Below are 55,452 nucleotides of genomic sequence, written 5' to 3' on the forward strand. Positions count from 1 at the left end.
GCGCCTTCCGGCAGGTCGGTCCGGCGATAGCGAAAGTTCAAGTCTTCGGGTGTCAGGTCCACAAGCGCGCCTTGCCGGGTGACAATCGTGGCCTTGCGCAGAACATCCGCCGTATAGCTGCCGTAACAGCCCGCGTTCATCCGCACCGCGCCGCCGATCGAGCCCGGAATGGTGCGCAGAAAGGTCAGGTCGACACCGGCATCTGCCGCCTTGCGCGCAACATGCGCATCCAGCGCCGCAGCCCCTGCCGTAACCGTGTTGCCGTCAACCGAGATCGCGTTGAACCCGCGCCCCAGCCGGATCACCACGGCCCGCAGCCCCCCATCCCGAACGATCAGGTTCGAACCAACACCCATCGGAAAGATCGGGGTTTGTGCGGGCAGTTCCCGCAGGAAGGCTTGCAGGTCTTCGATATCGGCAGGCTGGAACAGGTAATCGGCCGGGCCGCCGACGCGAAGCCATGTGAGCTCAGAGAGAGGCCGCGCCCGAGACAGGCGACCTTTCGGAACGGGAAACGTTGTCATGCGTCTGCACGCACCGCCAGGCTGCGTCCGCCCACACCGCCCATGATTGCAGCGAACAGAAAGGGAAGAACGCCGGCGGTCAGCCAGACCAGCGGGCCGAACGCCTGTTCTTCTTCGCCGGTGCCAATACCGGCCAGCACCACGATCAACGCCAGCCCGACGGCCGAGGCCAGACCGATCAGCCACAACAAGCCGCGCAGGCCCAGCCAACGGCCCGCCGTGAAACCGGCGGCGGCACCTAGCAGGAAAGAAAGAATTGGCAGATAGGCAAATGTGGCGACGGACGCCATGGCGGACCTCCTGAAACTGGCCGGTTATTCGTCAGCCGCCTTCATGCCCTGCATTTTCATCTTTGTCCAACGGGTCAGATAAATCACGGGCCAGCGCAGCACGGACATACCCATGGCCAGCACCAGCAAGCCGATCCACGGGCCGTTCTGATAGGTGACATACCCCAGAATCGGAATGCCCACGGCGATCAGGATATAGGCGCGTGTCCAGTGGTTGTCTTTGCTTGGGATCATTGCCAGCAGATTCGCGGAAACGCCCCAAAGACCGGCAAGGACGATGGACCAGTTCATTCCATGACCTCCCCGCGCACCCATTTTCGCCAGTAATACCGGATGGGGTTGCGGAACATCGAAACGAATCCGCCGAAGGCGAAAACCGACCAGAACCAACCGTGATCATAACCCAGCCAGACGATCAGAACCGGAGCGCAGATCAGCAGGGTCACGCCCGGCGGAAACTGCATTCGCATCGGCAAGAACGCCACGATCGTGGCGCAGATCACCCAAAGGGCGGCAAGGATCATCGAATAGTCCATCTGTCCCCTCCGAGGACATGCGGCGGCTGCGGGCAACTTTTTACACTTTCAGGTTGTGCACCAAACAGAAGAGAAGTCAAACAGCTTGTTTTCGTTGCAATCTCTCAGGCAGACCATTGGCCCAGGTGCTGATCGTACCGGCCCCGAGGCAGACGACGATATCGCCCGGGCGGGCCTGCTCGCGCACAAGCCGCTCAAGATCGTTTTCGTCAAACAGCGCGCGGGCGTGGCGGTGGCCGTGACGGATCAGGCCCTGCACCAGATCGTCGCGCGATGCGCCTTCGATCGGGTCCTCTCCGGCGGCGAAGATATCGGCGATGGCCACGACGTCGGCGTCATTGAAGCAGGTGCAGAAATCGTCAAACAGGTTGGACAGGCGCGAATAGCGGTGCGGCTGGTGCACGGCGATCACGCGGCCTTCGGTCGCCTGTCGCGCGGCTTTCAGGACTGCAGTGATTTCAACGGGGTGGTGGCCATAGTCGTCGATGATGGTGACACCGTCGACCTCTCCGACCTTGGTAAAGCGGCGATTGACGCCACCGAAATTGGCCAGTGCCTCGCGAATTTCCGAGGCTTTCATTCCCAGATGGCGGGCAACAGCCACGGCGGACAAAGCGTTGGAAACGTTGTGGTCGCCGGGCATCGGCAGGGTGCAGCCTTCGATCACCTTGTCTTCGTATTGCAGGTGAATGTCGAAATGCGCGACGCCGCCCTTGTAGGTCAGGTTCTCGGCCCGCACATCGGCCTGCGCGTTGAAGCCATAGGTGCGCACGCGGCGGTCGGTGATGCGGCCGACAAGCGTCTGCACCTCGGCATGGTCGGTGCAACACACAGCCAGCCCGTAGAAGGGGATATTCGAGACGAATTCATGGAAACCCGCGCGCAGCTTGTCGAAATCGCCCCAATGCTCCATATGCTCGGGGTCGATATTGGTGACGATGGCGATGGTCGCGGGCAGGCGGTTGAACGAGCCGTCGGATTCGTCGGCCTCGACCACCATCCATTCGCCCTGTCCCATACGGGCGTTCGAGCCATAGGCATGGATGATGCCGCCATTGATCACGGTCGGGTCAAAATCCCCTGCCACCATCAGTTCGGCCATCATGGTGGTCGTGGTGGTCTTGCCGTGGGTCCCGGCAATGGCGATGTTGGATTTCAGCCGCATCAGTTCGGCCAGCATGTCAGCCCGGCGGACAACAGGCAGGCCCTGTGCCCGCGCTTCGTCCAGTTCCGGATTGCCCGGTTTGATCGCGGTCGAAACAACCACAACGGCCGCGTTTTCAAGGTTTTCGGCGCGTTGACCGACAAAGATCTCGGCCCCGAGACTTGCCAGCCGGTCGGTGATCTTCGATGCCTTGAGGTCCGAACCCTGCACCCGGTACCCCAGATTGAGCAGCACCTCGGCGATACCTGACATCCCGATCCCGCCGATCCCCACGAAGTGAATCGGCCCTACGTCCTGCGGCAGTTTGGTTGCTGGGTTCATGCGGTCTCCTTCTGCGCCAATTGCTCGACGAGGGCCGTCAGACGCTCGGTGGCGTCAGGTGCCCCGACGGACAAGGCGGCATGGGCCATTTTCTGTGCGGCTTCGGGGTTCGTGAGAACCGTGGTGATTTGCTGTGTCAGCGCAGGAACGTCAAGTGCCTTTTCCGGGATCATGATGGCCCCGCCCGCCTGTACCAACCCACGTGCGTTCGCCGTCTGATGATCTCCGGCGGCGGCGGCAAAGGGGATCAGAATCGACGGGCGCCCGATGACCGAGATATCGGCAACACTGGACGCGCCAGACCGCGAGATCACCAGTTGGGCATCCGACATGCGACGGGGGACATCATCAAAGAAGGGCTGCACGTCGGCGCGGATGCCGTGTTCGTTGTAGAAGGCTGTGACGCGCTCGCCATCCTCGTCCCGGGCCTGATGTGCCACGCGGATGTGAGTGCGGATTTCTTCGGGCAGTGCGGCGATGGCAGCGGGCACCACATCGCTGAGGATGCGTGCGCCTTGCGACCCGCCCATGACAAGGACCGACATCGGATAATCACCCGGCGGAATGTAACCGGCCGCAGCGCGGTCCAGAACGGCGGACCGGACCGGGTTGCCGGTGTGGATGCCATGTGCGCCCTCGGGCAGGTCCGTGGGCCACACACCGCAGGCCACCTGCGCGACGCGGGTGGCGAACAACTGGTTCACACGCCCCAGCACCCCGTTCTGTTCGTGGATCATGCGGGGGATTTTGAGCATGGTCGCAGCGCTCAGCGCCGGGATCGAGGGATACCCGCCGAAACCCACAACGACGTCGGGCTTGTCCCGCATCATCTGGAACACCATGGCAGCCACGCCACCGGCTATCTTGGGGCCGGCCATGGCCTTGGCCGCCAGACCGCCACGCGCGAATGTAGCCGATGATGCCTCGACGATCTCGGTCGAGTGCGGGAAACCACCGGTATAGCGGGCGCCGCGCGGGTCGGTAGACAGGCGCACGCGCCAGCCCTTGTTCAGCATCGCCTCGGCCAGCGCCTGAGCCGGGAACATGTGCCCCCCGGTCCCGCCAGCAGCAATCAACAGGTATGGAGTCCCCATTATCCTCGTCCGCGCAGAATTTCGCCAAGCTCGCCCTGTGGGCGGGTTCGGGTGAAGGCCAGCAGCATTCCGATCGCAATACCCCCTGCAATCAGGGATGAGCCGCCATAGCTGACAAAAGGCAGCGTCATGCCCTTCGCGGGCAACAGACGAACCGCAACACCCATGTTGATCATCGCCTGCACGCCGAACATGCAGGCCAGACCGGTGCCCGCCAGACGGATGAACATGTCGCGTTCCCGCATCAGGCGCAGCAACGAACGTACCACGACCAACGAATAAAGCGCGATGATGATCAGCACCAGGATCAGGCCGTATTCCTCGGCCGCGACCGCGATGATGAAATCGGTATGCGCGTCCGGCAGCGACCACTTGACCTGCCCCTCACCCACGCCGACGCCGAACAGCCCCCCTTCGCGGATGGCGTTGGTGGCATAGCCCAACTGGGTGGTCGGATCGACCTCTTGATTCAGAAAGCCATCGATACGGCGGGCAAAGTGTTCAGAATTGGAATAGGCGAACATACCGCCCAGAACAACAAACCCGGCCATTCCAACCAGCAGCAGCATCGGCGCCCCGGCGACAAAATACATCACCCCCCAGCCGAACAGGATCAGGCAGGCCTGACCGAAATCAGGTTGCATCACCAGCATACCGACAATCGCCATGCACAGGGCAAACGACCAGATCCGCCCCGGCGGGCCGTTGATCTCTTGTGAGGCCGCCAGCAGCCATGCAGCAACGACGATGAAGCCGGGCTTCAGAAACTCGGACGGTTGCAGTGAGGCGAACCCCAACGAATACCAGCGCACCGCGCCCTTGCCAAAGTCGGTCCCGAACACGGGCAGGAAAACCAGTGCCACGAAGGCCCCCAGGAAACCCAGCACCGCCAAACGACGCACCAGCGTCGGCGACATCATCGAGGTCAGAAGCATCGCAATCAGCGCCAATCCGCCGAAGATGGCCTGACGTTCGACATAGTGGAACGGATCGAACCCGTTTCGCCCGGCCAGCGGCGGCGAAGACGCCAGCCCCAGCAACAGACCGATGGCAAACAGGATCAGAACGCAGGACATCGTCCAGCGATCGATTGTGCGCCACCATTTCGGTAGAATCGGTTCTCCGCGCTGGTCCTGGACCGCGCCATACACCATCTCAGTCATGAGATACCGCCACTCTCTGCCTCGTCAACGCCCCGTTTTCGGGGTCTGGTTGAGACTCTACAGGGATTTTTGTGTTTGGGCTAGTAGGATGAAGCCACAAGGCATAAATCGACCTTCCAGGCCCAAAGCACCCCCGGCTGCACGTGGCGGCCCGTGGATGTTGCAGCTTTGGGCACTCCGCTTAGCGGAGCGGCGCGCGTTGATCCAAAAAGGCGGGTTGCTATGCATTATTCCTTGATCGGATATCGGTCGGGTTCCTCAAACACGTCAATGACGCGAGACCCCGCCTTGATGGTCCCTCCGTGCGCGACTCCGCTTGGGATCGAGTAGCTGTCGCCGGGGCGGTAGATGCGGGTCTGGCCACCGATCGTGAGTTCAATTTCACCCTCAACCACCGTCCCCCATTGGGCACCATGCGAATGCAGGGGAAGCTCCATGTCTTTGAGAAAAGTGAAGAAAGCGACCAGCCCTGCATCTGATCGAATGACGGCCGTCTGCACCACATCTTCAGGAAAAGGCACATCCAGTTTTGGAAATGACGAAATAAATTCGGGGAATTGCATTCAGAGTTCCTTTTGCCAGTTTGTCTTGTCAAAACATCTTTGCGGTATGGCCACAGCATGTCAGTGCGCTGGAACTCTGGCAATCGCCCTGTCAGCCGACCTGAGATTTGCGAGAACGCGGCGAGCGCGCGCCGCGCGACTTCGGCATGGGCTCTTGCCATCTTGTTTAATCCACGCCATCCCCCGCGCATGACCTACGACACGATCATCCTTGGGGCCGGGGCTGCCGGCATGATGTGTGCGGCCCATTGCAGTGGGCGCGTGCTGGTGATTGACCACGCCAAGGCACCCGGCGAAAAAATCCGCATCTCGGGCGGGGGGCGCTGCAATTTCACCAACATCCATGCCGGGCCGGGCAACTTCCTGTCGCGAAACCCGCATTTCTGCAAATCCGCCCTTGCACGGTACACGCAATGGGATTTCATCGATCTGGTCGGACGTCACAACATCGCCTGGCATGAAAAAACCCTGGGCCAGTTGTTCTGCGATGGCTCTTCGAAACAGATCATCCGGATGTTGCTGGATGAAATGAGCGGTGCAGGAGCAGAGCTGTGGATACAAACCTCGTTGCGCGATCTGCGCAAGACCGAAAGCGGCTTTGCACTGGAGGTGGAGTGTGACGGGCAAAGGCAGCATCTGACCTGCACCAATCTGGTGCTGGCAACGGGCGGGAAATCGATTCCCAAGATGGGCGCAACCGGGCTGGCCTATGACATCGCGCGCCAATTTGGGTTGCGGATGACCGAGACGCGGGCGGCGCTGGTGCCGTTCACCTTTTCGGATGGGCGGTTCAGGGACCTGTCCGGCGTTTCACTGCCCGTGCGACTGTCGAATGATCGCGCCAGCTTCGACGAGGCGCTGCTGTTCACCCATCGCGGTCTCAGCGGGCCGTCGGTGTTGCAGCTGTCGTCATACTGGCGCGAAGGTGAGGCAATCCGGGTGAACCTGATCCCCGACCTTCCGCTGCTGGATCTGTTGCGCGCACAGCGGCAAAGCGCGGGTCGCAAGGCGCTGACCACTGAACTGGCGCGGCATCTGCCGGCCCGGCTGGTCGATTATCTGTGCCGGGTCATTCCGATGTCCGGGAAGCTGGCGGATCAGTCGGACGCGAAACTGACCGAGCTGACCTCGGCCCTGTCTGCGTGGCAACTGGTGCCGTCGGGGACCGAGGGGTATCGTACCGCCGAAGTCACCTTGGGCGGGATCGACACGGATGACCTGTCCTCGAAAACGATGGAGGCCAAGGATGTCCCCGGCCTCTATGCAATCGGCGAAGCGGTGGATGTCACCGGCTGGTTGGGCGGCTACAACTTCCAGTGGGCATGGTCGTCAGGCCATGCCGCAGGTGTTGCAATTGCCGCCGGGCGTCAACCTACGACGTTGTAGCCGCGTCCGCGCATGCAGTTGCGCACGATCACTTCTTTGTTCTGGTTTTTGTTGATGACGTCTGCGCCAGCGCCTACCAGGGCACCTGCCACAGCCGCACGACCAAGATTGTCGCTGCTGTCCTGAACGATCCCGGTAACGGCCGCGGCACCAACTGCGCCAATTGCTGCGTTCCCCGCGGTAGAGCCATCAACGCTGCTCTGCGATGCCGCCAGTTGTTGGCATTGCTGCAAGTCCACGTTGTAGTTCGGACCGACCGGGCCGTCCACGATGGGCTGATAGTTGGCACCCGTGTTCGTACAGGCCCCCGCAACAAGAATGGCCGGCAGGATCAGAGAAAGTCTACGAAATGGCATAGTCATAACCTCGTGTTGAATCTGGAGGCAGGCAAAACCAATAGTGATGCCGCGTCAAGCTGATAGCATCCAAGCTTGGCCCAGCCGGCGGTCTATTGCAAATGGCTATTCTGCCAGCCTGCGCCTGACTTGCGTTGCAAAGTCATCGCCGCGCTGTTCGAAATTGTCATATTGGTCGAAACTGGCAGCAGCCGGGGCCAGCAGCACAGTGTCGCCTGCCTCGGCATCTTCCATGGCCTGCGCCACGGCCTCTGACATCGTCGTACAGACCTGCGTATCAGCCTCGAGCTGCATCGCAAAACCGGCCGCTTCGCGTCCGATCACATACGCCTTGATGACCTCGCCCGTCGCCGTGTTCAGGGCTGATATGCCACCCTCTTTCTCAAGACCGCCGCAAATCCATCGGATCTTTTTGAACGCCATAAGCGCTTTCAGGGCGCTGTCGACATTGGTCGCCTTGGAGTCGTTGACATAGGTAACCCCATCGGCCTCGGCGATGATCTGGCTGCGATGCGGCAGGCCCGGATAGGAATGCAGCGCATCCTCGATCACGCGCGGGGCAAGGCCCAGAGATCGGCAGGCGGCGTAGGCCGCGCAGGCATTCTGGTGGTTATGCGCACCGGGCAGGCCCTTGATCGCGCGCAGGTCGATAGACCCCGCCTGCCGCCCCTTGCGGTATTCCGACAGGAACCCCTTGCGCGCGAACACCTGCCAGCCCGGCCCGGTCAGCTTCCGCGCCACCGAGATACGGATCACCCGGTCATCCGATGGCCCTTCGGACATTTGCCCGGCCAAAAACGCACCTTCGGTTTCGTCGACACCAATGATCGCGCGATCCGGGCCGCCTTCGGCAAAGAGGCGCCGCTTGGCCGCGAAATATCCCCCCATGCCGCCGTGGCGGTCCAGATGATCGGGCGACAGATTGGTGAACACCGCCACATCGGGGGTCAGAGCGCGGGCCAGCTCGGTCTGATAGCTGGAAAGCTCCAGCACCACGACCGAACCATCACCGCCCGGATCGATATCCAGAACACCGCGCCCGATATTGCCCGCCAACTGCGCCTCGCGACCGGCCTCGGTCAGAATGTGGTGGATCAGAGCGGCGGTGGTCGATTTCCCGTTCGATCCCGTGACCGCGATCACGCGCGGCGGGGTGTCGTAGTTGTTCCATTCCGGTCCGGCAAAGGAGCGGAAGAACAGGCCGATGTCATTGTCCACCGGCACGCCTGCATCCAGGGCTGCCGCCACCACAGGGTTCGGTTCAGGATAGAGATGCGGAATGCCCGGTGAAACGATCAGCGAGGCGATGTCGTAAAATGCCCCATGCTTGCGCAGGTCGGCGCAGGTGAAACCCTCGCCTTTGGCGGTTTCACGGGCTGCCGGATTGTCATCCCAGCACACCGGTTCCGCCCCGCCCGTACGCAGCGCACGCGCAGTGGCCAGACCCGATCGGCCCAGCCCCAGAACGGCGACTTTCTGTCCTGAAAAGCCTTTGACCGGGATCATTCACTTCGGTCCTTTTTTGCCAAACACCCTGTCACCATCAACCAAATCATCAATGGGAACAGGAACAAACTTCCCCAGGCAATCAAGAAAGCCGCCTCTTTTGCGTTGAACAATTGTGAAAGGACGATGGGTAACACAACCAGTGAAAATCCGACAAAAAAAGCCAATATCCGTACTTGAGCCTTCCAGCCTAATTCCTCAACCTTTTCGTAACCTTCATCTTCTTTTATCTGCTGTAAGCCACGAAGTGAAACCAGAACGGCATGGGTCAACAGGCAGTAGAGTATTACCGCCAAAAAAAGCAGAGCAATAAAATAGGCTATCCACCATCGGGGGTTGTTAGCATCTGTAAAAACACTGGCTGAAAACCAAAGCCCCCATGCTAGCGCTAGGGCGCTGACCAATGCTTGGAATGCACTAGAAACCCACTCTAAATGTGGCCTTAGTCCTTCAAGAAACTTTGACACTTACCTTACCTTCAACGTCGCCAGACCGATCATCGCCAGGATCAGCGAGATGATCCAGAAGCGGATCACGATGGTCGGCTCGGCCCAGCCTTTTTTCTCATAGTGGTGATGGATCGGGGCCATCAGGAAGACCCGTTTGCCGGTGCGCTTGAAGTAGAGGACCTGAATGATCACGCTCAGCGCCTCGACCACGAACAGGCCGCCGACCACGGCCAGAACCAGCTCGTGCTTGGTGGCCACGGCGATGGCACCCAGCGCGCCGCCCAGGGCCAGCGATCCGGTGTCACCCATGAACACTGCCGCCGGAGGGGCGTTGTACCAGAGAAACCCGAGGCCGGCTCCGAACAACGCGGAGGTGAATATGAAGATCTCACCAGTGCCTGGCACGTAATGCACATCGAGATATTCGGTAAAGTCGACCCGACCCACCGCATAGGCGATCACGCCCAGGGTCGAGGCTGCGATCATCGCTGGCATGATGGCCAGCCCGTCCAGACCGTCGGTCAGGTTCACCGCATTGGCGGCCCCCACGATCACGACAATCGCAAAGGGGATATAGAAGATGCCCAGATTGACCAGCGTGTCCTTGAAGACGGGTACAGCCAGTTGGTTCTGCAAGGCTTCGGGATGGTGCAACGTCGCCCAAAGCGATGCCAGCACGGCGATGATCACGCCCAACGCCAGGCGCATCCGGCCCGAGACCCCTTGCGTATTCTGTTTTGAAACCTTGGCATAGTCGTCCGCAAATCCGATGGCCGCATAAGACAAGGTCACAAAAAGAACCATCCAGACATACGGGTTGTCCAGCCGCGCCCAGACAAGGGTTGACGTGACCAAAGCTCCGACAATCAGCAACCCGCCCATCGTCGGCGTGCCTGCCTTGGAAAAATGCCCTTCGGGGCCGTCGTCACGGATCGGCTGGCCTTTGCCCTGTTTCTTGCGCAGCACGTTGATCAGGGGTTTTCCGAAGATGAATCCAAAGATCAGCGCGGTCATGAAGGCGCCGCCTGCGCGGAAGGTGATATACCGGAAGAGGTTCCAGAAATCCCCTCCGTCCGACAGAGCGGTCAACCAGTACAGCATGACAATACCTTTCTCACACGAGGCGCGCGGGCAAGTTCACCCATCAAGCGCGCCCCCTTGCCCCATTTTGCGCAGACCGTCAACAATCGCGGCCAACGCCATGCTGAGCGAGCCCTTGGCGAGCACCGTGTCGCCATCCCGGATCAACGCAGGCAGATGTTCGGCCATTTCGGCGCTGGTTGCGAACCAGAGTCCACGTTTCTTTTCTGGCAGCGCGTGGTGCATCGCCTGCATCAACGGCCCGATGCAATGAACCTGATCCACATGCGCCATCGCCTTGATATCTGCCATGGCGGCATGCATGGCCTCTTCCTGGGCGCCCAGTTCCTTCATGTCACCCAGAAACGCTATGCGGCGGGTGCCTTTGGAGGCGGCCAAGACATCCAGCGCAGCCTCCATCGAGGTCGGGTTGGCGTTGTAGCTGTCATCCAAAAGCTCGATCTGCCCACCCCCTGACAATGGCAAGCTTTCGCGTACCCCACGCCCCTTGACGGGTGACCACGCTGGCAGGCCCGCGATGGCCTGATCCAGATCGACCCCCAATTCGACGCAGGCCGCCAAAGCGCCAAGCGCGTTCATCGCGAAATGCGTGCCGGCGGAGTTCACCTCGAATTGAATCACCTGATCACCGACCAGTGCCCTGGCCTTCACTGCGTTGGACTCGGGTTGAACATCGGTCAGCCGGTAATCCGCCGCGCTGCGCCCAAAATCAACAATCCCCGCCCCATGCGCCTGCGCTGTCTGGCGCAGGATGTCCGCGTGGTCGATATCTGCATTGACGATCGCAGCCCCGCCGGGTTCAAGCCCCTCAAAGATCGCCGCTTTTTCCCGGGCAATACCAGCCACCGACTCGAAAGCCTCCAGATGCACTGCCGCCACGGTCGTCACCAGCGCCACATGCGGGCGGGCCTGTTCGGCGAGCGGGGCAATTTCACCGGGGTGATTCATGCCGATCTCGATCACCGCAAATTCCGTATCGCGAGGCATCCGCGCGAGGGTCAGGGGCACGCCCCAATGGTTGTTGTAACTGGCGACGCTGGCGTGGGTTTTCCCTTCGGTTTCCAGAATTGTCGCCAGCATTTCCTTGGTCGATGTTTTACCCACACTGCCTGTCACGCCGACCACGCGCGCATCCGTTCGGGCCCGTGCCGCTTTCCCCAGGGCCTCTAGCCCCGCCTGCACGTCTTTGACGATCAGCAAGGGGGCGCCTTCCGGTACATTGTCCGGAACACGGGAAACCAGTGCGGCGCCTGCTCCTTTTTCCAGCGCCTGTGCCACGAAATCATGCCCGTCCCGCGCCGCTTTCAGCGCCACGAACAGATCGCCGGGCCGAAGGGTGCGGGTGTCGATGGATACGCCATTTGCGGTCCAGTCGGTCGTCGCCTGACCGCCCGTCGCCGCGGCCGCTTCGGATGCAGTCCAGAGCGTCATGCGACCCTCCCGTCCAGCGCTGCAACGGAAATGCTGGCCTGTTCCACATCGTCGAAGGGCAGAACCTGATCCCCCACGATCTGACCGGTTTCATGCCCCTTTCCGGCGATCAGCAGCGCATCACCGGGTTGCAGCGCATCGATGCCGCGCAGGATGGCCTCGGCGCGGTCGCCGACTTCGGTCACGCTGGCGTCACCTGCTGCCTCTGACGCGCCTGCCATTACGGCCGCGCGGATGACTGCGGGATCTTCGCTGCGCGGGTTGTCATCGGTGACAAAGACCACGTCTGCATGGTTGGCTGCCGCCCTACCCATCAAGGGGCGTTTGCTGGCGTCGCGATCCCCGCCCGCACCGATAACGGCAATCAGACGGCCCATCACATGCGGGCGCAGCGCCTTGAGTGCCGTGGCAACAGCATCAGGCGTGTGGGCATAATCCACAAACACCGCCGCTCCATTGTCACGCGTGGCTGCCAGTTGCATCCGCCCGCGAACCGTCGTCAGATGGGGCAGAGTTTCGAACACGCTTTCAGGGCTGTCCCCGGCAGCAATCACCAGCCCACAGGCCAGCAGGATGTTTTCGGCCTGGAACCCGCCGATCAGGTTCAGGCGGGTCTGGAACGTTCGGCCCCGCCACGCAAAGCGCAGGTCTTGCCCCGTGGCGTCGAACCGCTGGTTGATCAGACACAGGTCGGCATCGCCCAGCCCCACCGTCAGCACCGACTGGCCGCGCATCTCGGCGATCCGCCGGACCTGGGCCCCTTTCGGGTCGCTCAGGTTGACGACGGCCGTTCCATCCTGCGGCAAAACCCGGTCGAACAGACCGGCCTTTGCGTTGAAATAGGCCTCGAAGGTTTCGTGGTAATCCAGATGGTCCTGCGTGAAGTTGGAGAAACCGGCGGCAGTCAGGTGAACGCCATCAAGGCGGCGCTGTTCAAGGCCGTGGGACGAAGCCTCCATTGCGGCATGGGTCACGCCGTTCTCGGCCGCCTCGGCCAGACAGCGGTGCAAGGTGATTGGCTCGGGTGTGGTATGGGCCAGTGGCGCTGTCCACGCACCTTCAACCCCGGTGGTGCCGAGGTTGACGGCGGCGTGACCAAGCGCGGACCAGATCTGCCGGACGAAGGTGGAAACAGATGTTTTGCCGTTCGTTCCCGTTACGGCCACGATGGTTTGCGGCTGCGCGCCGAACCACAGCGCCGCGGCACCGGCCAGCGCCTGACGCGGGTCTTCCACCACGGCCAGCGCTGCGTCCGAAGCTGCCAGTTCGGCCTCGGCGATCTCTGCCCCTTCGGCATCGGTCAGGATCGCAGCGGCCCCCATGCGCAGGGCAAACTGGATGAACTCTGCGCCATGAACGCGGGACCCGGGCAGCGCGGCAAACAGGAAGCCCTCTTTCACCTCGCGGCTGTCAACGGCCAGACCAGTGATATCCGGGTTTGCGCCCTCTCTTGCGGTCAGGGCCAGCTGGCTGAGTTTCTTCGTCCTTGTGCCCATGACCCACCTCTTGCCGGACAGCCTAGTTTGAGGTCAGCGTTATAGCAGCGCCCGCCTCAGGCTCAAGCCGGGGACGCAACCCCAACAACGGTGCGACGCGTCCGATCAGTTCGGCGGCAACAGGCACGGCGGTCCAACCGGCCGTGCGGCGTTTTTCACCGTAGGCCACGATCGAAGGCTCGTCCAACGTCACGATCAGAACGTATTGCGGATCGTAGGCCGGGAAGATCGTCGCGAAGGTGGCAATGACCTTGTCATCATAGTACCCGCCGCGCGGTTTGGGCTTGTCGGCCGTACCGGTCTTGCCCGCCACGTCATAGCCCTTGACCTCGGCGAAACTGGCGGTGCCGTCCGTTACCACTTTGCGCAGCATCTTTTGCGCCTGCCGTGCAGTGTTCTGCGACATGACACGAGGCCCGTATTGCGGGCCGTTCTGGCGCAGAATGGTCGGGCTGACGTAATGCCCGCCATTGGCAATCGCCGCGTATCCCGCGGCCAGATGCATCGGGCTGGTCGACAGGCCATGGCCATAAGAAATTGTCACGGTACTGAGCTCGCCCCATTTCTTCGGCTTCAGCGGCACACCGCCCTTGGCCTCAACAATCTCGAATGGGGTCGGATCGAACATGCCAAGCGCGTCCAGAAACTCCTGCTGCCGTTTGGCACCGATTTGCAAGGCCAGACGCCCCGTGCCTCGGTTCGAGCTGTGGACGATCACATCCGCCACGCTGATCTTGCCATAATTCTTGCCGTTGAATTCGCCGATGGGAAAGCGGCCGATCTTCATCGGCCCGGACGTATCGATGATGGTGTTTGAATTCACCAACCCAAGTTCAACGGCCTGGGCCGCGGTGAAAATCTTGAAAACAGATCCCAGTTCATACACGCCTTGTACATAACGGTTGAACAGCGGGCTGTCCGAGGGGTCAAAGCCCGAGGTCGGCGGGCGCGGACGGTCATTCGGATCAAAAGAAGGCAGCGAAGCAGCCGAAATAACCTCGCCCGTATGCGCGTTCATCAGAACGGCCGAAGCCCCCTTGGCGTTCATGATCTTCATACCGCCGTAAAGAACCTGTTCAACTGCGGCTTGAATCGTCAGGTCCAGCGACAGTTGCAGCGGCTTGTTACCGTTGGCCGGATCGCGCAGATAATCGTCGAACTGCTTTTCCACACCAGCCACGCCGATCACTTCGGCGGCGCTGACGCCTTCACGACCAAAACCGGACCCGCCCAGGATATGAGCGGCCAGCCGCCCGTTGGGGTAAAGCCGCATTTCACGCGGACCGAACAGGATGCCGGGATCACCGATGTCGTGCACGGCCTGCTTCTGCTCGGGCGAAATGCGTTTCTTGATCCACAGGAATTTTCGGTTGCCGGTGAAGTCCTTGATAAGCCGCTCTTTTTCCAGATCAGGAAAAATCGCAACCAACTGCTCTGCAGCTGCGACGGGATCGATCATCAAAGGGGGCTGCGCGTAAACGGAATAGGTGTCCAGATTGGTGGCCAGTATGCGCCCTTCGCGATCGACGATGTTGGCGCGCTGCATGGCAATCGCCGCTCCCGGTGCGCTGGCCAGAGGCTCTTGTGCTTCCGAGGTCGCCAGCATGCCCATGCGGAAGCCGACAACGGAAAAAGCGCAGAAGAAGAACAGGCCCAGTACCAGCAGACGCCCTTCGGCACGGGCGCGGGCGCGATCTTTCATATCCTCGTGACGCTTGCGGATGTTCTCACGCTCGATTGCCTTGGGGTTTTCGCCCCGCGCGCGGGCATCCAGGATTCGGGCCAGGGGGCGCAGAGGGGTGCGTGTCATGGAATTTGCACCTCGCCCAAAGCCTGAATGTCGGTGATGGCCTGCAATTCAATCGGATCAACGACGGGCAGGTCCGGGTCTTCGGCATAGGCGATCTGATCCGCGCGCCCGAACTGCTCGGCCCGCAACGGCAGCAGGCCAAGGCGTTCAAAGTTCAGGTCGGCCAGTTCGCGCAGCCTGTCCGGGCGGTTCAGATAGGCCCATTCCGCGTTCAGAACGGCCAAGCGCACCTGTGCCATTCCGATCTCGCGCTGCAAAGACTGGGTTTCCTTTACCACTTGCTGGGTCCGGTAGTTTTCCTGATAGGCCCACAACGCCAACCCGAACACGGACAGAGCAGTCAACACATACAAAACACTCTTCATCTTGCCCTTCCCCCCAGTTGCGGCATCCCGATGGCCCGCGCTTCAATTTCCCCTGCCGGAGCATCGGTTCGGATCGCCACGCGCAGTTTGGCCGAGCGCGCGCGCGGGTTTTCCTGCAATTCCTGTTCGTCAGGCCCCACCGCCTTGCGGGTCTTCAGTGTGAATTGCGGCTGTTCCTGTTCAATCTCGGGCGCATAGCGGTTCGCGCGCCCCGTCTTGCCCGCGCGGGACTGGAAAAACCGTTTCACCATTCGGTCTTCAATGGAGTGGAAAGTGACAACGGCCAGTTGCCCGCCGGGCTTCAAAGCACGTTCAGCGGCCATCAGCCCCTGAAACAGCTCTTCATATTCTGCATTCACGGCGATCCGCAGCCCTTGAAAGCTGCGCGTGGCCGGGTGGGATTGACCCGGTTTAGGACGCGGCAGGCAGGATTCGATGATCTCGGCCAGACGCAGGGTCGTGGTGATCGGCTCTTCCGCGCGCGCTTTGACGATCGCCCTGGCAATCCGGCGGCTGGCGCGCTCTTCACCATAGTGAAACAGAATGTCGGCCAGTTGCGCCTCGGTCGCGGTATTGACCAGATCGGCGGCGCTTTCGCCATCCTGGCTCATGCGCATGTCCAAAGGGCCATCCTTCATGAAGGAAAATCCACGGTCGGCCTGGTCCAGTTGCATCGAGGAAACGCCAAGGTCTAGAACAACGCCGTCCAGGTTCTGCGCATATTCATCCATACGAGAAAACACGCCGGGCTGCATCACCAGCCGGTTGCCGTAGGTACCCGCCCAGTCTGTCACCATCTCAAAAGCCAGCGGGTCGCGATCCACGCCAATCACCTTGTCGGCCCCGGCCTCCAGCAATCCGCGGGTGTACCCGCCTGCGCCGAAGGTTCCGTCCAGCCAGACGCCCGTGACCGGCGCCACCGCCGCCAGGAGCGGGCGCAGCAAGACAGGGATGTGAGGAGCGTCCGGTTTTGGGTGATCCGCGGCCGCCATGCCGTCACCCGCCCTCGACATCATCGAGGAATTGCAAAGGATCAACATCGTCGCCAAGGCCGTCCAGCCATTCCTCGGTCGCCGCCAATTCTTCGGATTCGTAGGTCTCGGGCTTCCAGATCTGAAAAGTATCCCCGGCGGCGATAAAAAACGCCTCGCCCTCAAGGCCAATCTTCTTGCGCAGCTTTGCCGGCAGGACCAGCCGCCCGGTTTCGTCGACATTGGTCGGGAAGGACTGCCCGTGGAACAGGCGCTGCAACATCTTGCGCTTCATCGAACCGCGAGGCAGCGCGTCGATCTTGGCATCGACCTCGTCGATGGCCTGCATGGTATAGCATTCCAGGTATTTGCGACGATGATCCCCGTAGACGATCACAAGCTCTGGATTGTCGCCGGGTTGCCAGTTGGGATCGGAGGATTCAAGCACGCGGCGAAACGAGGCCGGGATCGACACCCTGCCTTTCGCATCCACTTTATGGTGGCTTTCACCTCTAAACCTGCGCGCCAAGACGACTGTCCCTTTCGCTTGCGCCCCACTTGAAATTCGCGTTCCCCCCGGATGAAAAACGGCGGGTTGATCTGCTGCCACTGATCAACCCGCCGCATTGACCCGCTTTGCGGGATGTCCAGCTGCACGCGCCACCTGGGGGGATGTCTGCTCGCCCGCGCGCCGGATCTCTTGATTGATGAAAGCGAGATGCCTGTATGAAACCTGATTATTTTTGGTCGGGGTCGTTTGGTGCCCCTGCTGCCTCGTCCTCATCGGATGTATTAGGGATGCCATGGGAATTCATGGAAATCAACAGGAATTTTGCGAACCGTGTTCCATGAATCACGCTTCAGGAACAATACTACCATGAAACTTGAACGCAAAAACACCAACTATAGGCCAGAGCAACACAACACCCCCTAGATATAGATGATTTGAGGCTGAAATTTTTTTCCCACGATTTCCCAAAAAATCTAAAGAATTGCCGTTTTGATTGGAAAAACCCAGCATCCTTGGGCAGCGATCTCGCAGAATCATTCGCTTTTCGCGCGCAATTCCGACGGGACTTCGCCCCCGACAACCACATCGGCCCATGAAATCCCGTGGCGTTCAGGCAGTACGCCCTACGACCTGCGAAACCGGTAAACTTGTCATCAGGGAATAGCTGAAGCGCCGCGCTTTGCCTGGCGCTTCGGTCACACGCACGTCTAAAATCGTTTTATTGCGCACAAATTCCAGCCAACACCGCTCAATTAGAGGGCAAGCCGTGGGAAGGCCATGTTTCCGCTGTCACCCGTGACCCAAGGGAAGGCCCTATGTTTCAAGGCGCATTTCGAGTTGAAGGAAAAAACTGAACCAATCTATGCGCTTGCTGCATAGCAGCATTGACGACGCGACCTATTGTGCAATCGCAGCATTTGCCTATTTTCAACCTCAAGCAAGGGCCGAGCGTAATCGGCAAAGCAGATAAATACGGATGATGAGCATGGCAGTCGCAAGCACACATACAGCCTCGAAGAGCGCACCGGCGTTCGGAATCGCAACTTTGATCGAAAACGCAAAGGCGCGTTTTGCCCGCTATCGTATGTATCGCCAGACCGTCAATGAGCTGGCAGGACTGTCGGACCGTGAACTGGCCGATCTGGGCCTGCATCGGTCCATGATCCGTCGAGTGGCCATGCAGGCCGCCAATGATCACATTGCGCAATAAGCGCGCCACGAATACCGAGATCAGGCCCTTCCTCCTCCCTTAGGGTCTGTTATCAGCGGCAACGTCTCTCCTCCTCCCTGACGTTGCCGCACCAAATACCGGCCTCAACCCGCCGGATCCTGATACATCGAGGCTCTCCTCCTCCCTGCCTTGATGTTGAAAGCGCGCGGCGACGCCTTCCTCCTCCCTGACGTCGCCGCGTCTTCTCCATACCGGGCTCAAACCCGGGTTCGAATACATCGGGGCTCTCCTCCTCCCTGCTCTGATGTTGACAAGACGGCGGTTCCCCTTCCTCCTCCCTGGGAACCGCCGTTTTTTTGTTTTTCTGACATAGGTGTAAGATGGCCCTCTGATTTCTGATCCGGAGGAAACAATGGCCGCCTATTTCATCGCGCAGATCGACATCCACGACCCGGATGGGTATCAGGATTATCTGGCGGGTTTCATGCCGATCTTCGACCGTCACAAAGGCCGCCTGCTCACGGTCTCATCGAAACCGGTCGAACGGATCGAAGGCGATTGGCCCGAAGGTGGCATTGTGCTGATGGAGTTTCCGGACCTTGCTGCGGCGAAAGCCTGGAAAGACGACCCTGATTACATCGAGCTGGCGAAGATCCGGCAAGCCACCGCCTCGACCAATCTGGTTCTGGTCGAAGGGATATGACGCCTCAGAACGGGACGTCATCCTTGTTGGTCAGAAAACGTGAGACCACTTTCTTTGTGCCTGCCTTGTCGAACTCGACTTCGACCTTGTCGCCCTCGATCCCGACAACCGCGCCATAGCCGAATTTCTGGTGGAACACCCGTTCCCCCAGCGTGAAACTGGCCACTGCGGTCGCGTCGATCACCGTGTTGCGGGATTCGCGCGGCTGCGACATGCCGTATTGCCCCTGCCGCGCCTGCATCCGCCTCCAGCCCGGCGAGTTGTAGACATTCGCTTCGGCCGCACGGGTTTCAATGCCCGCAGCGGGCTGGCCGCCACCATAGAGACCCGGAGGCGTAAGGACCTCAACGTGATCTTCCGGCAATTCGTCGATGAACCGGGACGGCATGGAGTTCTGCCACTGCCCGAACACCCGCCGGTTGGCGGCAAAAGAAATGGTACACACTTCTTCGGCACGGGTGATGCCGACATAGGCCAGGCGCCGTTCTTCCTCGAGCCCCTTGAGCCCGGATTCGTCCATTGACCGCTGCGAGGGGAACAGCCCGTCCTCCCAGCCCGGCAGGAAGACGGCGGGAAACTCCAGCCCCTTGGCCGCGTGAAGGGTCATGATCGAAACCTTGGCCCCGTCGCTGTCCTGTTCGTTGTCCATGACCAGACTGACATGTTCCAGAAACCCTTGCAGGTTCTCGAAATTGTCCAGCTGGTTCACCAGTTCCTTGAGGTTTTCAAGGCGCCCCGGCGCTTCGGGCGTCTTGTCGTTCTGCCAGTGGGCGGTATAGCCGGATTCGTCGAGAATGATCTGCGCAAGTTCGATATGCGTATGCTCGGGTGCGCCGAACCGCATGGGCGAACCGTCATCGATCACCGAATCGTCGTCCACCTCGATCCGTGGCCCACGCGTCATCGCATTCCAACGCGCCAGACCGTCGATCAGTTCGCGCAGCGCCTTGCCTCCCTTGCCCTTGATCAGCCCGTTGTCGACCGCAATCCGAGCCCCTTCGACCAGTGACACCCCATTTTCGCGCGCGGTCATCTGGATGGTTTGCTGCGCCTTGTCACCCAGGCCGCGTTTCGGCGTGTTTACGATTCTCTCAAACGCAAGATCATCCTCGGGGCTGACCACCAGCCGGAAATAGGCCATGGCATCGCGAATCTCCATCCGCTCATAAAAGCGCGGGCCGCCGATCACCTTGTAGGGTAGACCGATGGTCAGAAACCTGTCTTCGAAGGCGCGCATCTGGTGGCTGGCGCGCACGAGGATGGCGATCTCATCAAGGTTCATCGGGCGAATACCCCGCGTACCGCCCTGCATCGCGTCGATCTCCTCGCCGATCCAGCGGGCCTCTTCCTCGCCATCCCAATGGCCGATCAGATTGACCTTGTGGCCTTCCTCGGCTTCGGTCCACAGCTCTTTGCCCAGACGGTTTTCATTGCCGCGAATGACGTTCGACGCGGCCGCCAGTATATGCGGGGTCGAGCGGTAGTTCTGTTCCAGCCGCACCACATGGGCGCCGGGAAAGTCTTTCTCAAAACGCAGGATGTTGCCCACCTCGGCCCCGCGCCAGCCATAGATCGACTGATCGTCGTCGCCGACGCAGCAGATGTTCTTGTGCCCTCCGGCCAGCAGGCGCAGCCACAGATATTGGGCGATGTTGGTGTCCTGATACTCGTCCACCAGGATATAGCGGAACCAGCGCTGGTATTGCTCCAGAACATCCTGATGGGCCTGGAAGATCGTAACCATGTGCAGAAGCAGATCGCCGAAATCCACCGCATTCAATTCGCGCAGGCGGGTCTGATATTGGGCATACAACTCAATGCCCTTGCTGTCACAAGCCCCGGCATCGGCGGCTGGCACCTTGTCGGGCGTCAGCGCACGGTTCTTCCAATCGTCGATGATTCCCAGCAACATCCGCGCAGGCCAGCGTTTGTCGTCGATATTTGCGGCCTGCACCAACTGCTTGAGCAGGCGCAACTGGTCGTCGGTATCCAGAATGGTGAAGTTCGATTTCAAATCGACCAGTTCCGCATGGCGGCGCAGCAGTTTGACGCAGATCGAATGAAAGGTACCCAGCCATGGCATCCCCTCAGCAGGCTGCCTCAACAGGCGGCCCACCCGTTCCTTCATCTCGCGCGCGGCCTTGTTGGTGAAGGTTACCGACAGAATCTCATTCGGACGTGCGCGCGCAGTGTTGAGAAGATGCGCGATCCGGGTGGTCAGAGCCTTGGTCTTGCCCGTCCCGGCACCTGCCAGCATCAGAACCGGTCCGTCCAGACGCTCGACCGCGTCCCGTTGTGCCGGGTTCAGATCATCCAGATAGGGCGAAGGGCGCACGGCCATGGCCCGCGCCGACAGCGATGCGCCCTCGAAGGCGTCCATTTCGTCAAAACTGCTCATGGCCCCAAACTACGCCGGATAAGCGCGAAGGGAAAGGGTTTGTTCACGGCTTGTTCACAGACTTTTCGCACTTCTTTTTACATTCAATTCTAAACAAACACGCCACCGCCCTGCCCCCCCGTTAACTCTCTGTCAAATCCTGACTGGGATGTTTGGCACAGTGTAGTGGGAGCGGACAAATGAAACAGGCGGAACTGACGGGTCAGTCCTCGAGGCTTAAGATGATGGGCGTGGCCCTGATGCTGCTCGCGCTGACGGCAGCAGCGGGCTGGGGAATCTACGCCGCCCCGGCGCCAGTGGTTGATCGCATGCTGGAAGCAGACCTGCGAAAGAACGCGATGCGGATGAGCCGCCAGGTCGAAAGCCATCTGAACGATCTTGAACAGGCATTCCGTTTTCACGCATTGACCGATCATGACCGGGAGTTTCTGGAGCTACTGCCCGAAACCACAGACATTTACCGCTTCAAGCTGTTTGATGCTTCGGGGCAGGTGTTCTGGTCGACCCGAGCCAGCGACGTCGGGTTCGTGAATACGAAACCCTATTTCCAGTCGATCGTCGCCGCCGGAGGGCTTTTTTACAAACACGAAGAGAAGCCGGTTACCGAAGTTGAGTCCTTTGTTGTCGACAATTCCCGGGATACGGAACTGAGCAGCCGCCATGTGGCCGAGGTTTATACGCCGATCATCAAGGATGCGACGTTCATGGGCGCGATCGAGTTCTATTCCGACATAACCGACCTGCGGAACCTGTTCATCACGCGCGTTCGCCTGTCTCTGGCGTTGCTGAGCGGGGTCGCCCTGCTGGCGTTGACGACTGTCATCCTGATTGTCCATCGCACCAACCGTCGTCAGGTTCGCGACCTTCGCAAACGGGCACAGAAAGAGAGGGAGCTGATGGACGAGCAGCTGCGCCTGGCCCGAGAGGTCCGCCTGCTGGGTGAATTGAACGAATGGCTGCAATCAAGCCGATCGCTGGATGAACTGTTCGACATGGTGTCTCGCTTCATGACCCACATCCTGCCAGAGGCCGAAGGCAGCGTGTATGTCTATTCAAACTCACGCGATGTGCTGGATGGCTGCGCCAGCTGGAACGGTGGAACTCATAAATCCCACATACACCCCGAAGGTTGCTGGGGCTTGCGGCGCGGCCGGACTTACGAGTTCGGCGCATCCGAGATTGATTTTGTATGCGAACACGCCGAACCGCATGACGGGCGGCCCTATTTCTGCTTTCCCATTCTGGCCCATGGCGAAACCGTTGGTCTTTTGCATCTGCGGGCACTGGAGGGGCGCGAAGACTGCTTCAACAAGAGCCGCAAGCTGGCCCAATTGTGCGCCGAACAGATCAGTATGGCGATCGCTAACGTCCGCATGCGGGATCAGCTTCACGACCAATCGGTACGAGACCCCCTGACCGGGCTGTTCAATCGCCGCCATATGACCGAGACGCTGCGCAAGTCCATCAGCCGCAGTCATCAGACGGGCGCCGCGCTAAGCCTGATCGCCGTGGACGTGGATCACTTCAAGAAGTTCAACGATACTCATGGGCATGATGCGGGCGACATGGTGTTGCGCGCCGTCGGCGCCGCCCTGGAACAAGGGTGCGACCGGGACGAAGTCGCCTGCCGCATCGGTGGTGAAGAGTTCATGCTGATCCTGCCTGACAACAGCCCCGAAGATGCCGTGACCCGCGCCGAACAACTGCGCCAGGCGGTTGAAGCCGTAACCGTACGATATGGTGAGAAGGCCTTGCCGCGCATTACGATATCGGTCGGGGTCGCACATTACCCGGCCCACGGCACCATGCCGCAGGATCTGATGCGCGCGGCTGACGATGCGCTTTATGTCGCCAAGGACAAGGGGCGCAACCAGGTGCATGTTGCAAGCGGCACCAGGAACCAGACCAAAAATGCGCCGCCTGAACACCGGCAACCACCTAAGGATGCAGCTTAAAAAACTTGCCGAATCGCATGGCAGGTCGGATCAATCTGCATGGACTTGCACAGCACTTATCCCGGCATACCGGATCTGAAACACCGTGCGCGCCGTCGTCTGCCGCATTTCGTGTGGGAGTATATCGACAGTGGAACCGGGATTGAAACGACACTGCACCGGAACCGCCAGGCGCTGGATGAGGTGCGCCTCTGCCCCTCGATCCTGCATGGCGAGCTGAACTTTGATACGTCAAAGTCGTTTCTCGACGCTTCGTATCCGCTGCCGTTCGGAATCGCGCCGATCGGAATGTCCGGGCTGGTCTGGCCCCGCGCCGAGCAACTGCTTGCCAGCGCGGCCGCAGAGGCGGGTATTCCCTATACCCTGTCGACCGTAGCCAGCCAAAGCCCCGAAGACATGGCACCGCATCTTGGGGGCAATGCCTGGTTCCAGCTTTACCCGCCCCGGGATCCGGATATTCGAAAAGACCTGCTGAACCGGGTCCGCAAAGCCGGGTTCAAAACCCTGGTCCTCACCGCGGATGTTCCCGTCGCATCGCGCAGGGAAAGGCAGACACGATCGGGCCTGCGGCAACCGCCAAAGCTGACCCCGCGCATTCTGGCGCAGATCGCCCAAAGACCCGCGTGGGCGATTGGCATGCTGCGCAACGGTGTGCCGCACATGCGAACGCTGGACAAATATATCGAAAACCCCGGAAATCTGCCGCCCACGGCTCATATCGGTTACCTGCTTCGAACCTCGCCGGATCTGGACTATGTCAAATGGCTGCGCGACCATTGGGACGGTCCGCTTGTCCTGAAGGGTGTCCTGCGACCTGAGGATGCGAGCAGGCTGGAACAGGTCGGTGTCGATGCCTTGTGGGTGTCGAATCATGGCGGCCGTCAATTTGACGCGGCCCCGGCCAGCATCGAGGTTCTGCCCTCTGTCCGGGATGCAACCCGCCTGCCCCTGATCTTCGACAGTGGTGTCGAAGGCGGTCTGGATATTTTGCGGGCCATGTCGCTGGGCGCAGACTTCGTGATGCTCGGGCGGGCTTTTTTGTATGGTCTTGCGGCACTTGGCGCGCGGGGACCTGCACATGTCATCGAGATTCTCAGGCAGGACCTGCATGCAAATATGGGCCAGATGGGCCTGGCAAGCCTGTGTCAGATTGAGAGTTAACGTTAAACATTTGATGCTGCGGCGCAGCAAAAGTATAAGGGCGCTGCGATCATAGGGCGTTTGCGAGCGATAACATGCCGGTTCTACCCAGAAGAACGGATATACCTGCGCGTATTCTCCGCCCAATAAGACGCCCATACACAAAAGACCGGGACCTATCATGACAGACTTCAACAAGATCCTGATCGCCAACCGCGGCGAGATTGCCATCCGCGTCATGCGCGCAGCAAACGAGATGGGAAAACGAACCGTCGCCGTCTACGCTGAAGAAGACAAACTGGGCCTGCACCGGTTCAAGGCGGACGAGGCGTATCAGATCGGTGAAGGCATGGGGCCGGTTGCCGCGTATCTTTCGATCGACGAGATCATCCGTGTTGCCAAGCAATGTGGCGCCGACGCGATTCATCCGGGATATGGCCTGCTGTCCGAGAACCCGGATTTCGTCGATGCCTGCGTCAAGAACGGCATCACCTTCATCGGCCCCAAGGCGGAAACCATGCGCGCGCTTGGCGACAAGGCAAGCGCGCGACGCGTAGCCATTGAAGCAGGTGTTCCGGTCATTCCTGCCACCGAAGTTCTGGGCGATGACATGGACGCGATCCGCAAGGAGGCCGCCGAAATCGGCTATCCGCTGATGCTCAAGGCGTCCTGGGGCGGCGGCGGGCGCGGCATGCGCCCGATCCAGTCGGAAGAAGAGCTGGAAGAGAAAGTGCTGGAAGGCCGTCGCGAGGCCGAAGCCGCATTCGGCAACGGCGAGGGTTATCTGGAAAAGATGATCATTCGTGCGCGCCACGTCGAGGTGCAGATCCTGGGCGACAAGCACGGTGAAATCTATCACCTGTATGAACGCGACTGCTCGGTCCAGCGCCGGAACCAGAAGGTCGTGGAACGCGCCCCTGCCCCGTATCTGAGCGACGAACAGCGCGCCGAGATCTGCGAGCTTGGCCGCAGGATCTGTGCGCATGTCAATTACGAATGTGCCGGCACGGTCGAGTTCCTGATGGATATGGACACCGGCAAGTTCTACTTCATCGAAGTCAATCCGCGCGTACAGGTCGAACACACCGTGACCGAAGAAGTCACCGGTATCGACATCGTGCAGGCGCAGATCCTGATTGCCGAGGGCAAGACGCTGGCCGAGGCGACGGGCATGGCCAGCCAAAAGGATATCCAGCTCAACGGCCACGCGTTGCAGACACGGATCACCACCGAGGACCCACAGAACAACTTCATCCCCGACTATGGCCGGATCACCGCCTATCGCTCGGCCACCGGTATGGGCATCCGTCTGGATGGCGGCACGGCCTATGCGGGCGGGGTGATTACGCGCTATTACGACTCGCTGCTGACCAAGGTTACGGCCTGGGCCCCCACGCCCGAAAAGGCGATATCCCGGATGGACCGCGCCCTGCGCGAGTTCCGCATCCGCGGGGTTTCGACGAATATCGACTTCGTCATCAACCTGCTCAAGCATCCGACCTTCTTGTCGAACGAATACACCACCAAGTTCATCGACACGACGCCCGAACTGTTCACCTTCAAGAAGCGGCGCGACCGCGGCACCAAGGTTCTGACCTATATCGCGGACATCACCGTGAACGGGCATCCCGAAACCAAGGACCGCCCGCGCCCGCGCGCCGACCTGAAAGAGGCCAGGCCTCCGGCGCTGAAGGCCGAACCGCAGATGGGCACCCGCAACCTGCTGGAGCAGAAGGGCCCGCAGGCGGTGGCCGACTGGATGAAGGCACAGCGCCAACTGCTGATCACCGACACCACCATGCGCGACGGGCACCAGTCTCTGCTGGCGACCCGGATGCGCTCGATCGACATGATCACGGTGGCTCCCTCCTATGCGGCGAACTTGCCGCAGCTGTTCTCGGTCGAATGCTGGGGCGGCGCGACTTTCGACGTGGCGTATCGGTTCTTGCAGGAATGCCCGTGGCAGCGCCTGCGGGACCTGCGCGAGGCGATGCCGAACCTGATGACCCAGATGCTGCTGCGCGGCGCAAACGGCGTGGGCTATACGAACTATCCTGACAACGTGGTGCAGGAGTTCGTGCGTCAGGCGGCGACAGGAATTGACGTGTTCCGTGTCTTCGACTCGCTGAACTGGGTCGAAAACATGCGTGTAGCAATGGATGCGGTCGTCGATAGCGGCAAGATTTGCGAAGGTACCGTCTGTTACACTGGCGATATTCTTGACCCGGATCGCGCCAAGTATGACCTGAAATATTATGTCGGCATGGCGAAAGAGCTGCGCGACGCCGGCGCGCATATTCTGGGCCTCAAGGACATGGCGGGCCTGCTGAAACCGGCCGCGGCCAAGATCCTGATCCGTGCGCTGAAAGAAGAGGTCGGGCTGCCGATACACTTCCACACCCATGACACCGCCGGTATTGCCAGCGCGACCATTCTGGCCGCGTCCGAGGCGGGCGTGGATGCTGTTGACTGCGCGATGGACAGCTTCTCGGGCAACACCAGCCAGGCGACGCTGGGCACCGTGGTCGAGGCGCTGCGCCACACAGACCGCGACACCGGGCTGGACATCAAGGCCATCCGTGAAATCAGCGATTACTTCGAGGCTGTGCGTGGCCAGTATGCGGCCTTCGAATCCAGCCTTCAGGCCCCGGCGTCCGAAGTTTACCTGCACGAGATGCCCGGCGGACAGTTCACCAACCTCAAGGCACAGGCGCGCAGCCTGGGTCTGGAAGAACGCTGGCACGAAGTGGCCCAGATGTATGCTGACGTGAACCAGATGTTCGGTGATATCGTGAAGGTCACGCCGTCTTCCAAGGTCGTTGGTGACATGGCGCTGATGATGGTCAGCCAGAACATGACACGTGAACAGGTCGAGGACCCGAATACCGACGTGGCCTTCCCCGATTCGGTCGTGGACATGATGCGCGGCAATCTGGGTCAGCCTCCGGGCGGTTTCCCCGAGACCATCATCAAGAAGGTGCTGAAAGACGAGGTTCCCAACACGCAGCGACCCGGCAAGGACGTGCCCCCGGTCGATCTTGAAGCCACCCGCGCCGAGCTGTCCAAGCAGCTGGAAGGCAAAGAGGTCGATGACGAGGATCTGAACGGATACCTGATGTATCCCAAGGTGTTCCTGGACTACATGGGTCGCCACCGGATCTACGGCCCGGTCCGTACCCTGCCAACGCGTACCTTCTTCTACGGCATGGAGCCGGGCGAAGAGATCACCGCGGAAATCGACCCCGGCAAGACGCTGGAAATCCGGTGTCAGGCCATCGGCGAAACGGATGAAAAGGGCGAGGTCAAAGTGTTCTTTGAACTCAACGGCCAACCGCGCGTGATCCGGGTTCCGAACCGGTTGGTCACCTCGACCACGCAGGCGCGGCCCAAGGCCGAGGTCGGCAACCCGGATCATGTCGGTGCGCCGATGCCCGGTGTTGTTGCCACCGTCGCCGTAACAGCGGGCCAGCAGGTCAAGGAAGGCGACATGTTGCTGACCATCGAGGCGATGAAGATGGAAACCGGCATCCACGCCGAGCGCGATGCGACCGTCAAGGCCGTTCATGTGCAGCCCGGTGGCCAGATTGACGCAAAGGACCTTCTGGTCGAGCTGGAATAACCTGCCGAACCGATTACAGTTCAAAGGGCCGCGCGGGAAACCGCGCGGCCCTTTTTCTATGCTGGAACGGAGACCCACCATGCTTGCTATCACCCCGATCTATGCGGCCCTGATCGCTATTCTTTACGTGGCACTCAGCGTCAAAGTGATCCTTCAGCGCCGCAGCGACAAAATCTCGGTCGGGGATGGGGGCAGCAAATTGATGATCAAGGCGATACGGACACATTCCAATTGCGCCGAATACGCCCCTATCGCCCTTTTGCTGATCGCCATGGTGGAATTACAGGGCGCCGGAGGGTTGCTTGTGCATATACTGGGTTTGATGTTGCTGGCTGGGCGTCTGCTGCACGCTTACGGATTCGGGCGCACGCCCCAGATCGTCATCCTGCGGCAGGCTGGCATGAGCCTGACGTTCCTGGCCATTCTGGTTGCGGCCATCGCTAACCTGATTCTGGCGCTGTAGCTCGGTTGGCGGGTGTTATCCGGTCAGATCCGTCGTCATCACAAGGGGCGCTTTCAACAAAACGGGCGTGATCCGGTTGTGTTCGTGATCGTCCGATTTCGGCATCGCGGTGACCAGCAAGATCATTGCGGCCAGCGCCATTATCTTCATGTCTGCAACAGAAATCATGAAAGCCTCTCTGCCTGTGTCCTTTTTTGATCCGTGTTTGAGATTGAACGGGCCGGATGCCCAGTTCCGTCGAAATATTTTTCCTCTTTTTTGTGTTTTTCCGCTTGCAGCCCCGCGTGGGAATTTATAAATCCCTCCTCACTCAACGGCGCGGGCGTAGCTCAGGGGTAGAGCATAACCTTGCCAAGGTTAGGGTCGGGCGTTCGAATCGCCTCGCCCGCTCCATTGAGAGGTCCTCGGACCACATATGTATCTGATGCGGGCGTAGCTCAGGGGTAGAGCATAACCTTGCCAAGGTTAGGGTCGGGCGTTCGAATCGCCTCGCCCGCTCCAGATACAAAACTCTCTCAACATGCTGGTTCTTTGCGCCGCGGTGCGTCATTCTGATCGCATTGCGCAATGCAGGATTACCTTATGTCTGATTACACCATTCGCCCACTCACCGCCGCCGAAGTCCAGCACGCCGTGGATTGGGCCGGTCGCGAGGGGTGGAATCCCGGCATACACGACGCCGAGTGCTTTCGGCCAACAGACCCGGACGGGTTTCTGGGCGGTTTTCTGGAAGGAGAGATGATTTCTTCGGTCTCGGCGGTAAATTACAATGCCGATTTCTCGTTTCTGGGCTTTTACATCGTTAAACCCGAGTTCCGGTATCATGGTCATGGGCTTGAGATCGCGCAGCACGCGCTTGCTCATTGCAGCGGTCGCAACATGGGTCTAGATGGCGTTGTCGAGCAGCAGGACAATTACCGCAAGTCAGGTTTTACTTTTGCTAATAACAACTATCGCTTTTTCGGTACGAAGAAGCAGATGCTGGCGAAGCTGGATACGTCTTCGAATGATCGCATCGCGGACCTCAGCAGCGCGTCAGACGAATTGAAAGCCTATGACCGCGACATGTTTCCCGCTCCACGTGATCTGTTCCTTGAAAGCTGGCTCAGCGCATACAATCACGTATCAAAGGTCTATTCCGACAATGGCAGAATCCGAGGTTACGCGACGCTGCGCCCTTGCCTCACCGGGTACAAGGTTGGTCCGCTGTTTGCGGATAATGCCGACATTGCAAGGGCTTTGTTAGCAGCTCTGCTGACCACGATTCCCGAAGACCATAACGAGCATGAGGTTTTTGTGGACATGCCACAGCCCAACACATCAGCCTTCGCTTTGGCCGATGAACTTGGGTTGGGCAAAGTGTTCGAAACGGCCCGGATGTACTCCAGTCATCAGCCGGATATCGACCTTGACCGTGTTTTCGGCGTGACGACGTTTGAGTTGGGCTAAAACGCTTTGAACGTCATGGTGGTCAGCGATCGTTCAATATTGGGAATCACCAGCAGGTGTTCGTTGATGAAATGGCCCACATCCTCGGTCTCGGGGATATAGAGCTTGAGCAGCAGATCATATTCACCGCTGGTGGAATACAGTTCAGAATGGATTTCGCGCAGGGCGATTTCCTCGGCGACCTTGTAGGTGGTTCCGGGCTTGCAACGGATCTGGATGAAAACGCAGGTGGACATGGTGTGACCCTATCGGTTCGTGTTGTTGGCAAGCTGACATGGGGCCAAGCCGGGTGCAATCCCCTGCAACAGTTTGCAGCGATCACAACGCGCGGTCTGGAAAACCCCGACCTTCCCCGTCTATAAGCGCGCCTGTAGCAAAAGGAATTCGCCCATGCGCAGCGCTTCGATCAGCCGAAAGACCACCGAGACCGAGATCACGGTTCAGGTCAATCTGGATGGCACCGGCACCTATGACAACCAGACCGGTGTTGGCTTCTTTGACCATATGCTGGACCAGCTGGCGCGCCATTCGCTGATCGACATGACGATCAGCGCCAAGGGCGATTATCACATTGATGATCACCACACAGTCGAAGATACCGGCATCGCGCTGGGGCAGGCTTTGACGCAGGCCCTGGGCGACAAGAAAGGGATCCGGCGGTACGGAGAATGCCACCTACCGATGGACGACGCCCAGGTACGCTGTGCGCTGGACCTGTCGGGCCGCCCCTATCTGATCTGGAATGTGGATCTGCCGACGCAGAAAATCGGTGCGTTCGACACAGAACTTGTGCGCGAGTTCTTTCAGGCGCTCAGCACCCATGGCGGTATCACGCTGCATATCGACCAGCTGCACGGTTTCAACAGCCACCACATCGCCGAGGCCGCCTTCAAGGCCGTCGCGCGCGCGCTGCGCGACGCCGTTGAAACCGATCCGCGCAAGGCAGACGCGATTCCGTCGACCAAAGGCGCGTTGTAAATGCTGACCGCCATTATCGACTACGAAAGCGGCAACCTGCACTCGGCGGAAAAAGCGTTTCAGCGCATGGCGCAAGAGGTCGGCGCCGGTGAGGTTGTCGTCACCTCGGACGCGGATGTTGTGGCACGCGCCGATCGCTTGGTTCTGCCCGGCGACGGGGCGTTTCCGGCATGCGCTGCCGAATTGCGTGGGCACAAGGGCATCTATGACGCGATGGTCGAGGCGGTCGAACAGAAAGGCCGCCCGTTTCTGGGCATCTGTGTGGGCATGCAGTTGATGGCAACGAAAGGCCGTGAATACAGCGAAACGGATGGTCTGGGCTGGATTGCCGGCGATGTCGTCAGGATCGAGCCGTCAGACACATCGCTGAAAGTGCCGCATATGGGCTGGAACGATCTTGTTCTGGACAGCGATCACCCGGTGTTCAACGGGGTGAAATCCGGCGATCACACCTATTTCGTCCACTCGTACCACTTCCGGGTGTCCGACCCGGCACAGCGATTGGCTTATGTGGACTACGGGCAGGAGGTCACGGCCGTCATTGGCCGTGACACGATGGTTGGAATGCAGTTTCACCCCGAGAAAAGCCAGGACGTCGGCCTGCGCATGCTGGGAAACTTCCTGACCTGGAAACCCTGAGGCTTACTGAACACGCGTCCAGGTTTGACCGCGACAGATAAGACCGCCCGCCACGCATCCCTTGACGGTCAATTTGTTCTGGCCGTCCAGTGACATTTTCGAGTTGTATGTCTTGTCCCGGTCCGGTGCCCAGATCTTGCCGCTGTCATAGCTTCCGCCACCCTCGGGCACCATGTCCCAGATGATATTCTTACCAAGGTTTTCATATTCCAGCTGCTCGTTGCCATCCGCATCAAAGGCGCTGTCGATGGTTCCGCAGATCGCACTGCCGCATCCGGAAATCGTCACGTGCAGATAGCCGCCGGTATCACCGGGTGCAGTCTTCCACAGACCGTCGACGGGATCCGCAGCCATCGCGCTGGTCGCAAGAAACATCAAACCCGCTGCAAACGTAAATTTCTTCATGATTGTCTCCCTGTTTTGATGGCAGTCTGACCCGGCAGCCAGCTGCGGGCAAGAATGACCCAGCGTCGCGTTGCATCCCCTGCCCCGCCTGTGCGATATCCCGCGCGTGCAACACAGATATAGGGCCGCCCGACATGATCCTCTACCCCGCCATCGACCTCAAAGACGGCAATGCCGTGCGCCTGCTGCGTGGTGAAATGGACAAGGCCACCGTGTTCAACGAAGACCCCGCCGCACAGGCCCGCGCCTTTGTCGAGGCCGGGTGCGAGTGGCTGCATCTGGTCGATCTGAACGGCGCTTTTGCAGGTGAGCCGGTCAACGCCGCCCCGGTCGAGGCGATTCTGAAAGCCTGCGACGTGCCCGCGCAATTGGGTGGCGGCATCCGCGACATGGCCACCATCGAGACCTGGATCGACAAAGGTCTGGCCCGCGTGATTCTGGGCACGGTCGCGGTCGAGAATCCCGATCTGGTGCGCGAAGCGGCCAAAGCCTTTCCCGGCAAGGTCGCCGTGGGCATCGACGCGCGCAACGGTCTGGTTGCCACCAAGGGTTGGGCCGAAGAAACCGACGTTCAGGTAACCGATCTGGCCCGCAGCTTCGAAGACGCAGGCGTCGCTGCGATCATATACACCGACATCAACCGGGACGGGGCGATGCAGGGCCCCAATGTCGAGGCCACCGCAGAGCTTGCCAAATCGGTCGATATTCCGGTCATCGCATCTGGCGGCGTGTCCTCGATCGCCGATCTGATCGCCCTGCGCGATTGTGGCGCAGCTTTGAACGGTGCCATTTCCGGCCGCGCGCTTTATGATGGAGCGATTGATCTGAAAGAGGCTCTGACCACGCTCAGAGGATAGCTTTATGTTTCATTCGCCGGTAAAGCGTTCCGAACTGTCCGCGCACAGCCTGCTGAACGAACGGTTCAAAAACGGCGACTTTCTGGACTGCTTCAGTGTTGAATCCAATCTTCCGCCGCGCCGGGCCGCGGAAATCATTACCGCGTTCCCCGGATGGGCGATGGCACTGGTTCGGCTGCGCGGCCTGCTGGTGACACCCTTTGGCCTCAGCACGACAGGCCCGGATGCTGACGACAAGCTGGGGATCTTCCCGGTCGAACATGATGGCAGGACCGAGGTGATCGCAGGTTTCAACGATCGCCACCTGGATTTCCGGGTTTCCGTCCTGTCGGAAAACGGTCGCATCTCGCTGGCCACGTGGGTCCGACGCCATAACCTTGGCGGGCGCCTGTACCTGGCTGCGATCCTGCCATTTCACATCCTGATCGCGCGAAACGCGCTTGCGCGTGTGAAAAGCGCAAGCACATGACCCAAAAGGTCTTAACCCGCAGCCGCAGCGGTCAACTTGGCGAGCGCACCGCGCATCTTCTCGATTACAGGTGACTTTTCGACGTCATCCAGCTCGTCCATCGTTTCCTTGGGGTCTTCATAGGCCAACCAGACCTGACCGTTCCCATCCTCATACGCCTGCACCTTGAGCGGCAGGAACAACCCTGCACGCGGATCGATCTGCATGGCCGGCGTGCCCAGCGCAGGATTGCCGAAAATCAGCACTTGATTGGCCGGGATGGGCGTACCGACCTTTTCCGCCCCGGCCGCGTGGTCGATACGGGCGAAGACAGTGGCCCCTGCGTTGCCAACCGCCGCTTCCAGCGCATCCAGCGCCTCGGCTACGGATTTGTTCGTTTGAACTTTGATGATGTCGTCAGCCATGGCGGCCAAAGCCCCTCCGAGCGAAAAAATTGAAGCAAGTATCAAGCTACGCATGTCGGTATTCCTTCTGTAATATTCACTCCAATTCTCACAGGTTTTGGAAATCTGACAATCACAAGTCTGGCATCAGCAAAGCTTTGCCAGAATTGAAGGCGCCCATTTTACCGTTGCTTTCGAGAACAATCCGACCAGAAGCCAAACATTTTACTGTGTTGAGCCATAATTCGGGCGGAATCCCCGCTTACCCCTTCGTCAAACACAACAACCCGGGTGGCAAACGTGAGTATTTCCAACCTAGACGTTCCCAAGACGTCCAGATTCGGATCAGCAACCATTGCGATCTTCTGCGCGGCGATTTTCACAAGCGCCAGTCTGCTGTTCTTTGTCCAGCCGCTTTTTGCCAAACTGGTTCTTCCAAAAATCGGCGGCGCCCCGGCGGTCTGGACGACCGCAATGCTGTTTTTTCAAGTGATGCTGATACTCGGGTATGTGTACGCGCACCTGTTGACCAAGTTTCTGCCCTTGCGCTGGCAGATCATCACCCATTTCGCCTTTTGGGTGGCGGCGCTGACTTTCCTGCCGCTGTCCACCAGCGAAAGCTGGAGCTATGACGCCTCGACCTCGACCGCGCTGCAAACGCTTGGCCTGTTCGCCGTGGGTGTGGGTGTACCTTTTGCGGTATTGTCGGCAAATGCGCCCCTGTTGCAGGCCTGGTACGCCAGGTCGGGCGGGCCTTCGGCGGATGATCCGTATTTCCTTTACAGTGCCAGCAATGTCGGATCCTTGCTGGCGTTGTTGGCCTTCCCCCTGGTTGCAGATCCATTTTTTGGCGCGGCCGAGATCAGCCGTGCCTGGCTGGTCGGCTTCGTTCTGTTCGGCGCGCTTTTGCTTGGCAGTGGCATGATCGCCTTGCGGGGATCACGGCACACGAAGCCGTCGGCCCAAACGGCGCTCAAGGCCAGTTTCCCGACCCTGCGGCAGATCGCTGTCTGGGTGTTCGTCGCCTTCATCCCCTCTTCCTTGATGCTGTCCTTCACAACGCGGGTCAGCACGGATCTGGGTGCTCTCCCGTTGATCTGGGTTGTTCCGCTGGCGGTCTATATCCTGTCCTTCATCATCGCGTTTGCCAAATGGAAACACCTGACCCTTGACGCCTTGAACCTGCCCATGCTGGCGGCGCTGGCGGCGGGTGTCGTACTGGTGTCCAAGGTGGTCAGCGAGCATGACGCGCCGGTGGTTATTCTGCTCTATGTCCCGGTGCTGTTCATCATCGCCCTTTTTGCGCACCGCCTGCTGTACGACATGCGCCCATCCGCCGAGCAATTGACCGTGTTCTACATCGCCCTTTCCGTGGGCGGAGCAATTGGCGGGCTGTTCAACTCGATCGTTGCGCCGATTGCCTTCACACGTGAGTTGGAGGCGCCAATCACCATGATCCTGGCCGGAGGATTGTTTCTTGTCCGCGCGCCGGGATTTGCCCTTCGCCATGTCATCATGGGCATCGCGGCAAGTGTTTTCATCCTCGTCATCGCAGGTGCGACACGCGGCGTCGCGGCGCTGAGCGCGGACATCCCGCGTGCAGGTGCCCTGTTCGCGCTGATATTCGCGGTGCTGTACCTGTTCCGGGCACAGGCCATGCGTATCCCTGTGGTTCTTACCGTCGTTCTGCTGCCCGCATTTGCGGTAAAGAACAATCCGGTGTTCGAAGATCGCAGCTTTTTCGGCGTGCATTCGGTGTATTCAAGCGAGGGCTACCGTGTCTACAAGAACGGCACCACGGTGCATGGCTGGCAACGCGAATCCGAATATGGCACTCGACCCACACCGCTGTCCTATTATCACCCCGAAGGACCGATGGCGCAGGTCATCACGTCGGACTTCGGCAAGCAATCCAACAGCATCGGAATTGTCGGTCTTGGAACAGGTGCACTGGCCTGCTATCGGCAGCCTGCGCAAAACTGGGACTTCTTCGAGATCGACGCGACCGTTGACCAGATCGCACGCGACCCTTCGCTGTTCACCTATTTGTCGGAATGCACGCCCGATTCCGAGACCCATCTGGGTGACGCCCGAATCGTTCTGAAGCAAAAGCCTTTTGCCTTCGATATCCTGGTTTTGGATGCGTACAGCTCGGACGCGATTCCGCTTCACCTGATCACACGCGAGGCGGTAGAGATGTATACCAGCCGCCTGGCCGATGATGGGGTTTTGGTGTTCCACATCACAAACCGGTTCTACGATTTGGTCCAGCCTTTGGCCCGAATTGCCGACAGCCTGAACCTGACCGCTGCGCATCAGCGGCTGGCCGTGGGTGAAGAGCAGGTTGAAACCGGAGCCGCCACCAGCAGCGTTGTGATCCTGAGCCCGGACAAATCCCGAATTGAGAGTTTTGCGCAGGATGGAAACTGGCAAACCGTCGAAACCGACGGAGCGCTGCCATGGACCGATGACAAGGCAAACCTGCTTTCGGCACTGAAACTGCTGAAGAACCGGGATCACTAAGCCCCCCGCTCCGCCCATGGCCCGTGCTACCAGGGCCATGGGCGGCAAAACGTCTGTGGCATCGGCGGCGCTTTGTCGGTAAAGGTCCGGCAACGAAGGACAATCAGATGCTGAAGACCCGGATCATTCCCTGCCTTGATGTTGCCGATGGCCGCGTGGTCAAAGGCGTGAATTTCGTCGGTCTGCGCGATGCGGGCGATCCCGTGGAATCGGCCAAGGCGTATGACGCCGCAGGCGCGGACGAAATCTGTTTTCTGGATATCCACGCAACCCACGAAAACCGCGGCACCATGTTCGACGTGGTACAGCGCACGGCCGAGCAGTGCTTTGTACCTCTGACCGTCGGCGGCGGGGTTCGCACCAAGGATGATGTCCGCGCCCTGTTGCTGGCGGGGGCAGACAAGGTCAGCTTCAACTCGGCAGCCGTTGCCAATCCCGACGTGATCGCGGAATCGGCAGATCAATTCGGCAGCCAGTGCATCGTCTGTGCCATCGACGCCAAGACGGTCAGCCCCGGAAAGTGGGAGATTTTCACGCATGGCGGCCGCAAGCCAACAGGTATTGATGCGGTCGCGTTCGCAAAAACCGTTGTCGCCAAAGGCGCCGGAGAAATCCTGCTGACCTCGATGGACCGCGACGGCACCAAGGCTGGTTTCAACCTGCCCCTGACCCGTGCGATTTCCGATGCAGTGGACGTGCCCGTAATCGCAAGCGGCGGTGTCGGCAATCTGGATCATCTGGTCGAAGGCGTCACCCAAGGTGGCGCAAGTGCGGTGCTTGCAGCCTCGATCTTCCATTTCGGAGAATACACGATCCGCGAAGCCAAGGAACACATGGCCGCCGCAGGCATTCCGATGAGGCTGACATGAGCATTCTGCACGACCTTGCTGCCACGATTGAGGCGCGTAAAGGGGCTGACCCCGATTCAAGCTGGACAGCCAAGCTGCTTGCAAAGGGTCCCGAGAAATGCGCCGAGAAATTTGGTGAAGAAGCCATCGAAGCCATCATCGAAGCCACGAAGGGCGATCAGGCCAAGCTGACCGCCGAAGCCGCAGACGTGCTGTATCACCTGCTGGTCATGCTGGCCGCCCGAGACGTGGCGCTGGAGGATGTTCTGGCCGAACTTGCGCGCCGACAGGGCATCAGCGGCATAGCTGAAAAGGCCGCCCGCCCCAAAGGGTAACGGCCGGGTTCCGCGCCGCCGCAACGCCCGCTATACTCGGGCGTCAGAATGGCAGGCCGAGGGCGCGACATGATCCGAATTTTGATGCTTGTGGCAACTCTTGCCATCGTTGCGGCATGTGCGGCGCCTCCCCCCTCGACCGGGGATGAGGTACAACGCCTGACAGCCGAGATTCAGCGTCTTGGCCCGGATATCGATCCGGAAGAAGCCCGCCGGGCAGCGCAAGTCGCCTATTCCTATACCGCGCAACTGGTGGACGAATACCAGATCACCGACCCGCCGCTGATCCACAATGCGAAGGTCAACAAGGGATTGCGCCCGCGTGGTCTGTGCTGGCATTGGGCCGAGGATATCGAGCGTCGTCTGAAAGAGGAAAACTTCCAGACGCTGGAATTGCACCGCGCCATCGCCAACGCCGACAATCCGCTGAGGATCGACCACAGCACGGCGATTATCAGTCGCAAGGGTGAATCGCTGTATGAGGGCGTCGTGCTAGACCCGTGGCGCTATGGCGGGGTGTTGTTCTGGTCACCTCTGGTCAAGGATACCCGATATGACTGGGTCCCTCGGGACGTGGTGCTGGAAAAACGACGACAGGAACAGGTTGCCCGCCTGAAACCCTATCAGCCAGCAACGCCCTAAAGCTTGGACGAGATGATCCCGGTGGAAAACCCACCCATGCGCAGCTCGCCAAACAGGCGCTGATACTCGATCTTCGGACAGCGGTTCATCACGACGTCCACACCGCGGGCCTTGGCCTTGGCTGCCGCTTCAGGGTGTTCAACCCCGATTTGCATCCAGATCGTTCCGAGGGACGGGAACACCTCCAACGCTTCGTCCACAATGGGCGGCACGGAATCGGACCGTCGGAAGATGTCTACCATGTCCACGGGTTCGGATATCTCCGAAAGGCTGCCGCGTACCGTCTGGCCAAACAGGTCTTTCCCGGCATGGCCCGGATTGACCGGGATCACGTTGAACCCTTTCAACGACAGGTAGCGGGCAACGTAATAGCTGGGCCGTACCGGGTTCATGGACACCCCGACAACGGCAACGGACTTGGTGCGTTGCAGAATGGCTCTCAGCTGCTGATCGGAATAGTCTGGCATACCCTATCCTTAGCAGGGTTCCAAAAAGAAAAAAGCGCCCAAGAAGCCTTGGGCGCCAGTTGTTGGAACGAGGGACAGTGAAATGACCCGCGGCAGTTCCATTCCGCGGTCATTGTGACATTTAGGCATATATTTGGTAAAAAAAAGAGGGGCAGCGCATTTTTGTGATGACTCTTCACAATTAGCTGATTCCCGCTCATTCCTGATAGAGGATTACCGGCCAGTTTTCTTCAGCCAACTCAATGTATTCTGCCTGATCCTGCTGCCAGATTTCCTCGATCTCGATCGAGTGCGTCAGGTACAGACGACCATCCACGACCTTCCAGGCCTTGGGGTCCGAGCTCTTCAGAACTCCCATCGCCATCGCATATGAACAATACCCGCCGAACTGCGGTGCGAAAGCACGGGGATTGCTTTCGAACAGCTCGCGGTTTTCCTGCGAGGTGAAATGCCACCTCGCCCCTTTCCATACCACGGAATTCTCGGGCATGCCCATGATCGGCGTAGAACCGTCGAAAAAGGACACGGCATCATACCCGGCCAACGCCACCCCTTCGGTGGTGTAGTAAACGGGCCTTTCCTGCGCATACGTGGCAGGCGCCAGAAAAAAGGCGCACAGCGCGCCAAGTGTGGAACGTCGGGTCAGCATTGCCATGTCAGAATCTGAAATCACTGGGGTATCAAGATGCAATTTTTTGCTGCATGCGGAACCCCTGTTGACGTGGATGTGAACGATCTTCACCCAAAAACGGTCAATCGAAAATGTCTTCGATCACATCCCAGGCTTCATCGAACACGCGCGAGAACATGCTCTTTTTCTTCTTTTTTCGCTTGATCTTCCGCGGAGGGGCATGAGAAACCGCAGATCGCACCGTTTTGGCAGGCGCAGCCTTACGCTTGGGCAGCATCTTCAGATCGTGCAAAGGTGCGCCACAACTGGAACAGCTCAGCTCGTGGCGCTCTTTGCCCCTCAGGACCAGCGCAGCCCGGGTCCCGCAATAGCAGCAGGTCGCAATTTTGGATGGACCGGAAATAACGCTCTCCTTTTTTTGTCAGGGCCGGGATGCATATAAGGCGATTGCCGCCGCATTTGAGACATTCAGCGATCCGAATCCCCCGGCTGCGTCAATTTTCACCAATTGATCCACGGTTTCCTTCGTCTTTTGGCGCAATCCCGGGCCTTCCGCCCCCAGAACAAGTGCGACGGGGCGGTCCCGACCGTCGCTCAGCGCGCCTTCGATCGTCACGTCTGCTTCTCCGTCCAGCCCAAGGACCAGAAATCCCATATTCTGTAGTTCAACAATTGTGTCGGCAAGGTTGCGCATCCGCAGGTAAGGTTGACGCTCCAGCGCGCCGCTGGCGGTTTTTGCCAGTGCCCCGGTCTCGGGCGCGGAATGGTGGCGCGTGCCAATCACGGCACTGGCACCCAGAACCTCGGCCGAGCGCAGAATCGCACCGACATTGTGCGGGTCCGTGACGCGGTCCAGAAGAATGACGCGCGGGTTTTCCCGACCGATGCAGTTTTCGGCCAGACCGCCCCAGTCCAGTGGTTTCACCTCCAGCGCGGCCCCCTGGTGCACCGAGCCTGCATCAATGGGCGCCGTAAACTTGCGCGGATCAGCCATCTCGGGCTCGATACCAGAGAATTCAATCGCTTCCGCCAGTTTATCCCGCGCATTGCGCGTTACGATCAGGCGCAGTTTCTGCCGATTGGGGTTCATCAAAGCGTCGCGAACCGCATGCAGACCGAACAGCCAAACGGTTTCAGCAGCCGCGGCCTTGCGCGCCTGTTCCTTTTCAACGACCCATTTGGGTTTCTTCATTTTTCAGGCCTCCGGGCCAAGAGTTCGGTTTCCTGCGCCAAAGCGAAATTTTCCTGTTGACGCTTCTTTGGTGCGCTAGTAATCACGCCTCCACGTCAGGTGCAACGCCTGACAGTGGGCGACAGGCCGCAAGGTGTGGCAGGGGACTGTAACTCCCTCGCGGAGACGCACGCCTGGTTCGATTCCAGGGTCGCCCACCATCTTTCGAGCAGGTTTCAAAGATGGTCAGAATGCATTGCCCGCGCGTGCTTACGTGCATGCTTATGCGCAATGACGGCTACAAAGACTCGTAAAAGTTGCGAAACCGGGCATCGCCCGCTAGTCTGAACACGTTTTTGCGAGGGACTTGTTATGAGACTGCTTTTGGCGGCGCTTGCCGTTTGTATCGCGGGCGCAGCGAATGCGCTGACTATTACATTTGACAACAACTTTCCGAATGATCCGATCACAGCATCCGGCACTAGGCAAGGAATAAGCCAAGGTTTCACGTTCAATTACGCAGACGTTTACACCTTCGGAAACTATATTAATTTCCACGATGATAGTGGCGTACTGTCTACCACAATAAAGCCCGTGATCGGTGGCAAGTTCACAGTTCAGACGGTTGATCTGCAAGGCTGGTCCAGAGCATTCACAACAGGTTCCGGTCCAGCTCCCGCTTTCGGAACCGCTGCATACAATCAATGGTTATCCGCAGGGCCTTCGACCTTTCCGACGTTGACCTTTTCTGGGTTGCTGAATGGGTCAGTTGTGGCCAGCCAGACATTCGGTCCGATGGCTTTGACTACACTGTCATTTTCAAGCGCTTTCACGGCAATTGACGCTTTGCTGGTGACATACAACAGCCCGTCTCCACTAAGGAGCCAATTAATCACCACTCCAAACACGGCTTGGTGTATCGACTACTGCGGGGAAATGTGGGTAGACAACCTTGTCGTTGCACCGGTCCCCTTGCCCGCAAGCGGGCTGCTTTTGATCGGGGCCGTTCTGGGCCTGTTCGGGTACCGCAGGCTTAAGACAACCTAGTTGCACCCAACATTAAAAAAAGGCGGCGCTGATTGTTGATCAGCGCCGTTTTTTGTCTCTCAAACAAATTTGGAAGGTTCTACTCCGCCGCCGGGCGCAGTCCCGAGACCTTGTTGAACCACGCCTCGATTGCATCCAGATCCGCCGGGAGGGCTTCCGCGGAACCATCCGCGAAGGTCTGGAATTTCTCTTCGTTCAAACCGTTCACGCCGACCAGAACCGGAATATCCATCGCCAGCGCTTCGCCGATCACGGGGCGGAACCCTCGACCGTCGGATTCATGCTTGCCGAACTTGTTGATGATCAGCAGCTGTGGCGCATCCTCAAGCGAGGCAGTCACATATCCCACCGCCTGTTCCAGCGCTGCGGGGTCCAGACGGCAGCCGCGTGACTGGGTGCCCAGCGACTGCGAAATGCGGATGGTTTCACCGTCGGGCAGCACGCGCAAGTCCATATCGCATTTGCTGCTGTCGGCACATTCCGTGTTCGTTTGCACGACACCGGCCAGTTTCGCGCCGGACGCCAGCAGACGTTCCGCAACGGCGCTCAGCAGGCGGTCTGTCGCGCCGCGATCGGTGGTGGTGACATAGGCCAGATGCATCTTGGACCTCTTGTAATTCGTTTGTGACGTTTCAAATAGCACGCGAGGCAACGCCCGGCCACTCCCTCGTTTACGGAAGCGGGGACAGGCCAATCACAGGAGCGTGCAGGTGAAGCAGAACCGCATAGGCGGCAAGCGCGGCCAGCCACACCCCGGGACGTGGCCAGGGGCGCGGTGCGCGCAGTGAAAACCGCGCCGTGTTGCGGGACAAGCGGACCCATTCAAAGCCCATTTCCCGCGACTTGCGGCGGTCGACAAGGGCCATGCCCATGGCCGCGAAACCGGCAAACAGGCCGAACAGAATCACATGTGACAGGCTGCCATTGGCCAGCAGATGTGCCACCGCCCACAGTATCAGCGCGGCAAGGATCGGGTGTCGGGTGGTGCGCAGGATACCGGGCTGTTCTGGGTCAAAGGGCCGATTGCCAAGCCCTCCGAACGAAAACGGGTTCTGAATGATCAGCCCCGCGACAGCCAGCCAGCAGACCACCGGCATGATCAGAACCGGCGCCCAGCGCAAAACCGCAAATGGCGGGATGACCTCGACATAAGGAGCGTTGGCAGCGGCGATGATCAACCACGCCAGGACGGCCAGCGACAGAACCGAATAGGCCGTGAAATACCCCCGGCGTCCGAGTGTATAGATCAGCCATCCGCGTATGGTGGGCCGCACCGGAATCGCGTGGCTGAGAAGGAATGTGACGAGCGCTGCAAGGAATAGGACCCAACCGGTCATGGTGATCTCCGCTTTATTGGGATCGGTCTAGATCAGGACGGCACTGGTATCCTTGTCCAAAATCAAGTTCGGCGCAGGGGCGGTGCATCGCCCCTGCCCTGTTTACAATCCAAGCGCCGCGCGGCGTTCTTCGGCAAACCCTTGCACGATGCGGTCGGCAATCAGCGCCAGAATCGCCATCGCGGCCCCGGCGGAAATGCCAAGCCCCACATCCGCCTGACCCAGCGCCAGATAGATCGACTGTCCCAGACCCGTAGTGCCGATCAATGCGGCGATCACCAGCATCGCAAAGGCATAGAGGATGGTCTGGTTCAGTCCCAGCAGGATCGTGGGCGCGGCATAGGGCGCACGCACGTCGCGCATGATCTGCCACTCGGTCGCACCGCTTGAGATCGCGGCCTCCATCATCTCGTCCGGCGTGTTGACCAGCCCGTGCCGCGTGTAGCGGATCATGGGCACGATCGCATAGGCACAGATTGCCAGAAAGGCCGAGAACTCGCCGATCTGGAACACCATGAGGACCGGGATCAGGAACACGAACAGAGGGATTGTCTGCAACATGTCGCAGATCGGACGGACCACTTTCCACACCGGCTCCCAAATCGCGCTGGCAAGGCCGATCAGGCCGCCGACCACGGCACAGGAAAACACCGCCGAACCGCTCAGGTAAAGCGACAAGAGCGCTCTCTCCCACAGGCCCGAAACGAGGATGGTGCAAAGCAGCCCCACGCACAGCGCCGCCAGACGCCAGCCCCCCGCGACCCAGCCCAGAGCAGCGGCGCCGGTCAGGACAAAGGGCCACGGCAGGTTGGCAATGCCGGTTTCCAGCATTCCAATCAGGATCAGGACGATCAGACCACCTGTCAGCCGCCCACGCCATGCCATCAACAGCGCGATCCCGGCACCTGCGGCAAACAGGCCAAAGCTCATGCCCGCCGTCCACTGGAAGCCCCAGGTGAAGGGCAGCACCGCCTGATCCAGACCGATCCGCAAAGGCAGCAGCACATAGAACAGTGAGTTGTTCTTGAGCGCATCCAACCACGGGCCATTGGCCTGAGTGAACGCGGTCAGGCCGCTGTCCACGGCCTCGGCCATCGGATCCAGCAGGGTCAGTTCGGATGGGTTCGGCAACCACGCCCAGAAGGCAGCGGTGAAGACCACGGCGAAACCCAACATCGCCCAGACAACCCGGCTGTCATAACGTTTGGGCTCGGTCGCCAAGGTGCCGCTCATGCGATCTATGACGACGGCAAAGACCACGATGACCAGGCCCGCCATCAGAGACTCCCCGAACTGCGCCTTGCGCATGGTCAGCAGAACCTCCCAGCCGATATCGTTGAACCCACCGATGACGGCGGCAATGATGACCATCGACAAGGCCGCCATCAGACACTGGTTCACACCGACCATGATCTGCGTCGTAGCGGCGGGAATTTCGACCTGAAACAATTGCTGAAACCGCGTGCCACCGGACATGATCGCGGCCTCTTTGATCTCGGGCTCCACCCGTTCCAGCCCCAGCATCACGTTGCGAGCCATGGGCGGCGCGGCATAGATGGCCGAGGCGATCAGACCGACGACGGGGCCAAAGCCAAAAAGCAGCAACAGCGGTGTCAGATATGCGAAGGTCGGCACGGTCTGCATGACGTCCAGAACCGCCTGGACGAAGGATTTCACCCGCGGCACCTCGTTGGCGAGGATGCCGATGCCACCACCCAAAATCAACGCCACCGGAACGGATACTGCGACCAAGGCCAGAGTGTTCATGCTCTCAGCCCAGTAACCCGACGCCAGGACAAAGCTGAGGCCCAGAAAGCCCAGCGCCGCCATGGGCAAACCGCCCAAGTACCAGCCCAGCGCGGTCACGATCCCGATCAGGAGGGGCCATGGTGTGTTGCCAAGCACGAAATTCGCCCAGTTCATCGGATAGGTCATCATATCCGAGAACAACCGCATCGCCGGTTTGATCAGGTTCAGAAACCAATCCAGAAACGCGCCCACCCATTGGGTTGCAGGCAGCTCCCACGCGGCGGGCCATTTGACCAGCCATGGGGCGATGCCCTCGAGTGCAAGGCAAACCGCACCGACGACAACCGTAATCAGGGCGGCCTTGGCGCCCGCCGTCAGCCGCGCGCCGTGCTGCGTCGGAACCTCAGTTAAGGCGGTCATGTTTCGTCCACCTGAAGCGCGGCAGCCAGATCGGACGGGTGCACCGTGCCAACGACATTGCCATCGGCATCCCGCACCGGCACGGGTTCATATAGTTCCATGCAATGGGCCAGGGCCGCGTCCAGTGTCATCGACGTAGTCAGGCCGGGATCATCCGGGCCACACTCTGCCTCGTTTCGCATGACCGAGGCGACTTTGGCATGCTGCCCCTTGGCGACATCCTTCGAGAATTCGCGCACATAGTCATCGACGGGTCGCAGGACGATATCCGTGGGCGTGCCGATCTGCACGATCTTGCCATCCCGCATGATGGCGATGCGGTCTGCCAGCTTCAGCGCTTCCTGAATATCGTGCGTGATGAAGACGATGGATTTCTTCAACGTCGCTTGAATGCGCAGGAATTCATCCTGCAACTGGCGACGGATCAGTGGATCAAGCGCCGAGAACGGTTCGTCCAGAAACCAGATGTCAGGGTTTACGGCAAGACTGCGGGCGATACCCACCCGCTGCCGCTGCCCGCCGGAAAGCTGTCGCGGGAAGCTGTCTTCGCGCCCTTCCAGACCAACCAGCGAAATCACTTCCTGCGCACGATCAAGTCGTTCCTTTTTGCCAACGCCCTGAACGCGCAGAGGATATGCGACGTTTTCAGCTACGGTCATGTGGGGGAACAGGCCGAAATGCTGGAACACCATGCCCAGTTTTTTTCGGCGCAGCTCGGTCAGGGCCTTTTTCGAGGCGCCTATGACATTCTCACCATCCACCCGAATTTCACCACCGGTGCCGGGCAGCAGTTGCGAGATACAGCGGATCAGCGTGGATTTACCCGAGCCCGACAGGCCCATGATGACGAACAATTCGCCTTCCCTGACCTCGAAATTGGCATCTTGAACCGCCGGAATGAACCCGTTTTCCCGCAGGTCTGCGGCGGCCTTGTCAGCGTCATTCCCTGACCGAGACAGCGCGTCGGTCAGGGCTTTGTCAGCGCCCGGGCCAAAGACCTGCCAGAGATTCCGGCAGGCAATGGCTGGCATAGTCGTGTCAGTCACCTAAGTGGCTCACTTGGTCGCCGCGTCGACAACAGGACGCCATTTGTCTTCGTTCTCGGCCATCCATGCAGCGACAACTTCTTCGACCTGGCCGCCGTCAACATCGATCGCACCCATCATCGGCTGCTGGTCTTCGACCGCCAGTTGATAGTTGGACAGGATTTCATAGGCGGCGGGCCACTTTTCTTCCAGGCCGCTCCAGCCGGCTTTGAAGATGCGAGATGGTGAAAAGTCGCAATCGTTTACCGCGTTCGGGTTCGGACCCCACGCCGGATCGTTAAAGCATGCCTCTTCACCTGCGGGCAGTTCAACGAACTGCACGTCATAGGCAGACATCGCCCAGTGCGGCTGCCAGAATGTGATCAGCAGCGGCGATTTACGCTCGGTCGATGCGCGAAGTTCAGCGATCAAGGCGCCTTCGGAACCGGCGGGGACAGCCTTGAACGGCAGCTCAAGGCCGGCCATGCGATCCGCACCAGGTGTGCCCCAGTCGGCCGGATAGTCGACCAGACGGCCACCGGGCAGAGTTTCCGCCGTGGCGAACACCTGCGCGCAGTCTTTCAGCGCTTCCCACGCAGGCAAGCCAGGGCACAGATCAGCGACATGCGCCGGGTATGCGATACCTTCCTTGGCATCCAGGCCAAGATCGCCGATTTCGACAACAGTGCCTTCCTCGATCTTCTTTGCATATTCATCCGAAACATTGGACGACCAGATTTCAAGCGTCGCGTCGATGTCTCCATCGGCCAGCGCCTGGAACTGGTTCATCATGCCGGCGGTCACATATTCTACGTTATAACCAGCGGCCTTGAGCATTTCACCCGCCACATGCGTGGTTACGTGCTGACCAGTCCATTCGTTGATCGCCAGTTTGATCGGCTCGTCCACGGCCCCCATATCCGCCGCATGCGCCGCACCGGCAACGGTCAGGGCCATAAGGCTTACACTCAGTTTTTTCATGGATTTTCTCCCTGTCTTATTTGTTTTGCCCACCCCGGCAGGGGTTTCCCGCCGGTATCTTTGTCTGATGACAATACCATGCCGCAACATGCACAAATTTGGTCGGAAAAGGAAAGTGATCAGTTTGTAACAGCGCAGCTTTCTTGCCGCTGATGCGTTGATTTTCCCCTGCAGGCGCCGCAAGGGCCCCTGCCCGACCCGCCAATATCCCCTGCCCCGGGGCACGGAATGTTGACTGACGAGTCAATCACAAACCGTTTTGAGCCCGTTTGTCGAGGATTTCTTTGACAGTTCAGTGTTTTTTCTTGTTCGGGCTGAATTTCGATTCCGGTCGGGTGGCTTTCGAACACCGAAAATTACCATTGCAAAAGGAAGGCAAAACAAATCACTCTTGACATGACAGCTTTGAGGTTGGGTTCATGCGTTCATTTGACGAGATCTTTGATGTTGCCGCCTCTCGCCACGGTGGCGTCGAAGCCTTTGAAGCAAAGCTGACCAAGCCCAAAAGCCACGAAGAACTGGCGGCGATGCCCGACGACCGGTGGCTATCGATCATCACGAAATGCGTCTTTCAGGCCGGTTTCAACTGGAAGGTCATCGAAAACAAATGGGATGGATTCGAGGCCGCCTTTGACGGTTTCGATTTGGGCCGGTGTGCGTTCATGGATGATGAAAAGTTCGATTCCCTGCTGCAAGACACACGCATTGTCCGCAATGGAACCAAGATCGCAGCAGTGCGGGACAACGCGGCGTTCCTTTTGGAACTGCGCGACGAAGGCGGCGCGGGCCAGGTTCTGGGGGGCTGGCCCTCTGATGACTATGTCAGCCTTCTAGTCATGCTGGCCAAACGCGGGTCTCGTCTTGGCGGGGCTTCGGCGCAATATGCGATGCGTTTTGCGGGCCGCGACAGTTTCATTCTGTCGCGGGACGTCACCGCCCGTCTGATCGCCGAGGGCGTGATCGACAAACCCGCTACGTCAAAAAAAGCCATGGCCGCGGTGCAACGGGCCTTCAATTCCTGGATGGATCAATCCGGGCGGTCTTTGACGGAAATCAGCCGGGTTCTGGCCATGAGCCTGTGAAAACGGTTTGCGGATCGCAAGCAGAGGACTAGGATTCATCTCATGGTTCTGCGCGTATTCCTGTGTGCTCTTTTATTGCTGTCCTCTTGCGGCCGTCCATTGACAAAGCAAGAGCGCGACTTTGCGGATGCCATTCAGGGCGAAACCCTGAATCTTGACAGCGTGCGATTGGTCCAAGGTGCACCGGTTGCCAATGTGACGTATTTCCGCGAAGAGCGGCCACGTCTGGCCTGTCGCGAGCGCATCCTTCCTCCGGTAGAACCCGGGCCGGTGACAGGCAGGCCAGCCGCCGTGGCCCTGTTCAACAAGGTCTATTTTGCGCGCGACTGGTATCTGGAAGACTACATGTCCGATTTTCCGGATCAGATGAACCTGGTGGCTGCGATGCTGCTGGCCCATGAACTGACGCATGTCTGGCAGTGGCAGAATCGCCGGACCACCGGTTACCACCCGTTGCGAGCAGCGGCGGAACATGGTGGGCGCAGCGACCCGTATCTTTTTGACCTCGAAACCTCGCCGGACTTCCTGTCCTACGGGTTTGAACAGCAGGGCGCCATCGTCGAGGAATACGTTTGCTGCCGTGCGCTGGACCCTCAGGCCACCCGAACCAAACGGCTGCACAGGATGCTGAGCGCGCATTTTGATCTGTCCCCGCTTCCGCAAAAAGGGCGAGAGCGCGCAATCTTGCTTCCTTGGAGCGAGGCCGAGATCGACGGGATTTGCAGCGGAACCTAATTCTGCTGCAAGGTCTCCAGATAGGCCACCAGATCCACGATGGGCTGGCTCGTCAGAATTGGCTGACCATGCGGCGTTTTCATGGATGTGTCCTGCCCGTCAAAATAAGGACCATAAACCGGCATTGGGCTACCATGGCTGACCAGCGGATCCCGACCATCAATGCGGGAGACAACGCGGGCAGTCGGGAACACGCCCTCTTCGTTGGACAAAGCGGTCAGATCGCTCGGTTGAACCACCAGCACGGCTGCCATCGGGCCTTGGCCCATTGCATCGATTCCGTGGCAGGTCGCGCAATGGTGCATATAGAGTTCCTCTCCGGTCTTCGCGTCCTGAGCCAAGGCGGCCTGCGAGGCAGCAGCCGAAACCCCAAGAACCATTACACTGATTGTTGCCTTGAACATCGTATCCTCCTGCCTGGATTGGCATTTGCAGGGTTGCCCGATGACCGTCTTGGCGCAATGATCCAGATCAACGAAAAAGGTACAGAGGTTTCGGGCAATGACACAATACGCCGCCATCATGCTGGCCGCCGGATTTGGAATTCCGATCCTGGCCGCGCTCAACGCGGCGCTGGGAAAAGTCATCGGGTCGCCAACTGCGGCAGCCGTTGTGCTGTTTGCCATCGCCTTCGCCGCCTCCGCCTTGGTCATGGCGCTGTTTCCCGGATTTGCGGCCTTATCCAAGATTGCCAATGCGCCGAAACACCTGTTGCTTGCAGGTGTCCTGATTGCGTTCTATGTCCTGTCGATCACCCATGTCGCACCACATTTCGGGGTGGGCAATGCCGTGTTCTTTGTGCTGCTCGGGCAATTGATCAGCGCTGCGGCCATCGACCATTTCGGCCTGTTCGGCGCACAGGTCGAACCGCTTACGCTCATGCGGATGGGCGGGATCGCCGTCATGGCCATTGGCGTTGCGATCACGCAACTGGCCTGAGCGCCCCGCCCTCAAGCCGGACCATCCGGTCCATGCGCGCCGCAAGGTCAAGATTGTGCGTTGCTATCAACGCCGACAACCCTTCGTCCCGCACCAGCTTCATCAGTGTATCAAAGACCTGATCCGAGGTTTCGGGGTCCAGATTGCCCGTCGGTTCATCCGCCAACAAAACACGGGGCGCATTCGCCAAGGCCCGGCAAAAGGCCACCCGCTGCTGTTCCCCACCAGAGAGTGCAGCGGGGCGATGGCTGGCGCGTGCGGCCACACCGACACGGTCCAGCAGATCCAACGCTCGGGCCTGTGCGGCCTTGTCCGGCACACCATTGGCCAGTTGCGGCAGGGTGATGTTTTCCAATGCCGTGAATTCCGGCAGCAAGTGGTGGAATTGATACACGAACCCGACATCCTGCCGACGCAGTGCGGTTCTGGTCCGGTCGCCCTTGCCCGATACGTTCTGCCCGCCAATTTCAACGGTTCCTTCGTCGGGCATGTCCAGCAGACCGGCGATATGCAGAAGCGTTGATTTACCTGCCCCAGAAGGCGCGACCATCGCTACGGCCTCACCCGCGCGCAGATCCAGATCAACTCCGCGCAAGACCTGCACCTCGCCCGGTTTGCCTTTCAGATAGGTCTTGGTCAGACCTTTCAGACGCAATGTGACATCATTCATAGCGCAACGCCTCGACCGGGTTCAGCCGCGCCGCTCGACGGGCAGGGAAATAGGTGACGACAAAGGACAGGCCAAGCGACAGGCCGATCGCCTTGAGCACATCGCTCAGGTGCAGCTCGGCGGGCAAGGCATAGATGCCCCGGATCGACGGATCCCAGACGCCACCGCCCATCACGTAATTCACGAAGGAAAAGATCGGATCGATATAGATCGCAAAAAGGCACCCCAGGATGACCCCCATTGCCGTTCCGATCAGTCCGGTAAAAGCTCCGCAGATGAAAAAGACACGCAGAACCGATCCTTCGCTCAGGCCAATGGTACGCAGGATGCCGATATCGCGGCCCTTGTTCTTGACCAGCATGATCAGGCCCGAAACGATATTCATCGCGGCGATCAGAACGAGGATCGAAAGGATGATGAACATCACGTTGTCTTCAACTTCCAATGCCCGCAGGAACCCACCGGATGCATCCTGCCAGGTCCAGATCTGGCTGCGCTCGCCCGAGGCCTCGAGAATCGAAATCAGGATCGGGCCCAGGTCTTCGGGGTTGTCCACCATCACTTCGATTTCATCGGCCACACCTTCGCGATTGAAAAAGCCCTGCGCCTGCGAAAACGGCAAGTAGACGCGGGTGCGGTCGATGTCATAGCGCCCGGCCGAGAACACATAGACAACGCGATAGGCATTCACGCGGGGCGACGTACCAAAGGCGGTTTTGACGCCGTTGGGCGACGTCAACTTGACGACATCCCCGACCGTTGCCCCGATGCTGCGCGCCACGCCTGAACCAATTGCAATGACATCCTCACCCGTCTGGAATTCAGACAAGTCCCCCACAGCCTGCTCTGCCTGGGCAATTCCGGGCAGATCACGCAGATCGTCGGGTCGGATTCCAAACACTTCAACCCCGCTGCTGCGGTCGCGGTTGGTGATCAGCACCTGCCCCTTCACCAAAGGAGCCGCGCGTTGAACTCCGGGCACTTGTGCTATCCGGGCCGCGCGCTCTTCGTAGTCGGCGATTGTGCGATCCACCTGCCCCTGCGCGTCAATCTCGCCTGACGAATAGACCGTTACATGCGCGTTGGCGCCCAGGATGGTGCCGACGAATTCGGAACGGAAGCCGGACCGGACCGCCAGTGTCGCGATCAGGGCAAACACTGCCAATGTGATCCCGATCAGAGAAATCCAGGTCATCACACTGACGCCGCCCTCGGCCCTGCGGGCCCGCAGATAACGCCATGCGATTTTCCATTCAAAAGGGGCAAAGGGCGGGGGTGTGTTGGCCATGCCTGCTCCGGGGTGTTCATGTTCGCGGGGACAGTTTCGGCATTTCACCCGATGGTCAAGCCGGTTGTCGCTTTGAACCCGTTCCTCAGCCTGAACGAGCCGAATCAATCCGGTTGCCCAGCACGGCGGCTGGGCCAAACGGATGACTTGGAAATCTGGTGCTACACCATGAGTTGTGAAGCGCATCACAGACAAACCGGTATTGTTTCATGTATGAAGTTAATCATCGCGCTTTGTGAGCTCCTGAATCGAAAAAGCAACAATGGGCGCGAAATTTTATTACTCTTTTTGATTATTTTCAGAAACTTTGTCACCCTGTATGTGGGGGAACACATTTAAGGAGCGGGGGTCGCTCAATGAATTTTCAATTTTCAACCAACGGTGCGGGGGTTATTCCGTCTCGCCAAGCATCAAAAGATCTGGATTGTGAAACAGCGGCGCTGCTGCGTGCGGCCATTCGGCCGATCTTTGCCAGCGCGGCAAGCTGGGGCAATCTGACGGATATTCTGAAAGACAAAGGGTACCGTCTGGTTTTCCGGCAAGGGCGTCTGTGTATCACGGATCGCACTACGGACGCGCGGGTTTGCGGGTTGCGGTTTCTGGGTCTTGAGTTTCGTGACCTGGTCAACCGGCTGGGCCGTCCGATCGTGGTCGCACGCGGCGATGGCGCCAACGGAGATATCCTTGCAACGCGCCCGACGGTAGACCAAGACTGACGTCTCAACCGATCGAATTGGTCAGATCACATCTGGTGGCCAAAGCAATCGCATGGCCACCTTCGCTAAATGGATCTGTGTTGCGTGACAGCAAGACCAGTCACCGGTGACGGTGCTCAGGCAATCTGCTGGTAGATTTCAGCAACTTTGGTAACGGCCGCCTCGGGGCTCAGTTCCTCGCTTTCGCCGGTCCGGCGGCAAGTCAGTTCAACGACACCATTCTTCAGGCCACGCGGCCCGACCGTGATCCGCCAGGGCAGACCAATCAGATCCATGGTCGCAAACTTGCCCCCTGCCCGTTCATTACGGTCATCATAAAGCGGCTCCAGCCCCAAGGCTGTCAGAGCATTGTAGATTTTGTCACAGGCCGCATCCGCTTCTTCATCGCCCTGCTTCAGGTTCACGATGCCGCAATGGAACGGGGTCACGCCCTCGGGCCAGATAATGCCTTTGTCGTCATGGCTGGCCTCGATGATTGCGCCGACCAGACGGCTGACGCCGATCCCGTGGCTGCCCATATGCACCGGAACCGGTTTTCCATCCGGGCCCTGCACGGTGGCGCCCAGCGGCTCTGAATACTTCGTGCCGAAATAGAAGATCTGCCCAACTTCGATACCACGCGCCACGCGGCGGCGTTCTTCGGGGATCTGATTGAACAGCGCCTCGTCATGCGTTTCATCCGTGCGTGCGTATTTCGAGGTGAACTCTTCCAAGATCGCCTGACACTGTTCGCGGCTGTCATAGTCAATCTCACGATCACCAAAGGTAAGATCGGTGACGGCGCTGTCATAGAAGACCTCGGATTCACCAGTGTCAGCCAGCACGAGGAACTCATGGGTGTCATCGCCGCCGATGGGCCCCGAATCCGCGCGCATCGGGATCGCCTGAAGGCCCATACGCTCGTAGGTACGCAGATAGCTGACAAGATGGCGATTATAGGCGTGCAGCGCATCTTCCTTGGTGAGGTCGAAGTTGTAGCCGTCCTTCATATAGAACTCGCGGCCCCGCATCACGCCGAAACGCGGGCGGATTTCGTCGCGGAATTTCCACTGGATCTGATAGAGGGTCAGCGGAAGGTCTTTGTAGCTGTTCACGTGGCCGCGAAAAATATCGGTCACCAGTTCTTCGGCCGTGGGCGTGAACAGCATGTCCCGGTCATGCCGGTCCTTCATGCGCAGCATTTCCTGCCCGTAATCGTCATAGCGGCCGGATTCGCGCCACAAATCCGCCGATTGGATGATGGGCATCTGGATCGCGATGTGACCGGCCCGGGCCTGTTCTTCATGGACAATGTTTTCCAGCTTGCGCAGCACTTTGAAACCCAGCGGCAGCCAGGAATATATCCCGGCAGAAGCCTGCTTGATCATCCCGGCACGCAGCATCAGCCGGTGGCTAACGATCTGGGCCTCGGACGGGTTTTCCTTGAGAACGGGCAGAAAGTAACGGCTGAGGCGCATGAACGATCCTATTTGTCTAGCGAAAGCCCGAATGCTCTACGCGATCCACAAAGGCTAGGCAAGGCGGCGCATCATTCAGGCTTGCGCAGCAAATAGGTGTAATAGTTGCACGAACCAAAGAACGTGCCTTCCCGCGCGGCTACTTTCTGACCTTCGGCCCATTTCAAGGCGGTCTCGGCGTCGATCGCGCCTGCCTGAATGCACGGGCCGACATAGGCGTCGATCATGTTTCCGAAAAACGAGGTCTGGCCAGCCTCGGCCAGCAATTCCGGGATGAAACCGGCAACTTCCAGCCCCGCCTGCCGGGCCAGGAACGGAAGATGCCGCAGAACGAACGGATTGCCGACAACCGTCTGCAAGATTGCGTCCACCGCCATCGCGTTGGCGTCAGTGTCGCCAGCACCGATCGTCAACGACGCATAGTCGCCATCGAAAATGGCGATCGTGCCGCCGGGCCGCGTCAGCCGCGCGGCTTCCTCTAGCATCGCCGTCGGCTCCGCCACATGGCTGATCACCGTATGTGCGATGACGATATCAAAGCTGCCTTGGCCGTCACCGGTGTTTCGGGAATCCGCAACCTCGTACCGAATGCGCCCCGCCAACCCCGCGGCATCCGTCTTTTCCATTGCTACCTTGATCAGTTCCGCTGCCAGATCCGACCCGACAATCTCGCATTCCGGGCCGACCCGGTCAGCCAGCGCCCGTGTCACGACGCCCGTGCCACAGCCCAGATCGACAATGCGGTGGCACGAGGCCCAGTCGAGCCGGTCGAAATAGCGTTCGCGCATTTTCACGAAATCCGGCATTTCGCCGCGAAACTCCAGACGGTCCGCGACGACGCGAACCGTGTCTTCCCCCTGTTGATCCAGGCTCTGATAGATGTCGGGCATTGCTCCGTCCCCCAAGGCAGGGCGTCAGTATAGCACGTTTCGGCCCGGCACGTCGGCTCTCTGCGCTGGCGGGCTGTGAAAGCGACGCCGGACAATGGCGCATTTGCGACCCAAGGTCAGTCGGGTTTTTGATTGACCCGCCAATTGGGAATTTCAATTGTGGCGGGAACACAAACACTAGGAGGCGCTGTTGCAGACAATTCAGGAACCCGCCCGGCAGATACCTGTCATCCACCAGACCGATATTCTGGTCGTGGGCTCTGGCCCGGCCGGGTTGGCAGCAGCGCTGGCAGCGGCCCGCGCAGGCGCAGACGTGTCGCTAGTTGACCGGTTCGGCTGTATGGGCGGCAACATCACTGCCGTCGGCGTCGAAGGATTCGCCTGGTACCGGCACGAGCAAACCGTCGAGGCCGGCGGCATCGGGACGGAGTTCGAAACCCGCGCCAAAGAGATGGGCGCGGCGGTGCCCGAAAGCCAGTCGCTCAGCTATGAACTGGACAGCGAAGGGTTCAAGCTGGTGGCGGACAAGCTGATCGAAGAGGCGGGTGTTCATCCGATGCTGCACCGGCAATTCGTCGCCCCCATCATGGAAGGGGACCGGATCACTGGCATCATCACCGAATCCAAGGCCGGGCGCGAGGCGATACTGGCCAAGGTGGTAATCGATGCCACCGGCGACGCCGATGTGGCCCATCGCGCGGGGGCCCCGACGCATAAAACACCACGAGAGGACATGATGGCGGCCTCTGTCATGTTCCATCTGGCCGGGGTGGACAAGCGCGCCTTTATGGAAGGCGTCAAAGCCGATCCGCAGACCTACAAGGACTGGGGC

Annotated in this window: 60 protein-coding genes and 3 tRNA genes (2 of these 63 cut by a window edge); 26 read left to right on the forward strand and 37 right to left on the reverse strand. The window is 59.6% G+C overall.

Annotated elements, in window-relative coordinates; genetic code table 11:
* The 8 genes from murB to GS620_RS11725 form a co-directional block, all read right to left on the reverse strand.
* Positions 1-524 carry the 5' portion of a UDP-N-acetylmuramate dehydrogenase gene (murB, locus tag GS620_RS11690; RefSeq protein WP_171615984.1) on the reverse strand. The gene continues 403 nt to the left of window position 1, outside the view, so 524 of the gene's 927 nt are visible here — the first part of the coding sequence; its start codon is at positions 522-524; its stop codon lies off the left edge, out of view.
* The gene (locus tag GS620_RS11695; RefSeq protein ID WP_152458656.1) at positions 521-814 is read right to left on the reverse strand and encodes a hypothetical protein; all 294 of its coding nucleotides are present in this window, start codon (positions 812-814) and stop codon (positions 521-523) included. The genes murB and GS620_RS11695 overlap by 4 nt, the downstream gene beginning before the upstream one ends.
* 24 nt (positions 815-838) lie before the next feature.
* Positions 839-1,105, reverse strand: coding sequence for a DUF2484 family protein (locus GS620_RS11700; protein ID WP_152458657.1), 267 nt, complete (start codon positions 1,103-1,105; stop codon positions 839-841).
* A complete protein-coding gene (locus GS620_RS11705) occupies positions 1,102-1,350 on the reverse strand; it encodes a DUF2484 family protein (RefSeq protein ID WP_152458658.1) in 249 nt (82 codons plus the stop codon). The genes GS620_RS11700 and GS620_RS11705 overlap by 4 nt, the downstream gene beginning before the upstream one ends.
* A 76-nt stretch (positions 1,351-1,426) precedes the next feature.
* Positions 1,427-2,836, reverse strand: a complete 1,410-nt coding sequence (gene murC, locus GS620_RS11710) for a UDP-N-acetylmuramate--L-alanine ligase (RefSeq protein ID WP_171615986.1) — start codon at positions 2,834-2,836, stop codon at positions 1,427-1,429.
* On the reverse strand, positions 2,833-3,930 hold the full coding sequence (locus tag GS620_RS11715) for a UDP-N-acetylglucosamine--N-acetylmuramyl-(pentapeptide) pyrophosphoryl-undecaprenol N-acetylglucosamine transferase (protein ID WP_171615988.1): 1,098 nt from the start codon (positions 3,928-3,930) through the stop codon (positions 2,833-2,835). Before GS620_RS11715 ends, murC begins: the two co-directional genes overlap by 4 nt.
* A complete protein-coding gene (gene ftsW / locus GS620_RS11720) occupies positions 3,930-5,093 on the reverse strand; it encodes a putative lipid II flippase FtsW (RefSeq protein ID WP_152458661.1) in 1,164 nt (387 codons plus the stop codon). The genes GS620_RS11715 and ftsW overlap by 1 nt, the downstream gene beginning before the upstream one ends.
* A gap of 227 nt (positions 5,094-5,320) precedes the next feature.
* Positions 5,321-5,656, reverse strand: coding sequence for a cupin domain-containing protein (locus GS620_RS11725; protein ID WP_152458662.1), 336 nt, complete (start codon positions 5,654-5,656; stop codon positions 5,321-5,323).
* 189 nt (positions 5,657-5,845) lie between these two features.
* On the opposite strand from GS620_RS11725, the gene GS620_RS11730 reads away from it, so the two are divergent.
* Positions 5,846-7,042: an NAD(P)/FAD-dependent oxidoreductase gene (locus tag GS620_RS11730; RefSeq protein WP_171616154.1), complete on the forward strand. Its 1,197-nt coding sequence runs from the start codon at positions 5,846-5,848 to the stop codon at positions 7,040-7,042.
* On the opposite strand, the gene GS620_RS11735 is transcribed toward GS620_RS11730, so the two are convergent.
* The 10 genes from GS620_RS11735 to mraZ all read right to left on the reverse strand — a co-directional run bounded on the left by GS620_RS11735 (position 7,024) and on the right by mraZ (position 17,056).
* Entirely contained in the window at positions 7,024-7,398 is a 375-nt protein-coding gene (locus GS620_RS11735; RefSeq protein ID WP_224853408.1) for a glycine zipper family protein, read from the reverse strand. The genes GS620_RS11730 and GS620_RS11735 overlap by 19 nt on opposite strands.
* 105 nt (positions 7,399-7,503) lie before the next feature.
* Positions 7,504-8,904, reverse strand: a complete 1,401-nt coding sequence (gene murD, locus GS620_RS11740; RefSeq protein WP_171615990.1) for a UDP-N-acetylmuramoyl-L-alanine--D-glutamate ligase — start codon at positions 8,902-8,904, stop codon at positions 7,504-7,506.
* Positions 8,901-9,371, reverse strand: a complete 471-nt coding sequence (locus tag GS620_RS11745; RefSeq protein ID WP_171205415.1) for a hypothetical protein — start codon at positions 9,369-9,371, stop codon at positions 8,901-8,903. The genes murD and GS620_RS11745 overlap by 4 nt, the downstream gene beginning before the upstream one ends.
* The gene (gene mraY / locus GS620_RS11750) at positions 9,372-10,454 is read right to left on the reverse strand and encodes a phospho-N-acetylmuramoyl-pentapeptide-transferase (protein ID WP_152458667.1); all 1,083 of its coding nucleotides are present in this window, start codon (positions 10,452-10,454) and stop codon (positions 9,372-9,374) included. It lies immediately after the preceding gene.
* Between the two features lie 36 nt (positions 10,455-10,490).
* Positions 10,491-11,885 (reverse strand): UDP-N-acetylmuramoyl-tripeptide--D-alanyl-D-alanine ligase, encoded by a 1,395-nt coding sequence (gene murF / locus GS620_RS11755; RefSeq protein WP_171362485.1) that lies wholly within the window; start codon positions 11,883-11,885, stop codon positions 10,491-10,493.
* Positions 11,882-13,381 carry a UDP-N-acetylmuramoyl-L-alanyl-D-glutamate--2,6-diaminopimelate ligase gene (locus GS620_RS11760; protein WP_171615991.1) on the reverse strand — a complete coding sequence of 500 codons (1,500 nt, stop codon included), beginning with the start codon at positions 13,379-13,381 and terminating at the stop codon, positions 11,882-11,884. The genes murF and GS620_RS11760 overlap by 4 nt, the downstream gene beginning before the upstream one ends.
* 22 nt (positions 13,382-13,403) lie before the next feature.
* A complete protein-coding gene (locus tag GS620_RS11765) occupies positions 13,404-15,191 on the reverse strand; it encodes a penicillin-binding protein 2 (RefSeq protein ID WP_152458670.1) in 1,788 nt (595 codons plus the stop codon).
* The gene (locus GS620_RS11770; RefSeq protein WP_152458671.1) at positions 15,188-15,556 is read right to left on the reverse strand and encodes a cell division protein FtsL; all 369 of its coding nucleotides are present in this window, start codon (positions 15,554-15,556) and stop codon (positions 15,188-15,190) included. Before GS620_RS11770 ends, GS620_RS11765 begins: the two co-directional genes overlap by 4 nt.
* The gene (gene rsmH, locus GS620_RS11775) at positions 15,553-16,548 is read right to left on the reverse strand and encodes a 16S rRNA (cytosine(1402)-N(4))-methyltransferase RsmH (protein WP_171116473.1); all 996 of its coding nucleotides are present in this window, start codon (positions 16,546-16,548) and stop codon (positions 15,553-15,555) included. The genes GS620_RS11770 and rsmH overlap by 4 nt, the downstream gene beginning before the upstream one ends.
* Positions 16,549-16,552: 4 nt before the next feature.
* On the reverse strand, positions 16,553-17,056 hold the full coding sequence (gene mraZ, locus GS620_RS11780; protein ID WP_171615993.1) for a division/cell wall cluster transcriptional repressor MraZ: 504 nt from the start codon (positions 17,054-17,056) through the stop codon (positions 16,553-16,555).
* Positions 17,057-18,023: 967 nt separating this feature from the next.
* Here mraZ and GS620_RS11785 point away from each other — a divergent pair.
* Positions 18,024-18,248: a DUF1127 domain-containing protein gene (locus GS620_RS11785; protein ID WP_152458673.1), complete on the forward strand. Its 225-nt coding sequence runs from the start codon at positions 18,024-18,026 to the stop codon at positions 18,246-18,248.
* A 373-nt stretch (positions 18,249-18,621) separates the two neighbouring features.
* Complete coding sequence (locus tag GS620_RS11790) at positions 18,622-18,912, forward strand: DUF1330 domain-containing protein (RefSeq protein WP_171205412.1); 291 nt, start codon at positions 18,622-18,624, stop codon at positions 18,910-18,912.
* Positions 18,913-18,916: 4 nt separating this feature from the next.
* Here the strand turns inward: GS620_RS11790 and GS620_RS11795 are convergent, their stop codons facing one another.
* Positions 18,917-21,310: an ATP-dependent helicase gene (locus tag GS620_RS11795; RefSeq protein WP_171615995.1), complete on the reverse strand. Its 2,394-nt coding sequence runs from the start codon at positions 21,308-21,310 to the stop codon at positions 18,917-18,919.
* 179 nt (positions 21,311-21,489) lie between these two features.
* Here GS620_RS11795 and GS620_RS11800 point away from each other — a divergent pair, with 179 nt between their 5' ends.
* From GS620_RS11800 to GS620_RS11815, 4 genes are all read left to right on the forward strand, one after another.
* Positions 21,490-23,265: a diguanylate cyclase gene (locus tag GS620_RS11800; protein WP_171616005.1), complete on the forward strand. Its 1,776-nt coding sequence runs from the start codon at positions 21,490-21,492 to the stop codon at positions 23,263-23,265.
* Positions 23,266-23,304: 39 nt separating this feature from the next.
* The gene (locus tag GS620_RS11805) at positions 23,305-24,426 is read left to right on the forward strand and encodes an alpha-hydroxy acid oxidase (protein ID WP_171616007.1); all 1,122 of its coding nucleotides are present in this window, start codon (positions 23,305-23,307) and stop codon (positions 24,424-24,426) included.
* A 160-nt stretch (positions 24,427-24,586) separates the two neighbouring features.
* Positions 24,587-28,024, forward strand: a complete 3,438-nt coding sequence (locus GS620_RS11810; protein WP_171616009.1) for a pyruvate carboxylase — start codon at positions 24,587-24,589, stop codon at positions 28,022-28,024.
* Positions 28,025-28,103: 79 nt separating this feature from the next.
* Positions 28,104-28,487 (forward strand): MAPEG family protein, encoded by a 384-nt coding sequence (locus tag GS620_RS11815; protein ID WP_152458679.1) that lies wholly within the window; start codon positions 28,104-28,106, stop codon positions 28,485-28,487.
* A gap of 15 nt (positions 28,488-28,502) precedes the next feature.
* On the opposite strand, the gene GS620_RS11820 is transcribed toward GS620_RS11815, so the two are convergent.
* On the reverse strand, positions 28,503-28,655 hold the full coding sequence (locus GS620_RS11820) for a hypothetical protein (protein ID WP_171167198.1): 153 nt from the start codon (positions 28,653-28,655) through the stop codon (positions 28,503-28,505).
* Between the two features lie 150 nt (positions 28,656-28,805).
* Between GS620_RS11820 and GS620_RS11825 the strand changes: the two genes are divergently transcribed.
* The 3 genes from GS620_RS11825 (at position 28,806) to GS620_RS11835 (ending at position 29,936) form a co-directional block, all read left to right on the forward strand.
* Positions 28,806-28,880, forward strand: a tRNA-Gly gene (locus GS620_RS11825).
* A gap of 33 nt (positions 28,881-28,913) precedes the next feature.
* Positions 28,914-28,988 (forward strand) — tRNA-Gly (locus GS620_RS11830).
* Between the two features lie 81 nt (positions 28,989-29,069).
* Positions 29,070-29,936 carry a GNAT family N-acetyltransferase gene (locus tag GS620_RS11835; RefSeq protein ID WP_171616011.1) on the forward strand — a complete coding sequence of 289 codons (867 nt, stop codon included), beginning with the start codon at positions 29,070-29,072 and terminating at the stop codon, positions 29,934-29,936.
* Here GS620_RS11835 and GS620_RS11840 read toward each other — a convergent pair.
* The gene (locus GS620_RS11840; protein ID WP_050602861.1) at positions 29,933-30,172 is read right to left on the reverse strand and encodes an Lrp/AsnC family transcriptional regulator; all 240 of its coding nucleotides are present in this window, start codon (positions 30,170-30,172) and stop codon (positions 29,933-29,935) included. The two genes, GS620_RS11835 and GS620_RS11840, sit on opposite strands and share 4 nt — an antisense overlap.
* Positions 30,173-30,326: 154 nt before the next feature.
* Between GS620_RS11840 and hisB the strand changes: the two genes are divergently transcribed.
* Positions 30,327-30,914 carry an imidazoleglycerol-phosphate dehydratase HisB gene (hisB, locus tag GS620_RS11845; RefSeq protein WP_171205406.1) on the forward strand — a complete coding sequence of 196 codons (588 nt, stop codon included), beginning with the start codon at positions 30,327-30,329 and terminating at the stop codon, positions 30,912-30,914.
* Positions 30,915-31,553, forward strand: a complete 639-nt coding sequence (gene hisH, locus GS620_RS11850; protein ID WP_171616013.1) for an imidazole glycerol phosphate synthase subunit HisH — start codon at positions 30,915-30,917, stop codon at positions 31,551-31,553.
* Positions 31,554-31,556: 3 nt separating this feature from the next.
* Here the strand turns inward: hisH and GS620_RS11855 are convergent, their stop codons facing one another.
* The gene (locus GS620_RS11855; protein WP_171616016.1) at positions 31,557-31,958 is read right to left on the reverse strand and encodes a DUF2147 domain-containing protein; all 402 of its coding nucleotides are present in this window, start codon (positions 31,956-31,958) and stop codon (positions 31,557-31,559) included.
* A gap of 134 nt (positions 31,959-32,092) precedes the next feature.
* Between GS620_RS11855 and hisA the strand changes: the two genes are divergently transcribed.
* Together hisA and GS620_RS11865 are read left to right on the forward strand one after the other, a co-directional pair.
* A complete protein-coding gene (gene hisA / locus GS620_RS11860; protein ID WP_152458684.1) occupies positions 32,093-32,815 on the forward strand; it encodes a 1-(5-phosphoribosyl)-5-[(5-phosphoribosylamino)methylideneamino]imidazole-4-carboxamide isomerase in 723 nt (240 codons plus the stop codon).
* 4 nt (positions 32,816-32,819) lie between these two features.
* Complete coding sequence (locus GS620_RS11865) at positions 32,820-33,284, forward strand: DUF2867 domain-containing protein (protein ID WP_171616018.1); 465 nt, start codon at positions 32,820-32,822, stop codon at positions 33,282-33,284.
* 11 nt (positions 33,285-33,295) lie between these two features.
* On the opposite strand, the gene GS620_RS11870 is transcribed toward GS620_RS11865, so the two are convergent.
* The gene (locus GS620_RS11870) at positions 33,296-33,742 is read right to left on the reverse strand and encodes a DUF302 domain-containing protein (RefSeq protein ID WP_152458686.1); all 447 of its coding nucleotides are present in this window, start codon (positions 33,740-33,742) and stop codon (positions 33,296-33,298) included.
* Between the two features lie 225 nt (positions 33,743-33,967).
* Between GS620_RS11870 and GS620_RS11875 the strand changes: the two genes are divergently transcribed.
* From GS620_RS11875 to GS620_RS11890, 4 genes are all read left to right on the forward strand, one after another.
* Positions 33,968-36,190: a fused MFS/spermidine synthase gene (locus GS620_RS11875; protein ID WP_371809802.1), complete on the forward strand. Its 2,223-nt coding sequence runs from the start codon at positions 33,968-33,970 to the stop codon at positions 36,188-36,190.
* 107 nt (positions 36,191-36,297) lie between these two features.
* On the forward strand, positions 36,298-37,059 hold the full coding sequence (gene hisF / locus GS620_RS11880) for an imidazole glycerol phosphate synthase subunit HisF (protein WP_171114883.1): 762 nt from the start codon (positions 36,298-36,300) through the stop codon (positions 37,057-37,059).
* Positions 37,056-37,373 carry a phosphoribosyl-ATP diphosphatase gene (locus GS620_RS11885; protein ID WP_170343689.1) on the forward strand — a complete coding sequence of 106 codons (318 nt, stop codon included), beginning with the start codon at positions 37,056-37,058 and terminating at the stop codon, positions 37,371-37,373. Before hisF ends, GS620_RS11885 begins: the two co-directional genes overlap by 4 nt.
* A 69-nt stretch (positions 37,374-37,442) precedes the next feature.
* Positions 37,443-38,015 carry a hypothetical protein gene (locus tag GS620_RS11890; RefSeq protein WP_171616020.1) on the forward strand — a complete coding sequence of 191 codons (573 nt, stop codon included), beginning with the start codon at positions 37,443-37,445 and terminating at the stop codon, positions 38,013-38,015.
* On the opposite strand, the gene GS620_RS11895 is transcribed toward GS620_RS11890, so the two are convergent.
* The 4 genes from GS620_RS11895 to rlmB form a co-directional block, all read right to left on the reverse strand.
* Complete coding sequence (locus GS620_RS11895; RefSeq protein WP_171167187.1) at positions 38,012-38,482, reverse strand: CoA-binding protein; 471 nt, start codon at positions 38,480-38,482, stop codon at positions 38,012-38,014. The two genes, GS620_RS11890 and GS620_RS11895, sit on opposite strands and share 4 nt — an antisense overlap.
* A 196-nt stretch (positions 38,483-38,678) precedes the next feature.
* Complete coding sequence (locus GS620_RS11900) at positions 38,679-39,137, reverse strand: YHS domain-containing (seleno)protein (RefSeq protein WP_171616022.1); 459 nt, start codon at positions 39,135-39,137, stop codon at positions 38,679-38,681.
* Between the two features lie 97 nt (positions 39,138-39,234).
* Positions 39,235-39,516: a hypothetical protein gene (locus GS620_RS22055; RefSeq protein WP_371809805.1), complete on the reverse strand. Its 282-nt coding sequence runs from the start codon at positions 39,514-39,516 to the stop codon at positions 39,235-39,237.
* A gap of 18 nt (positions 39,517-39,534) precedes the next feature.
* The gene (gene rlmB, locus GS620_RS11905; protein ID WP_170343685.1) at positions 39,535-40,305 is read right to left on the reverse strand and encodes a 23S rRNA (guanosine(2251)-2'-O)-methyltransferase RlmB; all 771 of its coding nucleotides are present in this window, start codon (positions 40,303-40,305) and stop codon (positions 39,535-39,537) included.
* 116 nt (positions 40,306-40,421) lie between these two features.
* On the opposite strand from rlmB, the gene GS620_RS11910 reads away from it, so the two are divergent.
* Both GS620_RS11910 and GS620_RS11915 read left to right on the forward strand, forming a co-directional pair.
* A tRNA-Tyr gene (locus tag GS620_RS11910) sits at positions 40,422-40,505 on the forward strand.
* Between the two features lie 151 nt (positions 40,506-40,656).
* Entirely contained in the window at positions 40,657-41,331 is a 675-nt protein-coding gene (locus tag GS620_RS11915) for a VPLPA-CTERM sorting domain-containing protein (RefSeq protein ID WP_171616024.1), read from the forward strand.
* A 79-nt stretch (positions 41,332-41,410) separates the two neighbouring features.
* Here the strand turns inward: GS620_RS11915 and GS620_RS11920 are convergent, their stop codons facing one another.
* The 5 genes from GS620_RS11920 to GS620_RS11940 form a co-directional block, all read right to left on the reverse strand.
* The gene (locus GS620_RS11920) at positions 41,411-41,932 is read right to left on the reverse strand and encodes a DUF2478 domain-containing protein (protein WP_171616026.1); all 522 of its coding nucleotides are present in this window, start codon (positions 41,930-41,932) and stop codon (positions 41,411-41,413) included.
* 70 nt (positions 41,933-42,002) lie between these two features.
* A complete protein-coding gene (locus GS620_RS11925; protein ID WP_171616028.1) occupies positions 42,003-42,668 on the reverse strand; it encodes an NnrU family protein in 666 nt (221 codons plus the stop codon).
* 102 nt (positions 42,669-42,770) lie between these two features.
* Complete coding sequence (locus tag GS620_RS11930) at positions 42,771-44,837, reverse strand: proline/glycine betaine ABC transporter permease (protein ID WP_171616030.1); 2,067 nt, start codon at positions 44,835-44,837, stop codon at positions 42,771-42,773.
* Positions 44,834-45,883 (reverse strand): glycine betaine/L-proline ABC transporter ATP-binding protein, encoded by a 1,050-nt coding sequence (locus GS620_RS11935; protein ID WP_171114865.1) that lies wholly within the window; start codon positions 45,881-45,883, stop codon positions 44,834-44,836. Before GS620_RS11935 ends, GS620_RS11930 begins: the two co-directional genes overlap by 4 nt.
* A gap of 9 nt (positions 45,884-45,892) precedes the next feature.
* Positions 45,893-46,843, reverse strand: coding sequence for an ABC transporter substrate-binding protein (locus GS620_RS11940; protein WP_171114863.1), 951 nt, complete (start codon positions 46,841-46,843; stop codon positions 45,893-45,895).
* Between the two features lie 419 nt (positions 46,844-47,262).
* Here GS620_RS11940 and GS620_RS11945 point away from each other — a divergent pair, with 419 nt between their 5' ends.
* Both GS620_RS11945 and GS620_RS11950 read left to right on the forward strand, forming a co-directional pair.
* The gene (locus tag GS620_RS11945) at positions 47,263-47,925 is read left to right on the forward strand and encodes a DNA-3-methyladenine glycosylase I (protein ID WP_171616032.1); all 663 of its coding nucleotides are present in this window, start codon (positions 47,263-47,265) and stop codon (positions 47,923-47,925) included.
* 42 nt (positions 47,926-47,967) lie between these two features.
* Positions 47,968-48,660: a hypothetical protein gene (locus tag GS620_RS11950; protein WP_171114859.1), complete on the forward strand. Its 693-nt coding sequence runs from the start codon at positions 47,968-47,970 to the stop codon at positions 48,658-48,660.
* On the opposite strand, the gene GS620_RS11955 is transcribed toward GS620_RS11950, so the two are convergent.
* Positions 48,657-49,064 carry a cytochrome c gene (locus GS620_RS11955; RefSeq protein WP_171114857.1) on the reverse strand — a complete coding sequence of 136 codons (408 nt, stop codon included), beginning with the start codon at positions 49,062-49,064 and terminating at the stop codon, positions 48,657-48,659. The two genes, GS620_RS11950 and GS620_RS11955, sit on opposite strands and share 4 nt — an antisense overlap.
* Positions 49,065-49,161: 97 nt before the next feature.
* Between GS620_RS11955 and GS620_RS11960 the strand changes: the two genes are divergently transcribed.
* A complete protein-coding gene (locus tag GS620_RS11960) occupies positions 49,162-49,599 on the forward strand; it encodes a DMT family transporter (protein ID WP_171114855.1) in 438 nt (145 codons plus the stop codon).
* On the opposite strand, the gene GS620_RS11965 is transcribed toward GS620_RS11960, so the two are convergent.
* A complete protein-coding gene (locus GS620_RS11965; RefSeq protein WP_171616034.1) occupies positions 49,583-50,269 on the reverse strand; it encodes an ABC transporter ATP-binding protein in 687 nt (228 codons plus the stop codon). The genes GS620_RS11960 and GS620_RS11965 overlap by 17 nt on opposite strands.
* Positions 50,262-51,557 (reverse strand): lipoprotein-releasing ABC transporter permease subunit, encoded by a 1,296-nt coding sequence (locus GS620_RS11970; protein ID WP_171616036.1) that lies wholly within the window; start codon positions 51,555-51,557, stop codon positions 50,262-50,264. The genes GS620_RS11965 and GS620_RS11970 overlap by 8 nt, the downstream gene beginning before the upstream one ends.
* A gap of 18 nt (positions 51,558-51,575) precedes the next feature.
* On the opposite strand from GS620_RS11970, the gene GS620_RS11975 reads away from it, so the two are divergent.
* Positions 51,576-51,896, forward strand: coding sequence for a hypothetical protein (locus tag GS620_RS11975; RefSeq protein WP_171616038.1), 321 nt, complete (start codon positions 51,576-51,578; stop codon positions 51,894-51,896).
* Between the two features lie 17 nt (positions 51,897-51,913).
* A complete protein-coding gene (locus GS620_RS11980; RefSeq protein ID WP_171616040.1) occupies positions 51,914-52,273 on the forward strand; it encodes a hypothetical protein in 360 nt (119 codons plus the stop codon).
* Between the two features lie 116 nt (positions 52,274-52,389).
* Here GS620_RS11980 and proS read toward each other — a convergent pair whose 3' ends face one another.
* A complete protein-coding gene (gene proS / locus GS620_RS11985) occupies positions 52,390-53,730 on the reverse strand; it encodes a proline--tRNA ligase (protein ID WP_152458706.1) in 1,341 nt (446 codons plus the stop codon).
* A gap of 71 nt (positions 53,731-53,801) precedes the next feature.
* A complete protein-coding gene (locus GS620_RS11990) occupies positions 53,802-54,620 on the reverse strand; it encodes a methyltransferase domain-containing protein (RefSeq protein WP_171616042.1) in 819 nt (272 codons plus the stop codon).
* Between the two features lie 190 nt (positions 54,621-54,810).
* Here GS620_RS11990 and GS620_RS11995 point away from each other — a divergent pair, with 190 nt between their 5' ends.
* Positions 54,811-55,452: the 5' portion of an FAD-dependent oxidoreductase gene (locus GS620_RS11995; protein ID WP_371809803.1), read on the forward strand. 723 nt of this gene lie beyond the right edge of the window; only the first 642 of its 1,365 coding nucleotides appear in the window; the start codon lies at positions 54,811-54,813; the stop codon falls past the right edge of the window.

The organism is Ruegeria sp. HKCCD6428 (genome assembly GCF_013110595.1).
Lineage (GTDB): Bacteria > Pseudomonadota > Alphaproteobacteria > Rhodobacterales > Rhodobacteraceae > Ruegeria.

Coding starts and splice junctions, on each gene's coding strand:
- GS620_RS11695 (WP_152458656.1), bottom strand. CDS start 814: ATGGCGTCCGTCGCCACATTTGCCTATCTGCCAATTCTTTCTTTCCTG.
- GS620_RS11700 (WP_152458657.1), bottom strand. CDS start 1,105: ATGAACTGGTCCATCGTCCTTGCCGGTCTTTGGGGCGTTTCCGCGAAT.
- GS620_RS11705 (WP_152458658.1), bottom strand. CDS start 1,350: ATGGACTATTCGATGATCCTTGCCGCCCTTTGGGTGATCTGCGCCACG.
- murC (WP_171615986.1), bottom strand. CDS start 2,836: ATGAACCCAGCAACCAAACTGCCGCAGGACGTAGGGCCGATTCACTTC.
- GS620_RS11715 (WP_171615988.1), bottom strand. CDS start 3,930: ATGGGGACTCCATACCTGTTGATTGCTGCTGGCGGGACCGGGGGGCAC.
- ftsW (WP_152458661.1), bottom strand. CDS start 5,093: ATGACTGAGATGGTGTATGGCGCGGTCCAGGACCAGCGCGGAGAACCG.
- GS620_RS11725 (WP_152458662.1), bottom strand. CDS start 5,656: ATGCAATTCCCCGAATTTATTTCGTCATTTCCAAAACTGGATGTGCCT.
- GS620_RS11730 (WP_171616154.1), top strand. CDS start 5,846: ATGACCTACGACACGATCATCCTTGGGGCCGGGGCTGCCGGCATGATG.
- GS620_RS11735 (WP_224853408.1), bottom strand. CDS start 7,398: ATGCCATTTCGTAGACTTTCTCTGATCCTGCCGGCCATTCTTGTTGCG.
- murD (WP_171615990.1), bottom strand. CDS start 8,904: ATGATCCCGGTCAAAGGCTTTTCAGGACAGAAAGTCGCCGTTCTGGGG.
- mraY (WP_152458667.1), bottom strand. CDS start 10,454: ATGCTGTACTGGTTGACCGCTCTGTCGGACGGAGGGGATTTCTGGAAC.
- murF (WP_171362485.1), bottom strand. CDS start 11,885: ATGACGCTCTGGACTGCATCCGAAGCGGCCGCGGCGACGGGCGGTCAG.
- GS620_RS11760 (WP_171615991.1), bottom strand. CDS start 13,381: ATGGGCACAAGGACGAAGAAACTCAGCCAGCTGGCCCTGACCGCAAGA.
- GS620_RS11765 (WP_152458670.1), bottom strand. CDS start 15,191: ATGACACGCACCCCTCTGCGCCCCCTGGCCCGAATCCTGGATGCCCGC.
- GS620_RS11770 (WP_152458671.1), bottom strand. CDS start 15,556: ATGAAGAGTGTTTTGTATGTGTTGACTGCTCTGTCCGTGTTCGGGTTG.
- rsmH (WP_171116473.1), bottom strand. CDS start 16,548: ATGGCGGCCGCGGATCACCCAAAACCGGACGCTCCTCACATCCCTGTC.
- GS620_RS11785 (WP_152458673.1), top strand. CDS start 18,024: ATGGCAGTCGCAAGCACACATACAGCCTCGAAGAGCGCACCGGCGTTC.
- GS620_RS11790 (WP_171205412.1), top strand. CDS start 18,622: ATGGCCGCCTATTTCATCGCGCAGATCGACATCCACGACCCGGATGGG.
- GS620_RS11795 (WP_171615995.1), bottom strand. CDS start 21,310: ATGAGCAGTTTTGACGAAATGGACGCCTTCGAGGGCGCATCGCTGTCG.
- GS620_RS11800 (WP_171616005.1), top strand. CDS start 21,490: ATGAAACAGGCGGAACTGACGGGTCAGTCCTCGAGGCTTAAGATGATG.
- GS620_RS11805 (WP_171616007.1), top strand. CDS start 23,305: ATGGACTTGCACAGCACTTATCCCGGCATACCGGATCTGAAACACCGT.
- GS620_RS11810 (WP_171616009.1), top strand. CDS start 24,587: ATGACAGACTTCAACAAGATCCTGATCGCCAACCGCGGCGAGATTGCC.
- GS620_RS11815 (WP_152458679.1), top strand. CDS start 28,104: ATGCTTGCTATCACCCCGATCTATGCGGCCCTGATCGCTATTCTTTAC.
- GS620_RS11820 (WP_171167198.1), bottom strand. CDS start 28,655: ATGATTTCTGTTGCAGACATGAAGATAATGGCGCTGGCCGCAATGATC.
- GS620_RS11835 (WP_171616011.1), top strand. CDS start 29,070: ATGTCTGATTACACCATTCGCCCACTCACCGCCGCCGAAGTCCAGCAC.
- GS620_RS11840 (WP_050602861.1), bottom strand. CDS start 30,172: ATGTCCACCTGCGTTTTCATCCAGATCCGTTGCAAGCCCGGAACCACC.
- hisB (WP_171205406.1), top strand. CDS start 30,327: ATGCGCAGCGCTTCGATCAGCCGAAAGACCACCGAGACCGAGATCACG.
- hisH (WP_171616013.1), top strand. CDS start 30,915: ATGCTGACCGCCATTATCGACTACGAAAGCGGCAACCTGCACTCGGCG.
- GS620_RS11855 (WP_171616016.1), bottom strand. CDS start 31,958: ATGAAGAAATTTACGTTTGCAGCGGGTTTGATGTTTCTTGCGACCAGC.
- hisA (WP_152458684.1), top strand. CDS start 32,093: ATGATCCTCTACCCCGCCATCGACCTCAAAGACGGCAATGCCGTGCGC.
- GS620_RS11865 (WP_171616018.1), top strand. CDS start 32,820: ATGTTTCATTCGCCGGTAAAGCGTTCCGAACTGTCCGCGCACAGCCTG.
- GS620_RS11870 (WP_152458686.1), bottom strand. CDS start 33,742: ATGCGTAGCTTGATACTTGCTTCAATTTTTTCGCTCGGAGGGGCTTTG.
- hisF (WP_171114883.1), top strand. CDS start 36,298: ATGCTGAAGACCCGGATCATTCCCTGCCTTGATGTTGCCGATGGCCGC.
- GS620_RS11885 (WP_170343689.1), top strand. CDS start 37,056: ATGAGCATTCTGCACGACCTTGCTGCCACGATTGAGGCGCGTAAAGGG.
- GS620_RS11890 (WP_171616020.1), top strand. CDS start 37,443: ATGATCCGAATTTTGATGCTTGTGGCAACTCTTGCCATCGTTGCGGCA.
- GS620_RS11895 (WP_171167187.1), bottom strand. CDS start 38,482: ATGCCAGACTATTCCGATCAGCAGCTGAGAGCCATTCTGCAACGCACC.
- GS620_RS11900 (WP_171616022.1), bottom strand. CDS start 39,137: ATGGCAATGCTGACCCGACGTTCCACACTTGGCGCGCTGTGCGCCTTT.
- rlmB (WP_170343685.1), bottom strand. CDS start 40,305: ATGAAGAAACCCAAATGGGTCGTTGAAAAGGAACAGGCGCGCAAGGCC.
- GS620_RS11915 (WP_171616024.1), top strand. CDS start 40,657: ATGAGACTGCTTTTGGCGGCGCTTGCCGTTTGTATCGCGGGCGCAGCG.
- GS620_RS11920 (WP_171616026.1), bottom strand. CDS start 41,932: ATGCATCTGGCCTATGTCACCACCACCGATCGCGGCGCGACAGACCGC.
- GS620_RS11925 (WP_171616028.1), bottom strand. CDS start 42,668: ATGACCGGTTGGGTCCTATTCCTTGCAGCGCTCGTCACATTCCTTCTC.
- GS620_RS11930 (WP_171616030.1), bottom strand. CDS start 44,837: ATGACCGCCTTAACTGAGGTTCCGACGCAGCACGGCGCGCGGCTGACG.
- GS620_RS11940 (WP_171114863.1), bottom strand. CDS start 46,843: ATGAAAAAACTGAGTGTAAGCCTTATGGCCCTGACCGTTGCCGGTGCG.
- GS620_RS11945 (WP_171616032.1), top strand. CDS start 47,263: ATGCGTTCATTTGACGAGATCTTTGATGTTGCCGCCTCTCGCCACGGT.
- GS620_RS11950 (WP_171114859.1), top strand. CDS start 47,968: ATGGTTCTGCGCGTATTCCTGTGTGCTCTTTTATTGCTGTCCTCTTGC.
- GS620_RS11955 (WP_171114857.1), bottom strand. CDS start 49,064: ATGTTCAAGGCAACAATCAGTGTAATGGTTCTTGGGGTTTCGGCTGCT.
- GS620_RS11960 (WP_171114855.1), top strand. CDS start 49,162: ATGACACAATACGCCGCCATCATGCTGGCCGCCGGATTTGGAATTCCG.
- GS620_RS11965 (WP_171616034.1), bottom strand. CDS start 50,269: ATGAATGATGTCACATTGCGTCTGAAAGGTCTGACCAAGACCTATCTG.
- GS620_RS11970 (WP_171616036.1), bottom strand. CDS start 51,557: ATGGCCAACACACCCCCGCCCTTTGCCCCTTTTGAATGGAAAATCGCA.
- GS620_RS11975 (WP_171616038.1), top strand. CDS start 51,576: ATGTTCGCGGGGACAGTTTCGGCATTTCACCCGATGGTCAAGCCGGTT.
- GS620_RS11980 (WP_171616040.1), top strand. CDS start 51,914: ATGAATTTTCAATTTTCAACCAACGGTGCGGGGGTTATTCCGTCTCGC.
- proS (WP_152458706.1), bottom strand. CDS start 53,730: ATGCGCCTCAGCCGTTACTTTCTGCCCGTTCTCAAGGAAAACCCGTCC.
- GS620_RS11990 (WP_171616042.1), bottom strand. CDS start 54,620: ATGCCCGACATCTATCAGAGCCTGGATCAACAGGGGGAAGACACGGTT.